The organism is Mesorhizobium silamurunense (assembly GCF_014843905.1).
In the GTDB taxonomy this organism is placed as follows: Bacteria; Pseudomonadota; Alphaproteobacteria; order Rhizobiales; family Rhizobiaceae; genus Mesorhizobium; species Mesorhizobium silamurunense.
The window spans coordinates 1-54,113 of record NZ_LPVS01000018.1 but is presented as its reverse complement, the minus strand read 5'-3'; the positions used below and the strand labels follow the sequence as shown (position 1 = coordinate 54,113).

The following is a 54,113-nucleotide window of genomic DNA, read 5'->3' as shown; positions in this document are numbered from 1 at the left end:
GTCGGGATCGTAGTCGGATTGGCCGCGGCCGCGATAATCGAAGGCGACGACTTTGCGCGGTGTCCTCGCGTTGCTCGAAAGGTGGAGCGCGAGCGCATGGAAGTCGCGGGCATTGCGCGTGAGGCCGGGCAGGCAGACGACCGGCCAGCCATCGCTGTTCGCCTCGCCGTAGATCCGGGCATGGAGCTTGAGACCGTCAGGCGCGGCATAGAAGAAGTCGGAAAAACCGTCACTTGCCATCGGGGCGCTGTTCCTCTCTGGGTCGGCAGAGAGCTACAGGCGGGGGCAGAAATGGTCAAATCACTGAGGCGCCTCCTTCTCCCCTTGTGGGAGAAGGTGTCGCCGAAGGCGACGGATGAGGGGTACTCCAGCTTGGCAAGGACGGCGATCCGTCCAACACCCCTCATCCGTCTCGGCGCTACGCGCCGATCCACCTTCTCCCGCAAGGGGAGAGGGGGGCCTTCAACTCCGCCCGTTCACCAGATCGCCCACGATGTCGTATTTGCCTGAAATACGCATCTTGTAGACCTCGTAATTCTCCATCACGCGCTGCACGTAGCTTCTTGTTTCCGTGTAGGGAATCCGCTCGATCCAGTCGACCACGGCATCCACGTCCTTGCCGCGCGGGTCGCCGTATTTCGCCACCCATTGGGCGGCGCGGTTGGGGCCGGCATTGTAGCCGGCGAAGGTCAGCACATAGGAGCCGTTGAAGCGGTCGAGCTGCTCGCCGAGGAAGGCTGAACCAAGCGTCGCGTTGTAGCCGGCATCGGTCGTCAGCCGCGCCTGCGAGAAGGTCATGCCGGCCTTCTTCGCCAGTTGCTTGGCGGTGCCCGGCATCAATTGCAAAAGGCCGCGCGCCCCGGCGCTGGAAATCGCCCCGATGTTGAACTCGCTCTCCTGGCGGGCGATGGCATAGGCGAGCGCCTTGCCGGAGCCGGAGATATTGGCCGAATCGGGGATGACGCCGAGAGGATGCGACAGGGCGCCGACATCGATGCCGCGCGCCGCGGCGATCTTGCCGATCTTGAGCGCCATGAAATGGTTGCCCTGCTTTTCGGCGAGCACCGCCAGCAGCGCCAGTTCACCCGGACTGGTCAGTTGTCCTGCAAGGTCGCGGTAGAGCGTTTCGGCATAGCGGTCGTAGCCCGCCTCCTGCAGTCGCTTGATCGCGCTCACGGCCTCGCGGCCCTCGAAGCTTTGGCGGTCGGCCGCGCTCGGTTTCGGATAGACGATGTTGAGGGCCCTGAGGCCCACGCGCTCGCCTGCGAGCTGGCCGTAGAAGGTCGTGCCGTAAGCGGCCGCGCGGGTGAAGTAATCTTTAGCGTTGCCCGGACTGCCGACTTCCGCGGCGCGGCCAAGCCAGTAATAGGCGCGCGACAGCGATACCGGTCCCTGCGCCGTGTCGGCGATGCGCGAAAAATGCGCGGCCGCGGTCGACGGATCGTTCAGGCCGCGCAGCGCGTACCAGCCGGCATGGAACTCGGCTTCGGCGGCGCTGGCCGGGCTCTCGGCCGCATGCACGGAGACAATTCTGTAGGCAGTCTTCATGTCGCCCTGGTCGACCAGCCCGCGCGAAAGAACACGGCGCTCCACCCACCATGCGTCGGGATCGACAAGCGAATCGCGGTCGGTCGGCGCTTTCATCACGATGGCAGCGGCGTCCGCAAACTTCTGCTGCTTGCGCAGATATTCGGCCTCGGCGAAGAAATAGCCGGCAGAACGTTGCGCCGCAGGTACCGCCTTCAACAATTTGGCCGTGTTCTTGTCGCCCCTGTCGGCGGCTGCCCAGGCGTCTGCCAGTTGTTGCGCTCCGGCTAGGCCGGCGACGCGTAGCGCCGAGTCCGGCTTGTCGGCATAGAACATGCGCTCCATGCGGTAGCGGTGGTCGGTGGCCGGGATCAGCGCGCCGAATTCCTTGATGAAGGCGCTCTCGTCCTTGGCTTCCAGCTTCTCGCTGCGCCAGAAAGGCACCAGCGTGGCGCGCGCCGCCGCGGCATTGCCCAGCGCCACCTGCGAGCGCGCGAGGATCATCACTCCCTCCGGCGTCAGCGGCTGGCTGCGGCCGAAGGCGTTCACCACCACTTGCGGCGGCGGGTTCTCGCGGTAGAGCGCGCGCTCGCTGTTCTTGCGCAGCACTATCGTGCCCGGCCATCCCGGCAGCATCTTGGCGGCATCGGCAATCTCGCCGCTCGGCACCTTGTCGCCGCCATAAAGCGCGATCGCCCAGGCCAGGATGTGCCGGTCGAGCGACGTTGCCGGCAATGAGTCGCGGGCATTGCGCGCGCCGGCAATGTCGTTGGCGCCGAGCGCGTCGAGGCCGCCCTTCAATTGAGCAATGCTGGCCGGAGGCGGGGAAGGCTGCGTCTGGCCTGGCGCCTGAGGTGCTGCAGGCGCCGGGATCGCCACAGCCATGCGCACATCCCCGCTGCCGCCGATCGCCATCCCCGGCATCAGCGCGACGATCACGCTGAAAAGCGCTAAGAGGTGAGGCCCCCTCGTCGGCATTATTCCATCCTAGCACACCACCAGCAGGCTGGGACACTCGAAGCCCCGCGGGGAGCCTAAACTTAGGTCGTGAAAGGCTCGTAAACAAAAGGTTATCGAGGCCGTTCGAAATGCGCTTGCTGGTACTATGGCGATGCTTGCCGCTGAACCGTGTCGAGACTATGGTGCGCGGCTTCGCTTTCGGTTAGAAGGCGCGCAAACAAACCGATCGACGAAACCCGATAGGTTCCCCCGATTAAGTTCCAAAGGAGTTTGGACAATATGCTGAGAGGCTCGCTGACCGCGCTCGTCACACCGTTCGAAAAGAGCGGGCGTTTCGACGAGAAAGCCTTTCGGGCGTTTGTCGAATGGCAGATCGCCGAGGGCACCAAGGGCCTCGTCCCGGTCGGCACCACCGGCGAGTCGCCGACGCTGTCGCATGACGAGCACCGCCATGTCGTCAAGCTCTGCATCGAGGTCGCCAAGGGCAGGGTTCCGGTGGTGGCCGGCGCCGGCTCCAACAACACCGAGGAAGCCGTCGGGCTGGTGCAATATGCCGAAAAGGCAGGCGCCGATGCAGCACTCGTCGTCACGCCTTATTACAACAAGCCGACCCAGCGCGGCCTCTACGAACATTTCGCCGCTGTCGCCAAGGCGACTAGGCTGCCGATCATCATCTACAACATCCCGCCGCGCTCGGTGATCGACATGACGCCGGAGACGATGGGCCGGCTGCGCCATGACTTCAAGAACATCGCCGGCGTCAAGGATGCGACCGGCAAGGTCGAGCGAGTCTCGGAACAGCGCATGACCTGCGGCAAGGATTTCATCCAGCTTTCCGGCGAGGATGCCTCCGCGCTTGGCTTCAACGCGCACGGCGGCGTCGGCTGCATCTCGGTGACCTCGAACGTCGCGCCGCGCCTTTGCGCCGAGTTCCAGGAAGCCACGCTCTCCGGCGACAGCGCCAAGGCGCTCGAGCTGCAGGATCGTCTGTTGCCGCTGCACAAGGCGATCTTTATGGAGCCCGGCGTGTCCGGCGCCAAATACGCGCTGTCGAAGCTGGGCAAGGTCGAGAACGTGGTCCGCTCGCCGCTGGTGACGGTCGAAGCTTCGACCGCCGAGAAGCTCGACGCCGCACTGAAGCATGCCGGCTTGATAAACTAGGGATGAGGCGCCACCTCTCCGCATTATGAATCAAGTCAAGAAAGCCGACCCCAACAACAGGACGGTCGCCGAAAACCGCAAGGCGCGCTTTTCCTACGAGGTGCTCGACACGATCGAGACCGGCCTGGTGCTGACCGGCACCGAGGTCAAGTCGCTGCGTCAGGGCCAGGCCAACATCCAGGAAAGCTACGCCTCGGCCGAAGGCGGCGAGATCTGGCTGATCAATTCCTATTTGCCGGAATATCTCCAGGCCAACCGCTTCAACCATGAGCCGCGCCGGCGTCGCAAGCTGCTCGTCAGCAAGCGCGAGATGGCCAAGCTGTCGCAGAGCGTCGAGCGCGAAGGCATGACGCTGGTGCCGCTGAAAATCTATTTCAACGATCGCGGCCGCGCCAAGCTGCTGCTGGCGATCGCCCGCGGCAAGAAGCTGCACGACAAGCGCGAGGCGGAAAAGCAGCGCGACTGGTCCCGCGAGAAGGGGCGGCTCCTCAAGGAGCGCGGGTAAGACAGCCAGCGATGCCGGGCAGGGAGCTGAGGCTTGAGGAACAGCTTGATTGTCCTGGTCCTGGCTTTCGTCTTTCTGGCGCTTGCCATCTGGGCAGAAGGCTTTTTCCGGCCTCGCGCTTTTCCGCCGGATCGCGGCGAATTTCCCATCAGGGGCATCGACGTCTCGCATCACCAGGGCAGGATCGACTGGCCGCGCGTCGCGGCCGACGATGTCGCCTTCGCCATCATCAAGGCGACGGAGGGTGGCGACCATGTCGATGATGCCTTTGCCGAGAATTTGCGCCAGGCCCGCGCGGCGGGCCTCGCCGTCGGCGCCTATCATTTCTTCACCTTCTGTCGCCCGGGCGCCGATCAGGCCAAGAACTTCATCTCGGTCGTGCCGCGCGGCGAGCAGCTTCTGCCGCCGGTCGTCGACATCGAATTCCACGGCAATTGTCCGCGACGCCCGTCGCCTGCCGAGCTCAACGCGGAACTCCTTGCATTTCTGGGACCGGTCGAGGCGATCTACGGCAAGCCGGCCATCATCTATATCACCGACGAGATGGCGCCGACCTATTCTGCTCATATCGCGGTTCGCCAGCGCTGGCTGCGCTCTCTGCGCGGGCCGCTGAACGACGACGGCTGGGTCTATTGGCAATATCTCGACACGGGCCGTGTCGACGGCATCGATGGCGATGTCGACTTGAATGTGCTGAAGGGCGGACCGGCGAGGCTTACCGAACTGTTTGCCCCGGCGCCTGAATCTAGCTCTTCAGGAACGCCGTGATCGCCTGCACGGGTTTGTTCCAACCGCTAGCCGCTCGCAGCGCCTCACGGCAGGGCGGCCTTGGCCCTGGGTTTGGCGAAAGCTGATAATGCCATGCCGGCTGCCATGATTGCGATGGCAGCAAGCTGGACGCTTGTCGGCGTTTCACCGAGCACCGCTATGCCGACGATGACAGTCACGATCGGCACGCAGGGCATGAACAGCGATGCTGTCTGCGATCCCAACTGCCGGACGATAAAGGTGTAGAGAAACATGGCGGCCGCACCTGCCAGAAATCCTTGGATGACGATCTGGCTGGCGATTTCGGCGGCCGGGGCTGCATGAAGGCCGGTCGGCGCAAATAGGTAGACAAGCGGCAGCGGCAGGCATGACAGAAGCACGACGCTGGCTGTCGCCATCACCGGATCGACGCGCCATCGCCGCACGAGCACGGCGTAGCTGGCAAACATCGCACCCGATCCGATGAACAGGAGATCGCCGAAGAATACGTTCCTCACGCCGATGCCTGCCTGTTCTGGCGAAATGAACAGCATCAGGCCGGCAATGATCACGACGACGCCGACGGTTCGTTGACGTGAGGCTTTGTCGGTGGTCGCGATTTTTGACTGCAAGAACGAGAAGGAGACAATCGACGCTGGACAGAGCGCCGCGCCATGCGCGGCAGGCGCATAGGTCAGGCCCCAATTGATGATGATCGGATATGGCAATCCGGCCAGTGTCGCAAGCGCCAGGGCGCGCTTCCAACCCAACACCTGCATCGCTGCCGTGCCGCTTCGACAGGCGATCGGCAGCAAGACCATGCCGGCGCCGACGAAACGCAGGGCTGCCAGATCGGTTGACGTCAGATGTTCCCTGAGACTGAAGCGGGCGGCAACAAATTGCACGGCGTAGATGCCGATCATGGCCAAGCCCGCGATAATCGCCAGCCTCGTATTGTGGTCCCGTGCCATCTTCGTACCTGCCCGTCGGTCTTGGTGAAGCACAGGCTATTGCTGAAAAATCCGCGATAAAATACGCTACTTTCGTAAGATTTACGTGAGATTCACCAATGAAAGGCATTTCCGGCGTGAATCCTGAAGAAGGCGATCTCGACAATATCGACCGCAGCCTCCTTCGGCTGCTGCAGGAGGACGGGCGGCGCACGACTCTCGATCTCGCTGCCCGAGTCGGCCTCTCGCCAACCGGCGCCAGTCAGCGAGTGAAGCGTCTGTTTCGTGAGGGCTTCATCACCGCGGTCAGGGCCGTGCTCGATCCGCGAAAGATCGGCCGCGGCACTCTTGTGTTCATCGAGGTGCGGCTCGATCACACGGCACCTCATATTTTCGATCGCTTCGCCGAGGCCGTGAGCAGGGCGCCCGAGGTTCTGGAATGCCATATGGTCGTCGGCGGCTTCGACTATCTGGTGAAGGCTCGTATTTCGGAAATGGGCGCCTATCAGGATTTTCTGAAGCGGGTCATCCTGCCGCTGCCGGGCGTAAAGGAGACGCACACCTATGCCTCAATCGGCGATGTGAAACCCGACGCGCTGTTGCCGGTATGAAACCCGGCCGGCTGTCTCGTCAGCCTTGCAGGAACGCCGCGATCTCCTTGAAGACGTTGACGAACATGTCTTCCGTCAGCACCCCGGTGTTGGTGTTGTAGCGCGAGCAGTGATAGCTGGAAAACAGCGTGATGCCGCCGGCCTCCTGGCGTCCGCCGTGGCGGAACGGAAGAGCGGCGACGCTTCCCCCCAGCGCCCGCACCGTCGACTGATGCGCGATCGAGCCCAGCGTCAGGATGGCGCGCAAATTGGGGAAGCGCGCGATCGTCGGCTTGAGGAAGGTGCGGCAGGTGGCGATCTCGGCGCCTATCGGCTTGTTCTCCGGCGGCACGCAGCGCACGGCATTGGTGATCGCGGTGCCGATGAGTTCCAGCCCGTCATCCGGGCTCGCCTTGAATTCGCCGCGCGCCAGGCCTTGCGCGATCAGCGTGCCATAGAGCAGGTCGCCGGCATAGTCGCCGGTGAAGGGACGCCCGGTGCGATTGGCGCCGCGCAGCCCAGGCGCCAGCCCGACAATGAGCAGCTTGACCGAAGCCTCGCCCTCCGGCGGCAGGAAGGTCGGCACCGGCGCGTTGAACCAGTCTGGCTCGCGCTGGCGCCAGCCGGCGATGAAGTCATGCAGCCGCGGGCAGAGCGGACAGTCACGGCTGGGTTCAGGGGAGGGCGCGGCGCTCAAGGCCGCCGCTCTCAATAATCGTCCTCGTCGGCTTCAGCCGGCTCGGGCCGGCGGACCGGCCGCTCCGATGGATCGCGGCCGACCTCGTTCTTCAGCGTCATCAGGTCGATGAAATGGTCGGCCTGGCGGCGCAGGTCGTCGGAGATCATCGGTGGCTGCGAGGCCATGGTCGAGATGATCGAGACCTTGCGGCCGCGGCGCTGCAGCGCCTCGACCAGCGTGCGGAAATCGCCGTCGCCGGAGAAGATGACATAGTGGTCGACGACATCGGCAAGCTCCAGCGCATCGACGGTCAGCTCGATGTCCATGTTGCCCTTGATCTTGCGGCGGCCGGTCGAGTCGGTGAATTCCTTGGCGGGCTTGGTCACCACCTTGAAGCCGTTATAGTCCAGCCAGTCGATCAGCGGCCGGATCGAGGAGTATTCCTGATCCTCGACCAACGCCGTGTAGTAGTAGGCCCTGAGCAGGTAGCCGCGCTTCTGGAAGCTCGACAGAAGCTTGCGGTAGTCGATGTCGAAGCCCAGCGCCCGCGATGTGGCGTAGAGATTGGCGCCGTCGATGAAAAGAGCGATCTTTTCACGGGGATCGAACATTGAAAAACATCCCTTTCGAAAATTTCTGGCGGTCTAAATGCACATGACGGTCAGGCCCGATAATGATCCCTCTTTGCCGTCCCATTCGAGATAACGCCAGATTTATGGATATCCAAGGGCGCGGACGCGGATTGCAAGCAATTGTGATCGGCACTATGTCGAACGGCAGGGCAGTTGTTGAGCCGGGCAAGCGATCGTGCTTTGGTCGCTGCCGCCATAAAGCTTGTGTTTCGGCGGCGTCCGGGTTATGGAGCCCGCCAGTTTTCCATCAAATCCACGCATGAAAGGGGCAGTCCATGGCCCGCGTAACCGTTGAAGATTGTATCGACAAGGTCGATAACCGTTTCGAGCTCGTGCTGCTCGCCGGCCACCGTGCCCGCCAGATCAGCCAGGGCGCGCAGATCACTGTTCCTCGCGACAATGACAAGAATCCCGTCATTGCGCTGCGCGAGATCGCCGAGGAGACGCTGTCGCCCGACGACCTCAAGGAGGACCTGATCCACTCGCTGCAGAAGCATGTCGAGGTCGACGAGCCGGAAGCCGATGGCGAGGCGATCGCCGATCAGACCGGCGCCGCCACCGCCGCCGCCGACACCGACGATGCCGAAGAGAACATCGCCTTCGACCGCATGAGCGAGGAAGACCTGCTCGCCGGCATCGAGGGTCTGGTACCCCCGGAAAAGAGCGACGACTACTAAGGCAACCGGAACCGGCCTGGATCAAGCATCCGGCACTTCCGTATCGTCGGTTTCGTGGCTATCTATGGGATGCGTCGCACCTCGGTGCGGCGCATCAATCATTTCCGCACCGCGAGATTCCGCCCATGATGCGTCAGTATGAGCTTGTCGAGCGCGTGCAGCGCTACAAGCCTGACGTCAACGAGGCGCTGCTCAACAAGGCCTATGTCTACGCCATGCAGAAGCATGGCCACCAGAAGCGCGCCTCGGGCGATCCCTATTTCTCGCACCCGCTGGAAGTCGCCGCCATCCTCACCGAGATGCATATGGACGAGGCGACCATCGCGGTTGCCCTTTTGCACGACACGATCGAGGACACGACCGCGACCCGGGCCGAGATCGATGAATTGTTCGGCCCCGAAATGGGCAAGCTGGTCGAGGGCCTGACCAAGCTGAAGAAGCTCGACCTCGTCTCCAAGAAGGCCGAGCAGGCGGAGAACCTGCGCAAGCTGCTGCTGGCGATCTCCGAGGATATCCGCGTTCTCCTGGTCAAGCTCGCTGACCGCCTGCACAATATGCGCACGCTCGACCATATGCCCGAGTCCAAGCGCCTGCGCATTGCCGAGGAGACGATGGACATCTATGCGCCGCTCGCAGGGCGCATGGGCATGCAAGGCATGCGCGAAGAGCTGGAAGAGATCGCCTTCCACTACATCAATCCGGAGGCCTATCGCGCCGTCACCGCGCGGCTGGCTGAAATCTTCGAGCGCAACAAAGGCGTGCTGGACGAGATCGAGAAGGCGCTGTCGGGCCTGTTCGAAAAGCATGCGATCAAAGCCAGCGTCAAAAGCCGGCAGAAGAAGCCGTGGTCGGTATTCCGCAAGATGGAGGCCAAGGCGCTTTCCTTCGAGCAACTGTCCGACATCTTCGGCTTCCGTGTCGTGGTAGACACGGTCGAGGACTGCTACCGCGCGCTCGGCGCCATCCACACCACCTGGTCGATGGTGCCCGGCCGCTTCAAGGACTACATCTCGACGCCAAAGCAGAACGACTACCGTTCCATCCACACCACCATCGTCGGTCCGTCGCGCCAGCGCGTCGAATTGCAGATACGCACCCGCGAGATGAACAAGATCGCCGAATACGGCGTCGCCGCGCACTCGATCTACAAGGATACCGGCGGAAAGACGAATGGAGCCGCGCACGCGATCTCCAAGGAGACCAACGCCTATGCCTGGCTGCGCCGCACCATCGAGCAATTGGCCGAAGGCGACAACCCCGAGGATTTCCTGGAAAACACCAAGCTGGAGCTGTTCCAGGACCAGGTGTTCTGCTTCACGCCCAAGGGCATGCTGATCGCGCTGCCGCGCGGCGCCACCCCAATCGACTTTGCGTACGCCGTACACACCGATGTCGGCGACACCTGCGTAGGCGCCAAGGTCAACGGCCGCATCATGCCGCTGATGACGGAATTGAAGAACGGCGACGAGGTCGAGATCATCCGCTCCAAGGCGCAGGTGCCGCCGGCCGCCTGGGAATCGGTCGTCGTCACCGGTAAGGCGCGCGCCGCCATCCGCCGCGCCACCAAGAACGCCATCCGCAAGCAATATTCCGGGCTCGGCGCCCGCATCCTCGAACGCGCCTTCGAGCGCGCCGGCAAGAACTTCACCAAGGAAAGCCTGAAGCCGGTGCTGCACCGGCTGGCGCGCAAGGACATCGAGGACGTGCTGGCCTCCGTCGGGCGTGGCGAGCTTGCATCGACCGACGTCATGAAGGCGGTTTTCCCCGACTACAAGGACGAGCGCGTCACGGTCGCGGCGCCCAAGCAGCGCGAGGAGGGCTGGTCGAAGATCCGCAACGCCGCCGGCATGCTCTTCCAGATGCCGGGCCGCGCCGCGCGCAAGGGCAAGGACCAGCAGCGCGACGGCGCGGTGCCCATCCGCGGCGTGCGCGGCGACCTGCCGGTGCGCTTCGCGCCGGAAGGGGCGGTGCCCGGCGACCGCATCGTCGGTATCATCCAGCCGGGAACCGGCATCACCATCTATCCGATCCAGTCGCCGGCCCTGCAGGCCTTCGACGACCAGCCCGAGCGCTGGATCGACGTGCGCTGGGACATCGACGAGCGCACCAAGGAGCGCTTTCCGGCCCGTATCTCGGTCACCGCCATCAATGCGCCGGGATCGCTCGCCGACATAGCGCAGGTCGTCGCGTCCAACGATGCCAACATCCACACGCTGTCGATGGTGCGCACCGCGCCCGATTTCACCGAGATGCTGATCGACCTCGAGGTCTGGGACCTGAAGCACCTCAACCGGCTGCTGTCGCAGCTCAAGGACAATTCGAGCGTCAGCGATGCGCGTCGCGTGAACGGCTAGTTTACGATCTGTCACTGGGGAACGAGATGAATACCGACGAAGTGTTGGGCATTTTCCGCGAGGCCGGCGCGGTTCTCGAAGGCCATTTCATCCTGACGTCTGGACTGCGCAGTCCAATCTTCCTGCAGAAGGCGCGCGTCTTCATGCATGCCGACAAGACCGAGCGCTTGTGCAAGGCGCTGGCAGAGAAGATCCGCAAAGCGGTGCCGGGCAGGATCGACTATATCGTCGGTCCGGCGATCGGCGGCCTGATCCCGGCTTACGAGACCTCGCGCCATCTCGGTGCGCCGGCGATCTGGGTCGAGCGGGAAGGGGGCGAGTTCAAGCTGCGCCGCTTCGAGATCGACAAGGGATCGCGGGTTGTCATCGTCGAGGACATCGTCACCACAGGTCTTTCCATCCGCGAGACCATCGACTGCTTGCGCGAGCTGGGCGCCGAGGTGGTGGCCGCCGCCTGCATCATCGACCGCTCGGCCGGCAAGACCGATGTCGGCGTGCCGCTGATCGCACTTGCCGAATATGAAGTGCCGGCCTATCCGCCGGACCGCCTGCCGCCGGAGCTTGCCGCCATCCCAGCCGTCAAACCCGGCAGCCGGAACATTTGAGGTCCAAGATGATCGCCGGCATCGATCATTTCGTGCTGACGGTCCGCTCGGTCGAAGCGGCCTGCGATTTCTACCAGCGCGTGCTCGGCATGCGGCGGCTGGATGAACCGAACCGGCCGACCGCGCTTCTCTTCGGATCGCAGAAGATCAACCTTCACGAGGTCGGCCGCACCTTCGAGCCGAAGGCGAAGGCGCCGACGCCGGGCTCCGGCGATTTCTGCCTCGTCGCGGCGGTGTCTCTTTCCGATATCCGCGCCGGCCTCGAGGCCAACAGCGTGGCGATCGAAGTCGGTCCGGTCGAGCGCATCGGCGCCTGCGGCAGGATGATGTCGGTCTATTTCCGCGATCCCGACGACAATCTGGTCGAGGTCAGCGAGTATCTGGCATAGCCTTCTTTTCGGTCAATTCAGACCAAGCTGCATAGCGCAAAGCCTATCGAATGGAGATTGTGTATGCACTCGTGCCGTTCTCAGATGAAGGCACTCAGAGTCAATTACAGCAAATCTGTGCCATGGGTCAAAGGAGCAGTAACTACTGCTAGGCATCATTTGCCGTCCAGCCGACGGGATAGCCGGACGCCAGGTCCACCTCCATTTTCTGGGATAAATTCGATTCCAGCTGCCTCAAACGTGGCCCGAATCGTCGCAACGGTTGACGTTTTAAGTTCTTCGCCTCGCTCAAAACGGGCAATGGTATCAGGTGAGACGCCTGCGTTACGAGCCAAGTCTCTGGTTCCCCAGCCGAGCGCCACACGCGCCATTTTACATTGAACGACATTCATTTCGTAACATTGATACGATTTTTGTTGATCCGGGCTTTCGGTCGAATTATCGTATCCCTGATACGATTATAGGCTGGCTTAAAAGCGGCTGCTGATGGTGTTACGACCACCCAGCAGCCTGATCACAACCCTAGCTATTGGGAGCTCGGATCATGGGTGATTCCGACAATACCACGACTTTGCCTCTCGTCACCCGCAGGAGGGTACTTACGGGAACGGCAATTGCAATGGCGGCATGGCAGCCAACAGCGGCTGCCCGCAACGATTTAGAGAAGGACGAACCCACCGATCCCGCGGTGGCAGTGTGGCGCAAATGGCAGGCGGCCCATCAGCAGGCTGAGCGGCTTTGCCGTCAGCAGCAACGCCTGGAGCGGAAACTGGCCGAATCCGTTGGCTTTCCTTGTGCGACCATCCGGCTGCGCGACGGTGAAAGCGTGACGCTGCATTCACGCGGGGCGCTTCAGGAAGTGCTCGATCTTTGCCCGGAAGATGAGGCAACGCGCGCGAAGGCCGAAGCCGATTTTGCGGCTCATCAGGCGCGCTGGGATGCCGCCGACAGGGAAATCGGCTATTCCGCCGCGCTGCACGCCGAGCGGGAGTCAGCCGACCGGGCCGAAGACATGCTTGAAATGTTGTCCGAGACCCCCGCTGCTTCCCTTGCCGGTGTGGCAGCCAAGCTTGATGCCGTGCTGAGGGAAGGAGAAGTTTCCGAAGACAGCATTGAGTTTCCCTGGCCGCAGATCCGCTCGACACTCGATGATGTCATTCGCATCGGCCAGAGGCTCGTTCCTGAACAGATGCTTGCAAGCGAGATGCTCCAATCGAAACCGGCTCGAAAACGGGAAGGTAGAAGGTTGCGCGTCTGGGCCGAGGCGGATGGAGGCACAGCATGAAAAAGCCAGCCGGTGGATCGCCTATTATAATCGACGATTCTCGTTGTCACCGGGAGACTGCCGATAGTGCCGCGTTGCTTGGCGAGTGGTCCGTTATCGAAGTCGCCGACGCGGCAAGAGCGTTGTGGGCGATTTGGCAGTAACGGCGATCGCCTGGGGCGCCCTGGCGGCGAATTGCAAGGGCGATATGCCGGAATATCGCTTCTGGTTTCAAGTATTTGATTGTCTTCAGGCGGGCTCTTCGGAAGCCGAGCCTGAACTGATAGTGCTAAAGGCTCGCTTGCGTCCTTTTCATTGATTGCCGCCATGCAGAGTTGGGCCCTGTTCCGTTTCGCCGCCTCGGGCGTCCCTGACAAGCCACCGCGGGCTCGGCGCAGTTTTGGGAAATAGACCAGCTGCCGAAATGAGCAGGACCGCTCCGTCCCTAAAGTCATCTTACTCCGGAAGTTCATCACCCTTGACCGGCGCTTTGCCTTTGCCGGCTCGCTTCAGGATTGTGTGCGCCTTGGGGATGTCCGCACGGGAAGCCCGTTCCCCAAAAGTAGCTTTCCGTCCGCAGCGCCGAGAGCTTTTCGGCAACAGCCACGTTGATGAGCTGGTTGAGCGGCACGCCTTCGCTTTCCGCCACCTTCCGGGCCTCGTCCAAAAGCGAGGGCTGCAGCCGCAGCGCATTGCTCAAGTATTTGCACGCTACACTACGACCGCGCGGCAGCTGGACTTGACTTGCTGATCATCCCTTCGCTCAATGCTCCTGATCTTCATGGAAGAACAGGTGCGCCATGGTGGACGACGCCAAGCCTGCGAACGGCAATACAGGCGTTAGTGACAGCGCCGACATGTCGGAACGGGACATGGCTGAACGAGCTGTCCTGTCCATTGCCCGCCTGCTCGGCCGGCAGGTTGCGCGATAGCATTTCGAAGAATCGCGCGCGGCTAACGACAACAAAGGTCATCCTCCTCAGAAGGCCACATTGGAAGCGGAGGGTGAGAGCGGTGGGGGATTTGGACCTGTTCGCCCTGCTTGACCATAAGTTCGCGACGCTGAGCCTCAAGGAGAAGACCAAGAGCGACTATCCACGAGACCTCGACAAATTCGGCTCAGGACCAGCTTGAATGGATCGACTCACATGGTGGCGGGGCCGCTCAAGTCGGCGCGCCGCCCGCCGGGCCCGTGTGTCTCTATCCCCAATTTCAGACATGAATGCCCTGAGCGTCGCGACGTTTGGTAGAGATTCCGGTCGGGAAGCCAGTTTGATAGGAGGAAAAGATGTCTCGAAAAATAAGGTTGAGTTCTGCGGCGGAGAAGATTTTGCGGAAACGGCGAAAAGCGTTCATAAAGAAGTTTGGCCGAGAACAAAGTCGAGATTACCAAGTCTTCTTTGTTGACAATTCTGATGTTCCCATCCAACTGAGCGAGGAAGAAATAAAGTCGACAATTAAGAAGGCTATGCTGGTCGCCGGTACTCCTAAACATTTTGTATATGCGTATGAAAAGACTGGCTTTATGGTAAACGAAGACGGATACAGGAATATGAACCGAGAAGATCGCGCGGAGTATGACCGTGCAATTGAAGAGTATTTCGAGATGGAGAAGAAACAGAAGTTAACACAATAGATAGATATCTGTGAACTCTGCAGTCGGACAACTCAGCCGTAAAAATTGCGGAATCGCCACGGAGACTACGGGCCGAAATGGGGGTTCCCTGTTCACAATCTGAACATGTGCGTTCCACCGGCGATTGGTTGACGTCTGGCCTTGGGCGATAGTGATCGTCATGCAAAGACGGAGACGGGTATTGCCTCAGTTTGGATTCTGTCGCCAGCGGAGTTGGTCGTAATCAACGACCAGCAGATGCCTGAACAGCACATCGATCAAAAACGGCAGCCCGAGCACGCTTGGCTCAAACCACAGGGCAGTGTGGGGAAGCTCCCGCCAGCCCGGTAGAACCTGTCCATTGTCCACCAGGAACGCCGTCAGCATCAGGATATAGGAAGCACCCAGCCGGATAGGTGAAGGCGTGGCCATTGCCGCCAGCGGCGCTGCGCGGCGGTTGCGGGTCGGGGGCATTCGGTAACGGGCGCACAGTTCCTCATAGCGATGCGTGAGATCGGCCTTGGCATCGGCAACGAGGTTGCGGAAGGCGGCCGATAGGCTGTCGCTGCGATGATAGAGCGGCGCGCCGCCGACCGACCCCAGCGCGTTCTGCAGACCTTCCGCCAGAGCGACGAAGCTCTCGCCGCCAAGGATGACATGGGCGTGCTCGAAGCCCGACCAGACGAGCCGGAAGTGATAGAGCAGATGATCGAGCGGCTCACCGGCGATCGTCACGCCGAGGTTGCTCATGTCGGTAAAATCCGAAAGCCCCCGCCGGCCGGGTTCATGGGTCTGGCGGAAGATCCCTCCTGTTCCTGACCGTGAACGGCTCGCCATGACCGGATGCGCTGCTCAAGCGTGCGGTGAATGCCTACGGACAACTCCGGATGCCGCCGCAGCATCTCGTCACAAACCGCGACCGCCCGGATCCCAGGAGCGGCCTCGAGAAGCGGAGCGACTTCGGCGTCAAAGATATGCTCGAGCGGATCGAGGCGACGGCACCCGCGGGGGCTGCTTCTTCTGCCAGGGAAGTCGGGGATCGTGCTCGATGCGGTAGGCTGTCGCTCGGCTGATCGACGCCTTCGCGGCGGCGACTTCGACAGAGTGATTTTGTCGGTACTTCATAAAAGCCTCGTCTGATGATCGGTTACCTGGCGACCCGGCACAAAGGTGATTCTCCATCCAGAAAAATCACTAACTGCCGGGCTGACCGCGATCACAGACGCCGAAAATTTGCTCTGCGGCGGGGGGTGCAACTCCGGTCGGACTGCGCCCTCCCTACGTCACACCCCCGCCGCAGAGTCTCATCCTGATTGACGCTGGGTCTCACCTTTGTTTGTCGCCGCGCAGCCAACCCTCACGCCGCCGCAAGACCCAGTTGCTGGCCCGTTTCGACCGCATCTTCAAACGCCGCGCCGGCTTTGCCATGCTTGATCTTCTGCTAACCAGGCTGCATGCTAACAAGGCCGAGTTGTTGACCGTTCTCGATCGGCCTGAGATCCCGCTTCACACCAACGGCTCGGAAAATGACATCCGCTGCCAGGTGATCAGGCGCAAGATCTCCGGCGGTACCCGCTCAGAGGCTGGGCGCTCCTGTCGCGATGCCTTCCTCTGCCTTAGCAAAACCTGCCAAAAGCTCCGCATCTCCTTTTGGGACTATCTCGGTGCCCGCCTCGCAATCGACGATGCTCCACAAATCCAATGCCTGCCAAACATCGTCAGCTGCACCTGGCCGCCACCACTTTTGCCCTGTTATCGTATTGAGCGCGTTTATCATCGCCGGCGGACCCCCAAATAGGTATCCGGCTCCACGACAGGCCAAAAAATCGTTACACTTCAATGTATTGAAGCGTGATCGAGCGTACTCGAAAAGTGGTAAGTGGGATGATCATCGGCCCTGCCTCCCGGTTCACTCCTCAGTTTTGCCAGAATGGCGCTCTTTTTACGGCCTGCGGCAGACCATCTTACGGCCTGCGGCAGACCATCGCGGCGGCGTTTCGTTGTTCCGTGGCTTGGCGATCGCTATATCAAAGTTTTGTTGCCTTCCTGCGCTCTCGAAGCGCAAGATAAGTCGGCGCGACCCCGATGGCAGGGGAGCGTATGTTGGACCAGGAACTGAAACAGAGTGCTTTTTCGACGCCGAGAGCCTGATGGCCTCCTGGAGCGGGTGCGTACTTACCTGTGGCCGCGCCGCTCCTTTTCGCGCTCCGTTCAGTATTTCTCCAAGCGCATCCTGCGGCTGAAGGCGACGCCCCATTCCGTCGCGGCCGGCGTCGCGGCGGGCGTTTTCGCCTCCTTCTTCCCGCTTGGCTTCCACTTCGTCATCGCCGCCGTGCTCTGCTGGGTGATCGCCGGCAATCTGGTGGCTGCGGCGCTCGGCGCGGTTTTCTTCGGCAATCCGCTGACCTTCCCGCTGCTCTGGGGCGCGTCCTGGGAAACCGGCAAGCTCATCCTGCATGAGCGCCTGCCCAAGCACGGGCCGCCCGAGCATCTCGGCGAAATGATGCACACGCTTTCCTTCGCCAAGCTGTGGCACCCCATCCTGGAGCCGATGTTGATCGGCGCGGTGCCGCTCGGACTGCTCTTCGGCCTTGTGTTCTACGGCATCACCCGCTGGGGTATGACCGTGTTCCGTGAGCAACGGAAGAAACGCATGGCCGAACGTGCCGACAAGGCCAAGCGCGGCGGACGGGAAGTTCCCGCGGAATGATCATCGGCATCGGCAGCGACCTGATCGACATCAGACGCATCGAGAAGTCGCTGGAACGGCACGGCCAGCGCTTTATCCAGCGTATCTACACCGAGGTCGAGCAGGCGAAGTCCGAGAAGCGCGCGGCCCGTGCCGCTTCCTACGCCAAGCGCTTCGCCGCCAAGGAGGCCTGCGCCAAGGCGCTGGGCACCGGCATGGCCGAGGGCGTGTTCTGGCGCGACATGGGCGTGGTCAATCTGCCCAGCGGCGCGCCGACCATGGCGCTCACCGGCGGCGCTGCCGCCAGGCTGGAGAAAATCCTGCCCAAGGGCCATCGCGCGTTGATTCACCTCACCATCACCGACGATTTTCCGCTTGCTCAAGCCTTTGTGATCATCGAGGCAGTACCCGCCGAACAAGCGCCACATTGATTCCATCTGACCACGGGCGGCATGACGTTGCCCAGCGCGCGCCGAGACTCTATACCAACCAACGCACAATCGAGGACGACATGAGCGTGGCTGAAAAATCGCAGAAGAAATCCGGCGGGCTTGGGGAAACCTTCTCCGTCATCATCCAGGCTCTGCTGCTCGCGCTCGTGATCCGCACGCTGCTGTTCCAGCCCTTCTCCATCCCGTCCGGCTCGATGCGGCCGACGCTGCTCGAAGGCGACTATCTGTTCGTCACCAAATGGGCCTATGGCTATTCGCGCTACTCGCTGCCCTTCGGACCCAACATTTTCTCAGGCCGCATCTGGGGCTCGGAGCCCAAGCGCGGTGACGTGGTGGTGTTCAAGTTCCCGCCGGATCCGTCCGTCGATTACATCAAGCGCGTCGTCGGCCTGCCCGGCGACAAGATCCAGGTCAAGGACGGCCAGCTCTTCATCAACGGCACCGCCGTGCCGCGCGAAAAGGTCGGCCAGATCGACAATCCCGATATCACCGAGGTCGACCGTCCCGTCGACGTCTATCGCGAGACGCTGCCCAACGGCGTCACCTATGACACGCTCGACCTGACGCCCACTTCGATCGGCGACAACACGCGCGAGTTCGACGTGCCGCCCGGCCACTATTTCATGATGGGCGACAACCGCGACAACTCCTCCGACAGCCGCTTCACCGTCGGTTTCGTGCCAGCCGAGAACCTCGTCGGCCGTGCCAACGTCATCTTCTTCTCGATTGCCGATGGCGCAAGCCCCTTGGAAATCTGGAAGTGGCCATCGCTGATGCGCGCCGGGCGCCTGTTCCATCTCGTCCACTAAGGTCATGGCGGCCACCAAGCGTTTGACCGCCGTTGCCCTCGCCGAAGCGCTTGTCGAGCGCACCGGCCACGTCTTCGCCGACCGCCAGCGTCTGCAGCGCGCGCTGACCCATGCCAGCGCGCGTTCGACCCATGCCGGCGTCGACTACGAACGCTTCGAATTCCTGGGCGACCGCGTTCTCGGCCTCGTCGTGGCCGACATGTTGCTCGCGGCCTTTCCAGAGGCCGCCGAGGGCGAACTCTCGTTGCGCCTCAACGCGCTGGTCAATGCCGAAGCGCTCTCCGAGATCGCCGAGGAGATCGGCTTGCCGGAACTGGTCCGCGCCGGCTCCGACGTGCGCAACCTTGAAGGCCGCAAGCGAACCAACCTGCGCGCCGATGCGCTGGAGTCGCTGATTGCCGTGCTCTATCTCGACGGCGGCCTGGAGGCGGCGCGCGCTTTCATCCATCGCTACTGGCAGCCGCGCTCGCAGGCGATCGGTGCCGCCCGCCGCGACGCCAAGACCGAATTGCAGGAATGGGCGCATCAGGCCGCATCGGGCGCCGTCCCGGCCTACCGCATCGACGCTCGCGAAGGCCCTGACCACGATCCGCTGTTCACCGTCAGCGTCAAGGTCGGCTCCTTCGCGCCGGCGATCGGCAGCGGCCGTTCCAAGCGCGAGGCGGAGCAGGCAGCAGCGGCGGCGCTGCTGCTGCGCGAAGGCGTATGGAGCGCTGCATGACCGGAACCGAAACTTCCGAAACGCCAGCCACGCGCTCCGGCTTCGTCGCGCTGATCGGCGCGCCCAATGCCGGGAAGTCGACGCTGGTCAATCAACTGGTCGGCGCCAAGGTCTCCATCGTCACCCACAAGGTGCAGACGACGCGCGCGATCGTGCGCGGCATCGCCACGCATGACAATGCGCAGATCGTCTTCGTCGACACGCCCGGTATCTTCAAGCCGAAGCGGCGTCTCGACACGGCGATGGTCACCACCGCCTGGGGCGGCGCCAAGGATGCCGATGTCGTGGTGCTGTTGATCGATGCCGAGCGCGGCATCAGAGGCGACGCGGACGCCATACTCGACCGGCTGAAGGACGTTAAGCAGCCGATGCTGCTCGTCCTCAACAAGGTCGACCGCGTCAAGCCGGAGACGCTTCTGACCCTGGCGGCGGCAGCGAACGAACGCGTGCCGTTCAAGCGCACCTTCATGGTTTCGGCGCTCACCGGCTCCGGCTGCAAGGATTTGCTCGACTATCTCGCCGAGACGCTTCCCGCCGGTCCCTGGTACTATCCGGAGGACCAGATCTCGGACCTGCCGATGCGCCAGCTCGCGGCCGAGATCACACGCGAGAAACTGTATCTCAGGCTGCATCAGGAGCTTCCCTATTCCTCCCATATCGAGACCGAGAAGTGGGAAGAGAAGAAGGACGGCTCGGTGCGCATCGAGCAGGTCATCTATGTCGAGCGCGACAGCCAGAAGAAGATCGTGCTCGGCCACAAGGGCGAGACGATCCGCGCCATCGGCCAGGCCGCGCGCACCGAGATCGCTGAAATCCTCGAGCAGAAGGTGCACCTCTTCCTGTTCGTCAAGGTACGCGAGAACTGGGGCGACGACCCCGAGCGCTACCGCGAAATGGGACTGGAGTTTCCCCACTGATGCATGTCCTCTAGGAATGCCGCCCGTCGATCTGGGACAACGGCATGCACAATCCTAAGGTAGATATCGACACCGATCTCGTGCGCCGGCTGATCGAGTCGCAGTTCCCTGAATGGCGGCATCTGCCGATCAGACCGGTTGCTTCCGGCGGCTGGGACAACCGCACCTTCCATCTCGGCGACGAAATGACGGTCAGGCTGCCAAGCGCGGTTCCCTATTCGCTGCAGGTCGAGAAGGAGCATCGCTGGCTGCCCAAGCTCGCGCCGCTTTTGCCGCTGCCGATCCCGGTGCCGCTGGCCATGGGCGAGCCGGCAACGGGCTATCCCTGGCATTGGTCCGTATACCGCTGGATCGAAGGCGAGACGGCAAAGACCGCGCGCATCGCCGACCTTCGCGCGTTCGCGCTCTCGCTCGCCGATTTCCTGGTCGCCCTGAAGCGGATCGATCCAACCGGCGGGCCGGCGCCGGGCCAGCACAATTTTTATCGCGGCGGACCGCCGACCGTCTATGACGGCGAGGCGAGGCAGGCCATCGCCGCGCTCGAAGGCGAGATCGATACGCAGGCGGCCACCACAGTTTGGGAAGCGGCCCTTGCCGCAACCTGGCACGGGTCGCCCGTCTGGTTCCATGGCGATGTCGCCTCGGGCAATATCTTGGTCGAAGACGGCCGCTTGAGCGCCGTCATCGACTTCGGTACGTCGGGCGTCGGCGACCCGTCTTGCGATCTCGCGATCGCCTGGACGTTCTTCGAAGGCGAAAGCCGCGAGGCGTTTCGCGATCGCATCGCCGTCGATCAGGCGACCTGGGCGCGCGGCCGCGGCTGGACGTTGTGGAAGGCGTTGATCACCGCTGCCGGTCACGACGCCAACCAGGCCGAGGCCCAGAGGTCCAGACGGGTGATCGATGAGGTGCTCGCCGATCACGAACACTGGACGTGATGAGCGGTCACGCTGACGAATGTCAGCACAGACCGCCGACGGTGCCCCAAAATCTTGATTTCGCCGCGCAACAGGTGAAAAGCTCGGTCCCATGGAATGGCGCGACGAGGGAATCATTCTCGGCACCCGAAAGCATGGCGAAACCAGCGCCATCCTCGAGGTGATGACGCGCGCGCATGGCCGCCATCTCGGTCTCGTGCGCGGCGGCCGCTCGCGCAAGCAGCAGCCGGTGCTGCAGCCCGGCAACCGCGTCGAACTTCTGTGGCGGGCGCGGCTCGACGAGCATCTCGGCGTCTTCCAGGCCGAGGCGATCGAGATGAACGCCGCGCGGCTGATGGACAGCGCGATTGCGGTTTACGGCCTGCAGACCATGGCCGCGCATCTCAGGCTTCTGCCCGAGCGCGACGCCCATGGCGGCCTCTACGAGGCTCTTGCCGTGATGATCTCTCATCTCGACGACGCCGATGCCGCAGGCGAGTTGGTGGCGCGCTTCGAACTGCTTATTCTGGATGAACTCGGCTTCGGCCTCGATCTCAGCCAATGCGCGGCGACCGGCACGCGGCAGGATCTCGCGTATGTTTCGCCGAAATCCGGACGCGCGGTCTCGCGCGCCGCCGGCGAGCCCTGGCGCGACAAGATGCTGGCGCTGCCTGCCTTCCTGCAGCGCGGCTCCGGCCTGCGCGCCGATGCTGCGGCGCTGGAAGACGCCTTCCGGCTGACTGGCTTCTTCCTCACCCGCCATGTCTATGAGCCGCGCGGCATCGAGCCACCCGACGCGCGCGCCGGCTTCCTGGCTGCGCTGCGCCGGCATCAGGCGGCGGTGAAGGCGATCGCCGACGAATAGGGCGAGCGTCTAGAGCAATTCCAGGAAAAGTGCGCAGCGGTTTTCCGTCCGGAATTGCGTAAGAACAAAGAGATAGAGCGTTTCGCCGTTTCCATGAAACGGTGAAACGCTCTAATCGGCGCCCCGCCGCTCCAGAAAATCGTCGAGGATGGCGCGCTGGCCCTTCAGGATCTTGAGGCCGGCTTCAGGAAGTGAAAACCAGCAGGCCCTGTCCACCTCTGGGAATTCCTTCGTGGTGCCTGACTTCGGCGGCCACTCCAAGGTGAACATGTTGCTCTTGATCGCATCAGCGTCGACGTTCGCTTCCACGCTCCAGGCGATGACGATCTTGCCACCCGGCTGCTTGTAGCTGCCGACAGGTTGGAAATCGCCGTCGATGGCGAGGCCGAGTTCTTCCTCGGCCTCGCGGCGGGCGGCCTGAAGCTCATCTTCCTTGTCGCCGATCAGCCCCTTCGGGATCGACCAGGCGCCTTCATCCTTCCTTGCCCAGAACGGTCCGCCGGGATGGACCAGCAGGAATTCGAACACACCGGCGGTTCGCCTGTAGATCAGCAGGCCAGCGCTTCGTTGCGGCATCGATTATCCTCACGGCAATTTCAGCGGGCGTTCGAGAATAGCACGAGTATTTCGCGGCCAGCGGCAGGTAATTTGCCGCCCGAGTCCCGGCCGTGTCGACGTGTTGCCATTGGATAAAGCTTGCGGTTGCTGGCAATCGGCGCCGAAACATGCTCGATCTTGCAGGCCGGCAAAGCGCTGATTTCAATAGCCGTCTCATTGCCGCATTTGTCGGCCACGATTGGTACGGTTTTGAGGGGAACCGCCATGTTTTTCGGCCTGATTGCCATTGCTGCGGTCATCGCTTTATTCGTCATCATTTCGCGCCAGCAGACCCGCATTGGGTTGATCGAGCGCGAGCTTGGCGCGTTGCGCAGCCTGGTGCTCTCGGGTGTCCCCCAGCGAGCGCCCAAGGCGGACGCGGTGACGGAAGGCGCGCCGGACGAAGCGCTCGCCGCAGCGGCCGTGGTTGCGGCGCCGCCGGCAACTGAAGCCGCCCCGGGAGCCGCTGCCGCGACACCCGACGCACCCAAAGCCGAAGCGCCGGCCCAAGCGGGCGAGGGGAGTCCGTCCGAACCGGCCGGATCGGCGCAACCTGACACGCCGGCCGAAGCGGCTGCGCCTGCAATGGCCGCGCGCGATGTCGAGACGGCGCTCGGCACGCGCTGGGCGGTCTGGGTCGGCGGCATCGCGCTGACGCTGGGCGGCCTGTTCCTGATCCGCTACACGATCGAGGCCGGTATTTTCGGGCCCGGCGTGCGCCTCGCCATGGCCGGCATTCTTGGCCTGGTGCTGATCGCCGGCGCCGAGTTCATCCGCCGCACCGGCTTCAGGGTGCCGGTACAAGGTGCTGCCGGCGCCTATATCCCGTCGATCCTGACGGCGGCCGGCGCCTTCATCCTGTTCGGTACCGTCTACGCCGCGCACGGCATCTATGGCTTCATCGGTCCGGCGCTCGCCTTCGCGCTGCTCGGCGCCATCGGCGTCGCGGCCATCGCCGCCTCGCTGGTCCACGGCCTGGCGCTGGCCGGCATCGGCCTTGTCGGCGCCATGGTCACGCCGGCGCTCGTCGCCTCGCAAGCGCCCAACCCCTGGGCGCTGTTCGTCTATCTGGCGATCGTGCTTGCCGCCACTGCCGCGATCGCCCGCATCCGTGACTGGAAGGCGCTGGTCGCCGCTGCCTTCGCCGGCTGCGGCATCTGGACCATCCTCTACATGACCGATGCTCCGGAGGTGAACCTGGCCGCCGTCCTGTTCATCAGCCTGGCGACGCTCGCCGTGCTCGCCTTCGTCTGGCTCGGCCGACGCGACGAGGCGGAGCGAGGCTTCGACTGGCCGTCGATCGCGCCCGGCTTCTTCGTTGCGCTGACCGCGCTCGGACTGTCGGTCGATCCGGTCTTTGCCAAGGCCGGTTATGCTTTGCATGGCGCGGTGCTGCTCGCGGCGCTTGTGGCGGTAGCGCTCTACCGGCCGCGCGCTCTGCCGCTGGTCTTCGCCGCCGGTCTGGCGACGGTGCTGATCCATCTCGGCATCATCCCGCCTGCCACCATCGGCGCCGATGCGCTGGATGTCGGCCTGGGCGCCGAGCCGCTGGCGATAGCCGACACGCTGACCTTCCGCATCGGCATCGCGCTTGCCCTCGTCTTCATCGGAACTGGCTTCTGGGCTGCGCGCCGTTCTGCGGCAACCGCGCCTGTCCGCGCCGCGTCCTGGGCGGCATGGGGCGTCATTACGCCGCTGGTTGTGCTCGCGGCACTCTGGCTCACCTTTGGCGATATCGACCGCGACCTCGGCTACGCGCTGCCGGCGCTGCTTCTGGTGCTGGTCTTTGCCGCCGGCGGCGAGTGGATCGCGCGCGCCGAAGAGCCGCCGCTCGGCGGCGGCCCGGCGGTCTCCTTCGCGCTCGCCGGCGCCGGCGTTGCCGGCCTCTTGATGCTGCACATGGCCTTCGGCTCCGGCTGGACGACCGTGCTGCTCGGCGCCGCCGCCGTCGTTCCGGCGCTGGCGACGCGCTGGCGCTCCTATCCGGTGCTGGGCTGGATCGCAGTGGGCGCCGCGGTCGCCGTGCTCGGCCGCGTCGCCTTCGATCCGACCATCGTCGGCGCGGCGGCATTGTCGAGGACGCCGGTCTTCAACTGGCTGCTGCCGGGTTATGGCGTGCCAGCGCTCGCCTTTGGTTTTTCTGCCTGGCAACTGGCGCGCACCACCAACGGACGGCCGCGCCTCGCGATGGAGGCGACCTCGGCGCTGTTTGGCCTGCTCGCCGTTGCGATGCTGGTGCGTCACGCCATGCATGGCGGCGTCATCGACACCGGCACTGTCACGCTCGGCGAGCAGGCGATCTACACGCTGATCGCGCTCGGCGCTGGCGCGATCCTCGTCGCCATCGACATGCGCTCGCCGAGCTCGGTGCTGCGCTATGGCTCGATGGCGGCCGGCGTGGTCTCTGCCGGCCTGATCGTCATCCAGCATTTCGTGGTGCTGAACCCGCTCGTGACGGACGAATCCACCGGCACCATTCCGTTCTTCAATCTGTTGTTCTTCGCCTATCTGCTGCCGGCCGTCGCGGCCGGCGCGCTGGCGCTTTATGTCCGCGACAAGCGCCCGAGATGGTATGCGGCGATGCTGGCGCTGGTCGCTTCGCTGCTTGCCTTCGCCTATGCGACGCTCTCTGTCCGGCGCCTGTTCAAGGGCGAGTTCATCGGCCTGTGGAGCGGGCTAGGCCAGCTCGAGACCTACACCTATTCGGCGCTTTGGCTGGTCATCGGCGTGGCGCTGCTCACCACCGGCGTCTGGCTGAGGTCGCAGGTGCTGCGCATCGCCTCGGCCGTGCTGATCGCAGTCGCGGTGCTGAAAGTCTTCCTCTTCGACATGTCGGAGCTGGAAGGCGTGCTGCGCGCGCTCTCCTTCATCGGCCTCGGCGCGGTGCTGATCGGCATCGGGTTGTTTTATCAGCGGCTTCTGACAAGAGCGGCCAGGCAAAGGTGAGGTGCCTGAATATTCAAAACGGAATATATGAATATTCGGCAGGAGAAATTCATATGCCGCTCTACATTCGTGACGATGAGGTCGACGCGCTGGCGACAAAATTGCAGCGCGAGACCAAGGCTTCCAGCAAAACAGAAGCCGTACGGACCGCGCTTTTGCATGAACTGGAGCGCAATCGCGCTCGAAAGCCGTTGCGTGAAAGGATTGCAGTTCTTCAGGCGCAAGCTGCTGCATTGGGGCCGTTCGATCCCAACTTCGACATGAAAGCGTTCATGGACGAGATGTGGGAGGAGTGATGTTCGTCGATGCGTCGGTGATCGTCGCGATCCTTGCCAAGGAGCCAGGCTGGGAGGAATTGCTAAAACGGATTCTCGACACCGCAGGTCCGCTTCACGTATCGGCGCTGGTCAGGGTCGAGGCGACATTTGCACTTGGACGACTGAGCGGCGGTGCCAAAAAGGCCAAGTCCCCGAATGCTGTCGGCGGCGCGCGATCTGATGGACACCTTCATCGAAGAAATTGATGCTCGCAACGTGTCTGTCGATGAAGAGATCGGCACGCGCGCTCTCGACGCCAGCATCCGCTACCGCAAGGCGGTCGGCCATCCGGCCGATCTCAATCTAGGAGACTGCTTCGCCTATGCCTGCGCCAAGGCGCTCGACGTTCCGCTGCTCTACAAAGGCGGTGATTTCCTGGAGACGGATCTGGCATAAATCATAGCTTCGACGATCGGATAGCCGGGAATAAACACGCATCCGCCAGCGTTGTTAAGGTGCTTGGGTACCGGAGCGGTTGGTCCGCTTCGCGCTGGCTGCTTGCGCCGCGCTGCGAAGGCGCGTTCAATCGGATGGAAGACGACCTCGAAAAAAGCGGTTATGGACGACAAGAGGGCAGCGATCCTGAGCGAGATACCGCGTTTGCGCCGCTACGCGCGCTCGCTGCTGCGCGACCGCGATTCCGCCGACGATCTCGTCCAGGATTGTCTCGAGCGGGCGCTTGTCCGGCTCGACAACTGGCAGACAGGAGAAAGCCCCAGGAGGTGGCTGTTTACGATCATGCATCATCTGTTCATCGACCAGATGCGCAAGGTTAACCGACGTGGCGAGGCGGCGATGCTGCCCCTGGAAGCCGGCGAAGCCCAGTCTGCGCCCGCCGATCAGGTCGAAACCATTGCATCCCGCGAGATCATGGATGCCTTGCAGGCGATCGGCCCCGATCGCCGCGCGGCGTTGGTCATGGTCGCCATCGAAGGCTTTTCCTACGCTGAGGCCGCCAACATCCTCGGCGTGCCGGCCGGCACGCTGATGTCGCGCATCGCGCGTGGCCGCGAGGAACTGCGCGGTCTGCTGGACGACTCCTCGCGCCGCCGCTCGATAAGGATTGTCGAGCGATGACCCGGCGCGATTTCTCCGAACGCGACATCCACATGGCCCTCGATGGCGAGCTGCCGGCAGAGGAGCGCTTGGCCTATGACGCCTGGCTCGAAGCCAATCCCGAGATGCGGGCAAAGAGCGCCCGCTACATCGCCGACCGCGCGGCGCTCCGCGCTGCCTTGGCCGGCGTGATGGACGAGCCGGTGCCGGCAAGGCTCAAGGCAACGGTGCTCGGCGAAGCACCGGCGAGGACGCCCGCCTGGCGTTCGCGCTGGTGGCTTTCGGCCGCGGCCGCCGCCGTGCTGATGGTCGGCGGGTTCGGCGGCTATGTCGCCGGCATCGGCGGCATCGGCGGCATCGGCCGAAGCGGCGAGAGCGACGACCAACTCGCGGAGCAAGCGATCGCCGCCCATGTCATCTATGCCGCTGAGAAGCGTCATGCCGTCGAGGTGCCGGCAAGCGACAAGGACCATCTGCAGACCTGGCTGTCCAACCGGGTAGGGCTGAAGGTGGTCGCGCCCGATCTGGCGGCCGAAGGCTTCGAGCTCATCGGCGGCCGGCTGCTGCCTTCGGGCGAGCACGGCAAGGCCGCGATGCTGCTTTACGAGGACGCCAAGGGCGAGCGCATCTCGCTCTTCGTCACCGCCGAATCGTCCGAAACCGCCAAGGGCACCTATTCGGCAGAAGCGGACGGACCCGAGGCGGTCTACTGGCTCGACAAAGGCTATGGCTGCGCCGTCGTCGGCTCGCTGCCGCGCGAGCGGCTGTCGGACGTCGCCAAGAGCGCCTATGGCCAGCTTCTCGCCGGCATTTCGAGCTGATGCCGGCTGCGTTTTCCGCAACCGGCAGCCCATCCAAAACAGCGGTCTTGTTCAAACAGTTCGCGCTTCCTTGGCGCCGCTGAAAGTGTCACAATTCGGCCCTAATCAAGGAGCGATAGCGCTTGATGAATGCCGGCGCTTCGGCCGGGGTGTTGCTTTTTGACCGGGGCCGTTTCCTTAAATCCAATCGAGGTTCTCCCAAAGCCCGCATGCCTGCCGAAATCCGCAAGGCCCGCGCGTCAGACGTCGATGACCTCGCCGCCATCGAGAAGGCTGTCTTCTCAAGCGATCGCTTGTCGCGTCGCTCCTTTCGCCAGTTGATCGAGCGCGAGACCGCCGAGATGCTGGTGGCCGAGAATGACGGCCATGTCGCCGGCTACGCGGTGGTGCTGTTTCGCAAGGGCAGCGGCGTGGCCCGGCTCTATTCCATCGCAGTCGGTCCGTTCTTCGGCAGCCTCGGCATCGGCCGGCAACTGCTGGCCGCGGCCGAGGAGGCGGCGTATGAGCACGACCGCATGATGTTGCGGCTCGAAGTGCGCGAGGACAATCCGCGCGCCATCAACATTTACGAGCAGGCAGGCTACCGCAAGATCGGCCGCGAGCCGGACTATTACGAGGACGGCGCCACGGCGCTGCGCTACGAGAAGACGCTGCGCGGCGATGTCCCGACCAACACCAAGGTGCCGTTCTACCAGCAGACCTGCGAGTTCACGTGCGGCCCCTGCTGCCTGATGATGGCGATGGCCAATTTCGACCGCGGCTTCGTGCCCGACCCGGTCATGGAGATTCGCCTGTGGCGCGAGGCGACCACGGTGTTCATGATGTCCGGGCCGGGCGGCTGCGAGCCTTTCGGCCTGGCGGTTGCCGGCTATGAAAGCGGGCTTGCCGCCGAGATCTTCGTGTCCTTCCACGGCGCGCTCTTCCTGCAGTCGGTGCGCAGCGAGGACAAGCGCCGGGTGATGGAGCTCGCCCAGGTCGACTTCCGTCGCCGCGCGGAACTTTACGGCATCCCGGTCAATTACCGTCCGTTCGGCATTGACGACATCCGCTCGGCCCTTGCCGGCGGCAAGCTGGTGCTGGTGCTGATCAGCGGCTTCCTGATGTTCGGCAAGAAGGTGCCGCATTGGGTGCTCGCCATCGGCGACGACGGCGACCATATCCTCATCCACGATCCCTGGGTCGAGGACGAAAGGCAGGAAACGATCCTCGACGCCGCCAACATCCCGGTGCCCTATGGCATCTTCATGAACATGGCTCAGTTCGGCCGCGATGGGTTGCGCGCCGCCATCACTCTGGGAAAACGCTGAAACAATGACCTGGGTCATCCTTACAGGCAGGCAGAACGACCTCGACCAGGTGGCGACGCCGCACAAGATCATCACCAACCGCGACTATCTCGCGCATCCGGCGCTGTTTCGCGGCCAGCGGCCGAAGGTGATCAACCTGTCGAACAATTACGGCTACCAGAGCCGCGGTTACTATGCCTCGCTGCTCGCCGGCTCGCGCGGCCACAAGGTGATCCCGACGGTCGAGACGATGATCGATCTTTCGGAGCGCAAGCTCTACGAGCACGCGCTGCCCGAACTCGAGCTTGCGCTCAACAAATGCCGCAAGGATCTCGGCGGCACCTTCCCATCCAAGGTCGCCGTCTTCTTCGGTATCGGCCCGTCGAAAGTGTGGGATCGCTTCACCAAGCTCCTGTTCGACTGGTTCCGCGCGCCGGCGCTGGAGGTCCACATCAAGGACAGCGCCGAATGGGCCTCGATCCGCAAGATCGGCTTCCTGCCGCTCGCCCGCATGACCGACGAGGAGGAAGCCTCCTTCCTGCAGTGCCTGGAGACCTACACCAACCGCGAGTGGCGTGACACCAAGGGCCGGACGCCGTCGCGCTATACTTTCGCGACGCTGGTCGATCCGCATGAGGAGCTGCCGCCGTCGGAGATTTCCTCGCTGCGCTACTGGGCGCGGATCGCCGAGAAGATGGGCGTCGAGATCGAGCCGATCACCAGGAAGGACCTCGCCAAGCTCGCCAACTACGACGCGCTGTTCATCCGCGAGACGACGTCCATCTCCAACCACACCTACCGCTTCGCGCGCCGCGCCCAGCAGGAAGGCATGCCGGTGATCGACGACCCGCTGTCGATGATCCGCTGCACCAACAAGGTCTATCTCAACGAACTGATGACCTACAACAAGGTGCCGGTGCCGCCGACCGTGATGATTGCCGGCACCTCCGATCTGGAACTCGCGGCCCAGACCTTGGGCTTCCCGCTGGTGCTGAAGATCCCGGACTCATCCTTCTCGCGCGGCGTCAAGAAATGCGAGAACCTTGCCGAGCTGACCAAGCTAGCGACCGAATGGCTGGAGGATTCCGATCTCCTCATCGCGCAGAAATTCATCCCGACCGAATATGACTGGCGCGTCGGCGTGCTCGGCGGGCAGCCGCTGTTTGCCGTGCATTATCTGATGGCGAAGAAGCACTGGCAGATCGTCAACCACAAGGCCAACGGCAAGCCGGACCAGGGCGGCATCAAGACCTTCACGCTCAAGCAGACGCCGCCGCATGTCGTCGAGACGGCGGTGAAGGCGGCGCGCTGCATCGGCGACGGGCTCTACGGCGTCGATCTCAAGGAGACCAGGGACGGCGTCTTCGTCATCGAGGTCAACGACAACCCCAATCTCGACCATGGCTGGGAGGATTCCGGCGAGAAGGACGAGCTGTGGGTGAGGCTGACGCAGTGGTTCCTGGAACGCCTGGAGCGGCCGGGCAGATAATCACCGATGGGGGCAAGATGCTGTTTTTCGTGATCGAGGATTTTAGCGGCTGCGACCGCAAGGAGATCTACCGCCGCTTCCGCGACCGTGGCCGGCTGAAGCCCGACGAGCTTGTCGTGCATCACAGCTGGATCGCAGGCGACATGAGCCGCTGCTTCCTGCTGGTCGAGGCCGATGACGTCACGCTGCTGCAGCGCTGGGTCATCGAATGGGCGGACCTGGTGGAGTTCGAGATCGTTCCCGTTGCCACCAGCAAGGACATGGTGGCGGCATTGGCCGGACACCTTTGAGCAAGCACTTACACGCGGTCGTCAGATGGATGCGGCGATTAGCGCCGGAGATCTGACCGCACGGACGCATTCCTCGATCAGCCATCGGCGGAATGCCGCTACGACATCGCGCCTCGCGCTGCGCTCGGGGATCGTCAGGCAATAGGGCTGGCGCAGTTCCAGCCGGTCAGTTGCAGGCCGCACCAGCTTGCCGTCTTCCAGCGCCCCAGCACAGTAAATCCCTTGCGCCAGCGCCACGCCCAGCCCCGAAATGGCGAGGTCGAGTGCTGCCCGCGACGAGTTGGCGGAAAGGCCGCGCTGCGCCGCCCGCCCTGGCTCGATGCCCACCGCTTCGAACCAGTTGCGCCAGGACGGAAAGGAGGCGCCGGACGGTCCCCAGTCGGTGTGGATCAGTGGCAGGCCGGCGAGGTTTTCGGACCTGATTGCGCCGGCAAGGCCCGGCGCGCAGACGGGATAGACGGCATCGCGGACGATCTCCTCGGTCGGGTGCTCGCGATAGTGCGGGCCATAGGAAAGCCGGATGTCGATTAGCTCATGGTCAAGCGGCACCGGGTCGTCCTCGCCTCTGAGCGAGATGTCCGCGGCGCCGTGGCTGGCGACAAAGCCGGCAAGGCGCTCGGAGAGCCAGCCCATCGCCATCGAAGGCGGCACCGAGATGACGAGCCTTGGCCGGAACGCATCGCCGCCGACATCGCGCGCGACGCTGCCGATCTCCCGGAAGGCCATGGTGAGCCTGGGCAGCATCTCGACGCCGGCCTCGGTCAGCACGACGCGGCGGTTGACGCGGTGGAACAGCTTGCGGCCCATCTGCTCCTCGACGGTACGGATGAGCTGGCTGACGGCGGCCGCCGAGACCGACAGCTCTTCCGCCGCCGCGGCGAAGCTGCCCGTGCGCGCTGCGGCTTCGAAGGCTTGAAGTCCGCGCAGGGAGGGAAGTGCGACCATTGTGATCCGAAAGATAAGCTGGGCTTATCTATTTTGCAGAATTCCTCGTTTTTCTAAAGGTTTCTTTCTGCAGTATGGTGGCGTTAATGAGCGCCATCGACCACACCATCGACCATCGCGATGTCATCGCCTCGCTGAGCAATGAGGAGCGCGGCCGGCTGACCGGCAAGTCGGATGTGCCAGGCCTCGTCCAGTTCGCCGTCCATATCGGCGCCATCGTCGCCCTCGGCACGCTGATCGCGGCCAAGGTGCCGTTCTGGCCGCTCCTGATGCTGCTCCAGGGCATCGTGATCGTGTTCCTGTTCACGCTGCTGCACGAGACCGTGCACAGGACGGCGTTTGAGACGCAGTGGCTGAATGACGCCGTCGCGCGGCTCTGCAGCCTGGCGATCGCGCTGCCCGCCGATTGGTTCCGCTATTTTCATTTCGCGCATCACCGCTTCACCCAGGATCCGGAGAACGATCCGGAATTGGCCTTCCCGAAGCCCGAGACCTTGCGGCAATACATTGTCCACGTCTCGGGCCTGCCGATGTGGTGGGGCCATTTCAAGACGCTCTACATCAATGCGACTGGCGACTGCCGGGACAGCTATGTGCCGGCGAAGGGCCTGCCGAAAGTGCAGGCCGAGGCGCGGGCCATGATCGCTTTCTACGTCGTCGTGCTGGCGCTTGCCGTCTGGTTCAAGGCAAGCGTGCTGCTTTATGTCTGGATCGTGCCGGCGCTGCTCGGACAGCCCTTCCTCAGGCTTTATCTGCTGGCCGAGCATGGCCGCTGCCCCCTCGTCGCCAACATGCTGGAAAACACCAGGACGACGCTCACCAACTGGGTCGTGCGCAAGCTCGCTTGGAACATGCCCTATCATGCCGAGCACCACGCCTATCCCGGCGTGCCGTTCCACCAGCTGCCGGCGTTCCATCGGCTGATCGCGCGGCATCTGAAAGCGGTCGAGCCCGGCTATGTAAGCTTCCACGAGAAATACATCGAGACGCTGCGCTGAGGGGCCGAAACGTCTGGCGTCAGCCGGATCGGCGCATCGACGCTTGCGAGCGCAGCAGCCGGCTCATTTCGGTTGCCTTGGCCGGCACGCCGATCAGAAAACCTTGCGCCTCGCCGCAGCCGGCCTTGCGCAGCATGTCGAGCTGCGCTTCGGTCTCGACGCCTTCGGCGGTGACGGTGACGCCAAGCTCGGCGCCGAGCCCGATCACGGTGCGCACGATCGCCGCCGTATCGCGCTTGTCGAGGTCGCGGATAAACGAGCGGTCGATCTTGATCTTGTCGACGGGGAAGCGCCGCAGGTAACCGAGCGAGGAATAGCCGGTGCCGAAATCGTCGAGCGCGATGCGAACGCCGAGCCCGCGCAACTGGCCGAGCGTCCTCAGCACTGTTTCGCTCTCGTCCATCATCACCGTCTCGGTGATTTCGAGTTCCAACCGGCTGGCCGGCAGACCGGAAAAGGCGAGCGCCGAGATCACGCCGCGGGCGAAGCTGCCGCTCTTGATCTGGGCCGCCGAGACGTTGACCGCCATGCGCATGTCCCGCGGCCAGCCCGCTGCCACGCCGCAGGCCTTGCGCAGCGCCCAGTCGCCGAGCTGCACGATCAGCCCGGTCTCCTCTGCCGCCGCGATAAAGTCGTCCGGCGGCACCAGCCCGCGCGACGGCGAGCGCCAGCGCATCAGCGCCTCGGCGCCGACGATGTCGCCGGACGTGATGTCGAGGATCGGCTGGTAGTCCAGCTCGAATTCGCGCCTCGGGAGTGCGGCTTCGAGATCGGATTCGAGCGCCCGGCGCTCCCGCACCATGGCGTCCATGCCCGGCTCGAAGAAGCGGTAGATGTTGCGGCCCTCGCTCTTGCCCCGGTAGAGCGCCATGTCGGCATTGGTGAGCAGCGTGTCGGCATCCTGCCCGTCGGCGGGATAGAGTGCGATGCCGAGGCTGACGCCGACATGCATCTCGCGGCCCTTGTCGCGATAAGGCTTGCCGATCACCTCGATAATGCGCTTGGCAAGCTTTTCGGCATCGGCCGCGCCCTTGATATTGGACTGGATGATGGCGAATTCGTCGCCGCCGAAACGGGCCACCACGTCCTTCTCGCTGCGCAGGCGGCGCTGCAGGCGCTCGGCCACGCATTTCAGCAGCCAGTCGCCGGCCGGGTGCCCGAAGGTATCGTTGACCGCCTTGAAGCGGTCGAGGTCGAGCGAGAAGATCGCCAGCGGCGCGGCCTTGGCCTCGCTCAGCGCCTGGTCCAGCCGCTCGCGGAACATCGAACGGTTGGGCAGGTTGGTCAGCGTGTCGTGATGCGCAAGATGCGTCATGCGTTCTTCGGTGCGGCGTCGTTCGGTGACATCGTCGAAAGTCACCACCCAGCCACCGCCGCCCATCGGCTGACGCACGACGAGAAACGTCCTGCCGTCGGCAAGATAGCGGTAAGTCGACTGCATCTTGCCCGCCCGAAGGGCGGCTTCGGTCTTGGCGACTTCGCTGTCGACGTCGATCTTGGTGTAGATGCCGAGTTCCAGCAGCCGTTCGAGCGCGTCGCGATGCGTCGTTCCAAACGGGAAATCGGCCTCGGCGACCTTGTAGAGCTCCAGAAAACGTTGATTGCGCACGATCATCTTGCCGTCGGCGTCGTACATCAGCAGGCCTTGCGACATGTTGGCTAAAGCGGCGTTGAAGCGGCGGTGCTGCTCCTTCAGCTCCTCCTCGGCGCGCCGCTGCACGGTCACGTCCTCGTAGATCGACACCCAGCCGCCGGAGGCGAGCGGCCGGTGCGAGATGACGATGATGCGCCCGTCCGCCAGCGTCTCCTCATAGATCGAGGGCTTCGCGCCGTCGATATAGGGCTTTCGGACGGCATAGAGCTGCTCGGCGCTTTGCGAGGCGATGCCGATATCGACGCTGTGCTGCAGGATGTCGAAGAAGCGGATGCCGGGCTTCATGACCTTGGCGTCGAGGCGGAAGAGGTCGACGTAGTTGCGGTTGCAGATGATCATGCGCTCGTCGGCATCGAACATGCACAGGCCATGCGACATGTTTTCGACGGCAGCCGAAAAGCGCTCGTTTTGCGCGCGCAGTTCCTCGGCTATTCGCCGCGCCGGGCCAATACCGGTTGCTTTCCGCTTGCCCGCGGCCGAACCAGCCTTGACATGAGCGACGGGCATGAGCGCGCCTGCTGACCGTGACTGAACATGGTACTGTCGCGGTTGCCGGTTAATTTAGCGTTCTTTTACACTGTTGAATTGGCGGCAAGAAAAGCTTGCCGCTTGGCCTCAAGCATTGTGAAACGCTTCAGAAATGCCGCTTGCGCCCACGTCACCGAGCGCGGCGTGAAGTCGAAGCGGTCGGCGGAAAAGCCGCGCGGCCGGCCGAAATATTCGGTCGCCTCCGCCGTCGAGAAGCCGGCGAGCAGCGTCGCCTCGTAATAGGCGGCGATCTGGTCGGCGCGCTTGATGTCCTTGCGCAAGGCGGCGCCGAGCTCGGCCGGCAGCGAGAAGCGCAGATGGATGGCGCGCTGCAGCCTGAGCTCGCAGTCCTTGTAGGAGCCGCCCATCACCGACTTGAAGGGCGAGATCATGTCGCCAATGACATATTCGGGCGCGTCATGCAGCAGCGCGGCAAGCCGCGCCTCGGCCGAAGCGGCCGGCACCAGCTCGCCATACAGCGCCTCGACCAGCAGCGAATGCTGCGCCACCGAAAAGGCGTGCTCGCCGCTGGTCTGGCCGTTCCAGCGCGCGACGCGGGCGAGACCATGCGCGATGTCGGCAATCTCGATGTCGAGAGGCGAGGGGTCGAGAAGGTCGAGCCGCCGGCCGGACAGCATGCGTTGCCAGGCGCGCGGCGGCGCTCCCGCCCTGTCGGCCGCCATCAGGCCTCCTCCGCGCCGACGGCATCCTGCGGGAAGGTAAATTTTGCCCAAGCCGGGATGGCGAGGATGATTGGCGTCTCACCGGCCATGATCGCATCGCAGGCATCAAGCGCTGCCTTGACGCGGTCGATGCGGGCGATGGCGAGGCCGCGTCCGCCGCTTACCGAACCCAGAGTGCCGACGGGCCGGCCATTGACAGTCACCTCCGTGCCGCTCGGGGGCAGCGAGCCAGCGGCAGCGGCAATCAGCACACGGCGTCGCGCGGTGCCGCGATGCTGCATGCGCGAGACCACTTCCTGGCCGACATAACAGCCTTTCTTGAAGCCGACGCCGCCGGTCTCGTCGAGCAGGACGTCATGCGGAAAGGCGTCGCCGAGCTGGTAGTCGGAGCCGCTTTCCGCGATGCCATTGGCGATGCGCAGGGCCTGCCAGGCGCCGGCGTCGCCATCACCCGCTGCGTCGCCATAGACCCGCCTGACCGCTACGTCGCGGAAGCGGGCGTCGGTAAGCGCCGTTGATTGAGCCCCGATTGAATCAAAATGTGAGGCGGTTGAATCATTACCCCACGAGACCGTGACAAATACCTGATCCTGCTTGGCAATCTCGGCCTTTGCCCTTAGCCGGTAAAGCATCAGCCGGCGCACGAAATCGTCGGCGATGTCGGCCCGGCATTCCAGGCGCAAGCCGTTGTCTCCGGCCCTTGAGATCAGGAAGTCGAACAGGATTTTGCCCTGCGGCGCAAGCAGCGCGCCAGGCTTTGCTTCGCCCGGGCCGAGCGCATCCAGATCGGTGGTGAGGATGTTCTGCAAGAAATGCTCGGCATCCGGGCCTGACACGGAAATGAGCGCGCGGTCTTTCAGCAGGGCAAAGGGCATGAGCGGCCTGATCTTGCAAAAATGATGGTCATTACGTAAGCCGGCCTCACTCCCCCCGCAAGAGATTGGACCTGTCCATGGCAACCACTTTCGACCTCATCCTGACAGGCGGCACTGTGGTCAACCATGACGGCGAAGGCCGGCGCGACGTCGGCGTGAAGGCCGGGCGCGTTGCCGCAATCGGCGATCTCGGCCAGGCATCGGCCGGCGAGACGATCGACTGCAATGGCCTGCACGTCCTGCCCGGCGTCGTCGATAGCCAGGTGCATTTCCGCGAGCCGGGCCTGGAGCACAAGGAAGATCTGGAGACAGGCTCTCGCGCCGCTGTGCTGGGCGGCGTTACCGCCGTCTTCGAGATGCCCAACACCAATCCGCTGACCACCAGCGAGGCCGCCCTTGCCGACAAGGTGCGGCGCGCCACGAACCGCATGCATTGCGACTTCGCCTTTTGGGTCGGCGGCACGCGCGACAATGCCGGCTATGTCGGCGAGTTGGAGCGGCTGCCGGGCGCGGCCGGCATCAAAGTGTTCATGGGCTCGTCCACCGGCGACCTGCTGGTCGAGGACGACGAAGGGGTGGCTTCCATCCTGAAGAACACGCGCCGCCGCGCCGCCTTTCACTCGGAGGACGAGTTCCGCCTGCGCGAGCGGCTTGGGTTTCGCGTCGAGGGCGATCCCTCGTCTCATCCGGTCTGGCGCGACGAGATAGCGGCGCAGCGCTGCACCGAGCGCCTGGTGCGCATCGCGAGACAGACACGCGCGCGCATCCACGTGCTCCACATCTCGACGGCCGAGGAGATACCCTTCCTCGAACAGCATAAGGATGTCGCCACCTGCGAGGCGACGCCGCATCACCTGACGCTGACGGCGGACGACTATGCGCGGCTCGGCACGCTGATCCAGATGAACCCGCCGGTGCGGGCGGCGCGCCATCGCGACGGCGTCTGGCGCGGCATTCATGAAGGCATCGTCGATGTGCTGGGCTCCGACCATGCGCCGCACACGCTCTCCGAGAAGGCAAAGCCTTATCCGGCCTCGCCCTCCGGCATGACCGGCGTCCAGACGCTGGTGCCGATCATGCTCGACCATGTGAACGCCGGCCGGCTCACCCTGCAGCGTTTCGTCGACCTCTCCAGCCACGGCCCGCAGCGCATCTTCGGCATGGCGAGAAAGGGCCGCATCGCCGCCGGCTACGACGCCGACTTCACCGTCGTGGACCTCAAGCGTCGCGAGACCATCACCAACGCGCAGGCCGGCTCCAGGGCCGGCTGGACGCCCTATGACGGCAGGCAAGTCACCGGCTGGCCGGTCGGCACGATCGTGCGCGGCAACCGGGTGATGTGGGAGGGCGAGCTCGTTACGCCCGGCCAAGGCATGGCGGTGGAGTTTTCCGAGGCGCTGCCGGCCTAGGCTTCGTCGGCGTGGATTTCTTAAGCGCTCTGCACTATTTTTAGGGGCGCCATGACCGCAAACATCGCGCCCATTGTTCCCGCAAGGTTTCCGCAACTCCAGGCGCTCGCCTGGAATCGCGATACGGCGCGCCCGATCCCTGCGGAAGAGGCATTTGCGCTATACGAGCGCAACTGGCGGTTCGTTGATCAAGAGCGTCTTACGGTGCGTGAAAAGCTGCTTATAAGGAAGTTGGCTGACAAGTTCGGTCATGGCATCCTTTTGACCACCTCGTAAGGTTTCGCTTTCCTCTCTTCTTGAACGTCTTCTCGCAGCAATCAATCAAAGCAGGAAACACCGCGAGCTGAGGTCATGAAGGAGTTCAGAAAGCCCGAACACAGGATCATGGCCGAAGCCCTCGGACTGATGGACCGCGACTTCCTGACTGCCATTGTTATGAAACTCGGCGAATATCGGCGGTCGCTGGATCTGGATTTCCTCTGCGCCGACGCCGACGGCTATCGCGAACTGCGGACGCGAGCGTCAGAGCTTGGTGTCGGAGGCTTTTTCCCTGAACCCGTCGAAGGGGCAGTCGATCAGATTCGAAGTCGTTCGTGAGGGCCGCATCCAGTTGCAAGGTCAGTTCGACGACGATTTGGACATCCCAGCCCTCATTCCCGCGGACATGTTCGCCGAGAAGCTTTTGGCGAATGCCGATCGGTGCCAGGATCGCGCAACCGCATATCGTGATGCCTTCGATCTCGGAATGTTGGTCAAGGCTTATGGGAAAATCCCAGCCGACGCCCTCGGCAAGGCCCAGGCCGCGTATGGGGCTGATATCCAGCGCAAGGTCGCATGGGTAGTGAACCGGCTTCAAGATAAGGGCGAGTTGCGCGATGCGGCCCAGGCTTTGCAGATGGATGCCGAGTTCTGCGGCGGGAAGTTGCCCGGATATGGCCGGAGGCCCAGATCGAAAAAGGATGAGGCGTCGTTGGCGAAAACTCAATCCCCGGCGACGAAGAACAGCCACTGGCCGGTGGGCGTGATGCCGACGCGGTAGAAGATATAGGCGCCGAACTGCTTCATGTCGTCATAGTCGCTCGCGGTGACGAGCTTGAACAGCTCGACGCGTTGCCTGGGGTCGAGCTTGTCGAGCGGCAGCGCGAAGAAATACGGCCAGACATAGAGTTCCTGCGGAGTGCCGGTGTCGACATGGACATAGCCGGCGCTGAGCACCTCTTCCAGAATGGCGAGAATCTCCTGGCCGTCGCCGTCGCCGGAGAGCCCCTTGAGGAAGGTGACCGGGTCGCCGTCGATGTCGCCGAGCGACAGCTGCGTCATGGATTCGCCCGAGCCGATCAGCGGCCGAAGTTTCTCGATGTCGCCGCTCTTGCAGGCCTCGATGATCAGGCCGTGCATGCGTTTGACCGGTTCGGGAAGCTTGTCGAGGTCGTAGACGACCGGTGGCGGCGGCGCATCCGGATCGGAGCGCGGGCTGGTGATGCCGCCGCTGCCGGTTGGCGCCTCGGGCTCGCTCTTGTCCGTGTCGTCGGCCGGCTGGCCGTCGTCGGAGGGTTTGGTGCCGGGCGGCGCCGGTATCGGCACGGTGGTTCCCGGAGCGGCCGTGTCGTTACCGGCAGGCGGCGTGACCGGCGAGGGCAGGTCCTCGCGCTGTATCTCGCTCAGCGCGTAGGATGGCGTGCTGGCGAGGCAGATCGCCAGCGGAACGGCGCAGCAGGAAGCGGCAATCCATATGCTAAGGATCAGCCCGCGTGGGCGGCCTGACATTGAAAATCTCACCCCTTGGCTCTCCATGATTCCCGGGCTCGCTAGAGCAATTCTAGGAAAAGTGTGTAACGGTTTTCCGCCCGGAATTGTGAAAAAACAAATGGCTAGGCGCGTAAGCATGATGCCCGCAGGTCGCCGTCAAAAGTCGCTATTGGAAAGCGAGCGGGCTAGTGCTTGAACCGTTCCGGCTCGAACGCGCCGGAGATGACCTTCTCGCGCATGCGGTCGAGCAGGGCCAGTGCGGAGGTTTCACCATTAGTGCGTAACATCTCGCCGAAGGCGGTCTCAAGCGCCGCCTCGGCAATGATTTCGGGCTCGATGCCGGCCGACAAGCCTTCAGCCCAGGCTTCGCTGTGGCTCTCCACGGCGGTCAGGCGCTTTTCTTCCCTGACCAACGCGTCGATGTCGCTGACACCATGTTCCATTGCGTGTCCACCTTTTCAAGCATCGATCCGGCAAGGGATCGACGATTGACTTGCCAGTTCATACGCAGCCTAGGATAAGTAATTGTAAATACGACATTTTTGCGGTCGCAATCTACATTTCGAGCTAGGCTGTGCTCGATCCGGGCCGAGCTTAGCCGATTAGGCCGGCTTTCGGCATTAAAACCTTCAGTTTGAGTTAATTCCGCATTTGCGCACTAACGTTTCATTAACACAGTTGCACAAGCGCAACACAATGATTGCACCAAGGCGCAGCCCGACACAATAAGGCGCGTCACATTGGAGCCAATTCCTGGTGGATTATGCTCAATTTCCGTAGCGGGAAGCGATATCGCGTGACAGCGTCTCGCCTTCCTTCATGTAACGGGCGATGGCCTCGGTGGCCGAAGGTGTGCATTGCGTGTAGGTGCCGCTAAAGGAGCGGTAGCCGCGGTTGAAGGAGGCGATGAAGCGGGCGCGCCGCTCGGGGTCCGGGTTTTCCGATTCGAGCAGCTTTTCCATCTCGACCCGCCACCGGTCGCCCTTCTCGCCGCATAGATTGCGCAGGAAATGCAGCGAGCCCAGCACCTCGGCGAGCCGCATCAGCCCGGGCTCGAACGGCGCCTCTGCCGCGAGTGTCGGCCGCGCCGCGACGGCCATGCTGATGGCAAGGCATGCGGCGAGGAGGGGAGAGGCGCGGGTCATCAAAGCCTTGCGATGGAAGGGTAAGGCTTTGTGGCTAAACATTTTGTCGCCTGCAAGGCGATTCTTCGAGGGTTATAGCCCAGCCTCTTGCGAAGGCCTCAGCAACTCCGCGGCTACCTCCAGCACCGCATCGGCGAGCGGCATCTCCGCCATTTCCGCCAACGTGTAGAAGGCCGCCGTCTCGGCATCGTCGCTTGCCACCGGCTCGCCGCCGGCATGGATCGCACCGAACACCGTCAGCAGATAATCGACGGCGTGATTCTCACTGATGCCGTCGATATGGATGTCGCGCAGCACGCGGTAATCCTTAGCCTCGAGCCCGGTCTCCTCCGCAAGCTCACGCGCCGCGGCTTCTTCCAGCGTTTCGCCCGGCTCGACCTTGCCGCCGGGATAGGCATAGAACCCTTGCGAGGGCGGCCGCGCGCGCTTGACCAGCAGCACCGTCTTGCCGCGCACGACGGCTACGGAGACAGCGGGGACTATCTTGCGTGGTTCCATGACGAAAGCAGCCTGTTGTGGACCGACTGGCCGGGCTCAGCATTAGCGGTTGCGGCGCCGCGGTTCCATCGCCACTTTTGTGGCGCCTCAATTCGAAGAGCCTCGATCCATGTGCGGACGCTTTGCCCTGACCGCCACGCCGGGCCAGACCGCCGCCTTTCTCGGCCTGGCGGAGCTGGAGGAGTTTCCGGCTCGCTACAACATCGCCCCGACGCAGCCGGTGCTGATGGCGCTCGCAGGTCCGCCGCGTGCGCCGGGCTCCAACCTGCCGGATCGCCAGGCGATGCTGGTGCGTTGGGGCCTGATCCCGGCCTGGGTCAAGGACACCAGGGAATTTCCGCTGCTCTTCAACGCCCGCTCGGAAGGCGTGTTGGAAAAGGCCTCGTTCAAAACCGCCATGCGCCATCGCCGCGCTCTTGTGCCGGCCTCAGGTTTCTATGAATGGCAGCAGTCGGGCAGCACTAAGGGCCAGCCCTACTGGATCCGGCCGAGGCGCGGTGGGACGATCGCTTTCGCCGGCCTGGTCGAGACCTATGCCGAGCCCGGCGGCTCCGAAATGGATACCGGCGCTATCCTGACGACCTGTGCCAATGCCGGCATCGCCCATATTCACGACCGCATGCCGGTGGTGATCGACGAGCGCGACTTCGCCCGCTGGCTGGATTGCCGCACGCAGGAGCCGCGCGACGTGCTCGACCTCTTGAAGCCTGCCGAACCCGATTTCTTCGAGGCTGTCCCGGTTTCCGACCTTGTCAACAAGGTCGCCAACACCGGGCCGGAGATTCAGGAGCGGGGTGTCGTCGGGCCTCAGCCCGAGAGGATCAGGCGCCAGAAGCCCGGCGCGGACGAAAACCAGATGACTCTGTTTTAGCGAAGGCTGTTAACGGAGGCCTTCATTCCCAGGGCGCGCATCGGCGTCGCCCTCATCGTCGGCGCCTCACTACAGGAGGTCGCGCCGGTCGTGCCTTTTCAGGCGGCGCGCGGCGAAACGATCTTCTGCGCCGGCTTCTTCTTCTTCGCGGTATGCAGAAGGGCTGCGACGATTGCCGCCGGGCCGATCGCGCGATAGTGCTTGGTGAGCGGCTGTTGCGGCGGTCGGCTCTGTTCCTGCTTGCTTCGTGGCATTGTTCTCTTCCCTGGTAACGTTTTCGTGTCCCGCGTTTGCCGGCCGATTCGGACCAAATCGTGACACCCGGCGGGTCTAGCCGGCGAATGTTTCATCACTGTGCCGACATGTTTAATAAAACGTTTCGGCCCGTCTTTACCTGTGATCCGACGACATCTTTCCCGTTTTGAGCGACTTGACGGCAACACCGCCGGGCGCGATAAGGCCGCCCATGAAAACGTCTTTCGCCATTTGTGGCATTTGCATTATTGGCTAGCCTCGCGCTGGTCCGGACGTTTTCGCCTTATCTTCCCCCAGATTGGACAAACGCCCCGGCCAGCAGGCTGGAGTCCGCTTTGCGCTTCGGCGCAAGGTGGGTTTGCGAGTAACCAACCGGGAAGGCACGCATGTCTGACGCATCGAAGGGCCTCAGCCTCTACAACACGCTAACGCGGGCGAAGGAGCGTTTCGTTCCGATCGATCCGAAAAACGTGCGCATGTATGTCTGCGGCCCGACCGTCTACGACTTTGCCCATATCGGCAATGCGCGGCCGGCGATCGTCTTCGACGTGCTGTTCCGTTTGCTGCGCCAACTCTACGGCGAAAGCCACGTCACGTATGTGCGCAACATCACGGACGTCGACGACAAGATCAACGCCAGGGCGCTTCGCGATTTCGGCGCGGAGATCGAAGCCGGCAAGCTCTCGCTCAACGATGCCATCCGCAAGGTCACCGAAAAGACCGCCGACCAGTATCACAAGGATGTCGCCGCGCTCGGCTGCCTGGAGCCGACTTTCGAGCCGCGCGCCACGGAGTTCGTCGCGCCCCGCGCGGACGGCAAGGCCGACATGCTGTCGTTGATCAGGCAGTTGATCGAGCGCGGCCACGCCTATGTCGCCGGCGGCGAGGTGCTGTTCGACACCGCCTCGATGCCGGACTATGGCGAGCTTTCGAAGCGCAATCTCGACGAGCAGCAGGCAGGCGCCCGCATTGCCGTCGATGAGCACAAGAAGAACCCCGGCGATTTCGTGCTGTGGAAGCTCTCGAGCCCCGAAGAGCCGGGCTGGGAAAGCCCGTGGGGCAGGGGCCGGCCCGGCTGGCACATCGAATGCTCGGCCATGTCGGCCGCCTATCTCGGCGAGGTCTTCGACATCCATGGCGGCGGCCTCGACCTGATCTTCCCGCACCACGAGAACGAGATCGCGCAGTCGCGCTGCGCCCACGGCACCAAGGTCATGGCCAATGTGTGGATGCACAACGGCTTCCTGCAGGTCGAGGGCCAGAAGATGTCGAAGAGCCTCGGCAATTTCTACTCGATTCATGAGTTGTTGGAGACCGAGACCTTCGGCGGCCGCAAATGGCCGGGCGAGGTGCTGAGGCTGGCGATGCTGATGACGCACTACCGCGAGCCGATCGACTTTTCCGTGCGCAAGCTGGAAGAGGCGGAAAACACGCTGCGCAAATGGAAGCGCGCGGCGGACTTGGCGCCCGCGGCGGCGAAGAACCTGCCGGCCGATGTGCTGGAAGCGCTGTCCGACGACCTCGCCACCTACGCCGCTTTCCAGCGGCTGACGCAGCTTGCCGGCGAGGCGATCGAGTTCAGCGGCGACGGCGAGAATGCCGCCGCCGCTTCGCTGAAGGCTGCACTTGCCTTCCTCGGCTTCGACGTCGGCGCCGCCAAGGTGGACGAGACGGCGGTTGCCAAGGCGATCGCGGATCGTCTGGAGTTCATCGCCGCCAGGAACTGGGCCGAGGCCGACAGGATCCGCGAGGAGCTCTTGGGGGAGGGCGTGCAGCTCAAGGACGGCAAGGACCCCGCCACGGGCCAGCGCGTGACGACGTGGGAGGTAAAGCGGTGAGGGTGCCTGCTCATATGGCGGGAACGGAGAGGTTGGCGCCAAGCACCCCCTCTGTCCTGCCGGACATCTCCCCCTCAAGGGGGGGAGATTGGACGTCGCCTTGGCTTTCGCCAATCGCAGAAGTCGATGATTGGGCGTCGTCGGCGAAGCTGCTGATCTCCCCCCTTGAGGGGGAGATGTCCGGCAGGACAGAGGGGGGCGCCTCGCGATGACCCATTATCCTGTATCTCCCGTCAATCGCGGCAATGCGCGCAAGATGCGCAAGCAAATGACAGATGCCGAATTGAAGCTTTGGAATGAGATACGCGCTCATCGGCTCATGGGACTGGCATTCCGACGTCAAATGCCGATAGCTGGCTACATTGTCGATTTTGCCTGCCCCTACAAGAAGCTGATCGTCGAGCTGGATGGCTCCCAGCACGCATCGCCTGAAGTTTCGGCGTCTGATACCGCGCGAACCGTGAGGCTTGAAGCGCTAGGCTGGACCATCCTGCGCTTCTGGAACGACGACGTGATCCGCGATATCGACAATGTCTGCCAGCACATCGTCATCGCGGCCGGCCTGGCCGGTGCCGAAGTGCCGGAACCAGCAAGGGAGGCAGTTCCATGATCGACCATCTCGGCATTAGCGTTTCCGATTTCGAAAAGTCCAAGGCCTTCTACGACAAGGCGATGGCGCCGCTGGGTGCCTCGCTGCTTTACATGGTGCCGGAGGAATATACCGGCGGCGCCAAGGTCGGCGGCTATGGCCGCGACCGGCCGGTGTTCTGGGTGAGTGCGGGCAAGGAGAAGCCGAAGGACCGCCAGCATGTCGCCTTCACCGCGCGCAGCCGCGCCGAGGTCGACGCTTTCCATGCCGCGGCGCTTGCGGCCGGCGGCAGGGACAATGGCGGGCCGGGCCTGCGCCCGCATTATCACCCCAACTATTACTGGGCCTTCGTCTTCGATCCCGACGGCAACAATGTCGAGGCGGTCTGCCATGATCCGGAGTGAGCCCGTGAATCGGCCCATGAATCGGAGCGAGCCATGAGCCTCGACAACCGACCGGTCTATACGGGCGGCTGCCAGTGCGGCGCGGTGCGCTTCCGCGTCGAGGGCACGCTGGGTGATGCCTCGATCTGCCATTGCCGCATGTGCCAGAAGGCGAGCGGCAATTTCTATCTGCCGCTGGTCTCGGTGCGTGGCGCCAGGCTCGACTGGACGCGCGGCGAGCCGAAGCGCTTCCGCTCGTCCAGCGCGGCATGGCGCGGCTTCTGCGCCGAATGCGGCACGCCGCTGACCTTCGAGGCGCCGGACGGCGTGGCGCTGGCGATCGCCGCCTTCGACGATCCGGCCGGCATCGCGCCGACGATCCAATGGGGCGTCGAGGCGAAGCTGCCCTATGTCGACGGTATTCCGAAACTGCCGTCCGAGGCCACGATGGCCGACATTTCGTCCGCGCCTTATCTTGCCGAGCTCGTCTCCTATCAACATCCCGATCACGACACCGACCGATGGCCGCCGGAGGAAAGACCATGACCGACCAAGTTCGAACAGGCGGCTGCCAATGCGGCGCCGTGCGCTTCCGCATCAAGGGCAAGCTTGGCCGCCCGTCCATCTGCCACTGCCGCATGTGCCAAAAGCAATTCGGCAATTTCTTCGGCGCGCTGGTGACGGTGCCGAAGGACGGCGTCGAATGGACCCATGAGGAGCCGAGCTATTTCCAGTCCTCGGTCAATATCGATCGCGGTTTCTGCCGCCGCTGCGGCACGCCGCTGACCTACCGCCAGCCCGGCGCGCTGGAGATCGCCATCGGCGCCTTCGACGACCGCTCGGATCTGGCGCCGCAGATCCAGGTCAACTACGCGGTGCGGCTGCCCTGGGTGGAGAAGATCTTCGAGGCGCCGATCCATGACGACCCCGATTACTATCGACGGCAGGAGCAGATCATCTCCTTCCAGCATCCCGACCGCGAGACGGCCAACTGGCCGCAGCAGGGCCTAAAACTATGACGATCCACGCCAGTTCCTTGCGCACGCTTTATCCAGAGATCGAGCCGTTTGAGACCGGCATGCTCGATGTCGGCGACGGCCACACCATCTACTGGGAGCGTTCCGGCACCAAGGGCGCCAAGCCGGCCGTGTTCCTGCATGGCGGCCCGGGCGGCACGATTTCGCCAAAACACCGGCGGCTGTTCGACCCGAAACTCTACGACGTCATCCTGTTCGACCAGCGCGGCTGCGGGAAATCGACGCCCAACGCCTCGCTGGAAGCCAACACCACCTGGCATCTCATCGCCGACATCGAGCGGCTGCGCGAGATGGCGGGCTTCGACAAATGGCTGGTCTTCGGCGGCTCCTGGGGCTCGACGCTGGCACTCGCCTATTCCGAGACGCATCCGGAGCGCGTCAGCGAGCTCGTCGTGCGCGGCATCTACACGCTCACCCGCGCCGAGCTCGAATGGTACTATCAGTTCGGCGTCTCGGAGATGTTCCCCGACAAGTGGGAGCGTTTTCTCGCGCCGATCCCCGAGGCAGAGCGCGGCGACATGATGGCCGCCTACCGCAAGCGGCTGGTGGGCACGGACCGTAAGGCACAGGTCGAGGCAGCCCTTGCCTGGAGCCTCTGGGAAGGCGAGACGATCACGCTCCTGCCGGAGCCTGAAACTAGCACGCCCTTCGGCCAGGACGATTATGCGGTGGCGTTTGCCCGCATCGAGAACCACTATTTCGTCCACGCCGGCTGGCTGGAGGAAGGTCAGCTGCTGCGCGACGCGTGGAAGCTCAAGGACATTCCCGGCACCATCGTCCACGGCCGCTACGACATGCCGTGCCCGGCACGCTATGCCTGGGCGCTGCACAAGGCCTGGCCGAAGGCCGATTTCCACCTCATCGAAGGCGCCGGCCATGCCTATTCGGAGCCGGGGATTTTGGATCGGCTGATCCGGGCGACGGATCGGTTTGCGGGGAAATGACGATGCCTGCTTGCGCTCTACGGTGAAGGATCGCAGCTTTTCGAGCTACAGCCATGACAAAACACCGCCTCTATCTCTTCGACACCACCCTCCGCGACGGCCAGCAGACGCCGGGCATCGACTTTTCCGTCGAGGACAAGATCGCGATTGCGAAGCTCCTCGACGAGTTCGGCATCGACTATGTCGAGGGCGGTTATCCCGGCGCCAACCCTACCGACACCGCCTTCTTCCAGAAGAAGCGCACGGCGAATGCCAGTTTCGTCGCCTTCGGCATGACCAAGCGGGCAGGGGTCTCCGCGTCCAACGATCCGGGGCTGGCGGCGATCGTGCAGTCGAAATCCGATGCCATCTGCTTCGTCGCCAAGAGCTGGGACTACCATGTGCGCGTCGCGCTCGGCTGCACCAACGAGGAGAATTTGGAGTCCATAAAAGTCTCGGTCGAGACAGCCGTCGCAGCGGGCAAGGAAGCGATGGTCGACTGCGAGCATTTCTTCGACGGCTTCAAGGCCAATCCTGGCTATGCGCTGGCCTGCGCCAAGACCGCCTACGACGCCGGCGCGCGCTGGGTGGTGCTGTGCGACACCAATGGCGGCACGCAGCCCTCGGAGGTGCGCGCCATCGTCGAGACGGTTATCGCCGGTGGCATCCCGGGCGACCATCTCGGTATCCACGCGCATGACGACACCGGCCAGGCGGTGGCCAATTCGCTCGCCGCCGTCGAGGCCGGCGTGCGCCAGATCCAGGGCACGCTGAACGGCATCGGCGAGCGCTGCGGCAACGCCAATCTGATCTCCATCATCCCGACGCTTTCGCTGAAGCCTGCCTTCGCCGATCGCTTCGAAACAGGCATTTCGGCCGAGGCGCTGACCGGCATCTCGCGGCTCTCCCGCGCCTTCGACGAATTGCTCAACCGCGCCCCGGAAGCGCAGGCGCCCTATGTCGGCTCGTCCGCCTTCGCCACCAAGGCCGGCATCCATGCCTCGGCGCTCGCCAAGGAGCCGGCGACCTACGAGCATGTGCCGCCGGAAGCGGTCGGCAACCGCCGCCGCGTCATGGTCTCCGACCAGGGCGGCAAGGCCAATTTCCTAGCCGAGCTGAAGCGGCGCGGTATTGAGATGCCGAAGGACGATTACCGGCTCGACGCGCTGATCGCCGTCGTCAAGGAGCGCGAGGCCGAAGGCTATGCCTATGAGGGCGCCGACGCCTCGTTCGAGCTGCTGGCCCGCAAGATGCTGCACGGCCTGCCGGAGTTCTTCAACGTCACCTCGTTCCGCTGCATGGTCGAGCGCCGCTTCGATGCCAACGGCAATCTGAAGACCGTGTCCGAGGCCATCGTAAAAGTGCTGGTCGACGGTGAGGAGAAGATGTCGGTGGCCGAAGGTCATGGCCCCGTCAATGCGCTCGACATCGCGCTGCGCAAGGATCTCGGCAAATACCAGAGCGAGATCGTCGACCTCGAGCTTGCCGACTTCAAGGTGCGTATCCTCAACGGCGGCACCGAGGCCATCACCCGCGTTCTCGTCGAATCGCACGATTCCACCGGCGCCCGCTGGTGGACGGTCGGCGTGTCGGAAAACATTATCGACGCCTCCTTCCAGGCGCTGATGGATTCGATCGTCTACAAGCTGATGAAGAACCGCGAGATGGCCGGGCTGGTGGCGGCGGAGTAGGGCTGCCGTTTTTTCCTCGCCCCCGCAAAGCGGGGGAGAGGTGGTCCGGCGAAGCCGGGACGGAGCGGGGGGCGACCTTCGTGAAGCCAGAGTCCGAGAAGAATAGGACTCGATTGCCTCATGCCGCCCGTCTGGGCTCCAAATCACCGTTTCCGCGCTCTACGAAGACGCCGCCCTTGAACCATCAGCGGAAGTCCGTTGATCCATCATAATTTTGCGATGGTCTTGAATGTCCGGCTGGGCCATAGCGTTGGGCCATGGTCACCGAAACAGCTCTCCTCGACGCAGACACCAAGGCCCGCCGTGGCTTCCTGCTGGCGCTCGGCGCCTATTTCCTGTGGGGGCTGCTACCCTTCTACATGAAGGCGGTGGCGCATCTGCCGCTCGCCGAGGTGATCGCCAACCGCGTCGTCTGGTCGGTGCCGATCGCCGCTGCCGTGTTGATCTGGGCAGGTCGAACGGCCGATTTCAAGGTCGCGATCCGCACGCCGAAGAGCATCAGTATGGCGGCGCTGACGGCGGTACTGATTTCGATCAACTGGGGCATCTATGTCTGGGCAATCGCCGTCGACCGCACCGTCGAGACCGCGCTCGGCTATTACATCAATCCGCTGGTCAGCGTCGTCGTAGGCGCGCTGCTGCTCGGTGAGCGGCTGGACCGGCTGCAGATCGCGGCGGTGGCGCTGGCAGCGATCGCGGTGGCGGTACTCACCGTCGAGGCCGGCAAATTGCCCTGGGTATCGCTGGCGCTGGCCTTTTCCTTTGCCGCCTACGGCTTCTTCCGCAAGACGCTGCCGATCGGCCCGAGCCAGGGCTTCCTGCTCGAAGTGCTGCTGCTCTCGGTGCCGGCGCTCTGCTACATCGCCTACCTGATCGCCACCGGCCAGGACCATTTCATCTCCAGCAACGCCACGGACACCGCGCTGCTGATCGGCTGCGGACCGGTGACCGCGGTGCCGCTGCTGCTCTTTGCCTTCGGCGCCAGGCTGCTTCGCCTCTCCACCATCGGCATCATGCAGTACATCGCGCCGACCATGGTCTTCCTGATCGCCGTGCTGATCTTCGACGAGCCCTTCGGCACCACGCAGGCCATCGCCTTCGCGCTGATCTGGACGGCGCTTGCGATTTACAGTTGGTCGATGTTCAGGGGCCGGGAGGTCCGCCAGCCGGCGCCGGCGACGAGATAAAGCAATTCGAGGAAAAGCGTGAAGCGCTTTTCCGTCCGGAATTGCGTCAAAACAAGGAGGGGGCGCCTAATGTACGTTCTGCACATTGGCAACAAGAACTATTCGTCCTGGTCGCTGCGGCCGTGGGTGCTGATGCGTACCCTCGAAATTCCCTTTGAGGAGCGGCTGACGCCGTTCCCGACCGGATCGAGTTTCAGCCTCTTCCGGTCGTTCTCGCCGAATGGCCGCGTGCCGTGCCTGGTCGATGACGGCTGGGCGGTCTGGGATTCGCTCGCCATCGCGGAATATCTAGCCGAGCGCCATCAGGGCGTCTGGCCGGCGGACGCCAGGGCGCGCGCCTGGGCACGCTCGGCCGCCGCCGAAATGCATTCGAGCTTCACCGCACTCCGCAACCTGTGCCCGATGAGCTGCGGCGTGCGCGTCGAGCCGTTCCCGATGTCCGGCGCGCTGAAGCACGATCTCTTCCGCCTCGGCGACCTCTGGAACGACGGCCTCGTCCGTTTCGGCGGACCGTTCCTGGCCGGCGACCGCTTCAGCGCCGTCGATGCCTTCTTTGCCCCGGTGGCCTTCCGGGCGCAGTCCTACGGCTTGGCGTTCGAGGGCGCTGCCGCCGCCTATCCGAAGCGGTTGCTCGACATCCCTGCAATGCGCGAATGGTACGAGGCCGGCCTCGCCGAGACATGGCGCGAGCCTGACCATGAGGCGGAAGTCCACGCCGCCGGCACCCTCGTCGAGGATCTGCGCGCAAGCGCGTAAGGCGCTAACCGCGCCCGAATCGCCGAACGATCATGTAGACGATACCGGCGATCGCGATCGATATCGCCGTCACCAGCCAGAAACCCAGCGGCGTATCGACCAGCGGCAGCCCGCCGACATTCATGCCGAACAGGCCCGAGATGATGGTCATCGGCAACAGCACCGCCGTCATGACGGAGAGTATGTAGAGCAGCTGGTTCGACTGTTCGGTCAGTTTCGCCATCAGCTCGTCCTGCAGAAGCCGGGTTCGCGCCTGCAACTGCTCGCCGTCGTGATGCAGCGTGTGCGCGCGGTGCGAGAGGCGTGTGGCCATGTCGTTGATCGGATCCGGCAGGTCGTCGCGATGCGAATGATCGAGATGGCGGAAGAGGTTGGTGAGCGTGGCCATCTGGCGGTGGATGATCACCAGATGCCGCCGCGCATCGACCAGCGCCTGCCGCTCGCTATGCCATGCGTCGCAGACGATGCGGTCTTCGATGCCGTCGAGCGTGTCGCCCATCTTGTCGAGCTCGCCCGCCATGCCGTCGAGCGACTGGCCCATCACCGCCTCGATCAGCTCGGACGGTGAGCGGAATTTGCGCGTGCCGCTCTCGACCAGCTTGCGTATCTTGTCGACCGACTCCAGCGGCTGCTTGCGCGCGCCGATCAGCATCTTCTCGTTGAAGGCGAAGCGGAAATGCGTGAGCCCGCGCGCCTCGGCGAAGTCGTGCCGGAGATCCGGCAGATCGCCGTAGAGGAAGTCGTCCTCGAAGTCGATATGGCAGCCGTGGCTGGGCGAAAGGAAGGCCTCGCGCACCGGCGTCGGCAGAGCCTGCTCGGCGCCGATCTCCTTGCGGGCGCGCATGTCCGATATCTGATAGCTGCGCCACGTCCAGTGCGCCTCGGCGGGGTCCTTGGTGCGCACACCTTCCGCGGTGAAATGATAGATGAAGAACAGGCCGTGCTCGTCTGGCAAATAGGGCGACAGGTCGGTGCCTTCGTTGGGGACAGCGATATTCATGGCGGCTTCGCCGGCTGTTGATGCGGTCGGGTCGCGGGGGGCGGCCAGGCGGCGTTCTAACACGCACAACCCCGATTGCGTGTGACAGTCCGATGACGATCGGCGCCCCGCTGGCCTTCGCGCCATTGCGATAGCAATTCCGTGCTTCCCGAAAAATTCTTCCGCTTCCCGGGAATAAAGCCCGGACGTTCCGGGTCTTGCTGTGTAGCGAGGCCATCCTCCCAAGGCACGCATCAACAAATTCGAGAAGGAATAGCCATGAACAGAACCGTCCTTACCCTTGCCGCCATCCTCGTTGCCACCGGCGGCGCCTTTGCCGGCAGCGATCATTTTTCCTCGACCAATGCCGGTCAGCCGGCCGCTGCCGTCGACACCACCTACACCGCTTCGATCGCGAAGCCGGACATGGCCCGCCACGACATGAAGCCGGCGGCCAAGATCGCTGCGGAAGAGCCCGGCCAGGGCATTTGGGGTCGCTGAGCTAGGGCCTGGACCGAAGGTCCGGGCCGGTGAGGAAGGCACGCCTCGCCGGGTCCGAAACCAGAAGTCCCGGCCTCCCGGCATCGCAGGTCCCAGTCAGACCTGTCGGTTCCGGTTTCGCAGTCGGCGGAGGGCAGCACCGGCGCCCTCCGCCATTCTCCGCATGTTCGACCAAGTGCCGCCATCACCGCCAACCGCAGCCACTAGAGGAGACTTCTGATGTTCAACATGACACGCCGAATGGTGCTTGGATCTGCCGCGGCCGCAGCCGCCTTCGGCATTGCCGGCAAGCTGGAATTCGCCCCCGCGGCTCACGCCGAAACCCCGGTCGAGCCGCTGGTCGGCTTCTACAAATACAAGGTGGGCTCGCTCAAGGTCACCGCCGTCTATGACGGCATTTGGCGCAAGCCCCACGACCCGGCCTTCATCAAGGACGTCTCGGTCGACGACACCAAGGCGGCGCTCGCCAAGGCGGGGCTGACCACTGATTTCATGCCGATCCCGCTGACCGTCGTGGTGCTGCAGATGAACGGCCGCACCATCATGATGGATGCCGGTTCCGGCGTCGGCCAGTGGCAGGCCAACGCCACGCATCTGCCGGCCAACATGAAGGCCGCCGGCATCGACTACAAGGCGATCGACACCGTCATGATCTCGCATTTCCACCCGGACCATGTCTGGGGCTTGATGGAGAAGGGCACCAACGCGCCGGTCTTCCCGAATGCGGAGCTGATCGTCAACGCCACCGAATACAATTGGTGGACCGACCCCAGCCGGCTCGCCAAGCTGCCCGAAGGCCGCAAGCCGGCGGGCAAGCGCATCGCCGAAAACTTCCCGAAGTGGAAGAACTGGAAGCTGGTCGACGACGGCACGGAAGTGGTGCCCGGCATCCGCATCATGGCGGCGCCCGGCCACACGCCCGGCCACTCCGTCTACCATGTCGATGCCGGCTCCGAGCAGTTCCTCGTCTCGGCCGACACCATGTACGTGCCGGCGCTGCTTGCCCCGCATCCCGAATGGCAGGGCGCCTACGACCAGGACGGGCCGATGGCGATCACCACAAGGCACAAGCTCATCGACCAGGTGATCGCCGACAACGTCCGCATCTGCGGCTCGCACTTCCCGTTCCCTGGCACCGGCAGCTTCGTCAAGGACGGCAACGCCTATGCCTTCACCCCGACCCAGATCTGAATCGAATTCCGAAGACAAAGAGACAACTCCAATGAAACATGCACTTTTCGCGGTGCTCGGCGCCATTGCGGTGCTGACCGCAGCCCCGATCGCCATCGCCGTGCCGGCCTATGCCGTGGACGACATCGAAGGCGCCGACGCGCCGGACCTGACGGCCGTGAAGGCCAAGATCGACGCCAAAGACTATCACGGCGCGCTGGCCGACCTGCGCGACCTTGCACAGGACACCCAACAGGCCGACGTCTATAATCTGCTCGGGTTCACGCTGCGCAAGACCGGCGACTACCAAACCTCGCTCACCTACTACAGCAAGGCGCTGGAGCTTAAGCCCGACCACAAGGCCGCCCATGAATATCTTGGCGAGCTCTATGTCGAGACCGGCGACATGGCCAAGGCCAAGGAGCAGCTCGCCTCGCTGCAAAAGCTCTGCCCGGCGGGCTGCGTGGAGCTTTCGGACCTTAAGCAGGCCATCGACACCAAGGTGACGAAGTAACGCGACCTGTTTCCTCGCCCCCACAAAGTGGGGGAGAGGTGGCCGCGAATCGGCCGGAGAGATCCCATGAGGCGACGGGCGGCGGAACTCAGGTAAGGTTTCGGGGTC

63 protein-coding genes and 2 pseudogenes (1 of these 65 running past the window's edge) are annotated in these 54,113 nt (G+C 63.6%); 45 read left to right on the top strand and 20 right to left on the bottom strand.

The window, feature by feature from the left end; translation table 11 throughout:
• Positions 1-240: the 5' end (the start) of an alpha/beta fold hydrolase gene (locus AU465_RS04820; RefSeq protein ID WP_192244523.1), read on the bottom strand. It extends 669 nt beyond the left edge of the window; only the first 240 of its 909 coding nucleotides appear in the window; its start codon is at positions 238-240; its stop codon lies beyond the left edge, outside the window.
• A gap of 222 nt (positions 241-462) precedes the next feature.
• The gene (locus AU465_RS04815; protein ID WP_192244521.1) at positions 463-2,505 is read right to left on the bottom strand and encodes a lytic transglycosylase domain-containing protein; all 2,043 of its coding nucleotides are present in this window, start codon (positions 2,503-2,505) and stop codon (positions 463-465) included.
• A 261-nt stretch (positions 2,506-2,766) separates the two neighbouring features.
• Here AU465_RS04815 and dapA point away from each other — a divergent pair, with 261 nt between their 5' ends.
• The 3 genes from dapA to AU465_RS04800 are packed head-to-tail and all read left to right on the top strand — an operon-like array spanning position 2,767 to position 4,921.
• Positions 2,767-3,648 (top strand): 4-hydroxy-tetrahydrodipicolinate synthase, encoded by an 882-nt coding sequence (dapA, locus tag AU465_RS04810; RefSeq protein WP_192244519.1) that lies wholly within the window; start codon positions 2,767-2,769, stop codon positions 3,646-3,648.
• Positions 3,649-3,673: 25 nt separating this feature from the next.
• Complete coding sequence (smpB, locus tag AU465_RS04805; RefSeq protein WP_192244517.1) at positions 3,674-4,153, top strand: SsrA-binding protein SmpB; 480 nt, start codon at positions 3,674-3,676, stop codon at positions 4,151-4,153.
• 33 nt (positions 4,154-4,186) lie between these two features.
• Positions 4,187-4,921 carry a glycoside hydrolase family 25 protein gene (locus AU465_RS04800; RefSeq protein ID WP_192244515.1) on the top strand — a complete coding sequence of 245 codons (735 nt, stop codon included), beginning with the start codon at positions 4,187-4,189 and terminating at the stop codon, positions 4,919-4,921.
• A 44-nt stretch (positions 4,922-4,965) separates the two neighbouring features.
• Here the strand turns inward: AU465_RS04800 and AU465_RS04795 are convergent, their stop codons facing one another.
• Positions 4,966-5,871 carry a DMT family transporter gene (locus AU465_RS04795; RefSeq protein ID WP_192244513.1) on the bottom strand — a complete coding sequence of 302 codons (906 nt, stop codon included), beginning with the start codon at positions 5,869-5,871 and terminating at the stop codon, positions 4,966-4,968.
• 98 nt (positions 5,872-5,969) lie between these two features.
• On the opposite strand from AU465_RS04795, the gene AU465_RS04790 reads away from it, so the two are divergent.
• Entirely contained in the window at positions 5,970-6,461 is a 492-nt protein-coding gene (locus AU465_RS04790) for an Lrp/AsnC family transcriptional regulator (RefSeq protein WP_192244511.1), read from the top strand.
• 19 nt (positions 6,462-6,480) lie between these two features.
• Here the strand turns inward: AU465_RS04790 and AU465_RS04785 are convergent, their stop codons facing one another.
• Positions 6,481-7,152 (bottom strand): uracil-DNA glycosylase, encoded by a 672-nt coding sequence (locus tag AU465_RS04785; protein ID WP_192244509.1) that lies wholly within the window; start codon positions 7,150-7,152, stop codon positions 6,481-6,483.
• The gene (locus AU465_RS04780) at positions 7,149-7,730 is read right to left on the bottom strand and encodes a LabA-like NYN domain-containing protein (protein ID WP_066997475.1); all 582 of its coding nucleotides are present in this window, start codon (positions 7,728-7,730) and stop codon (positions 7,149-7,151) included. The genes AU465_RS04785 and AU465_RS04780 overlap by 4 nt, the downstream gene beginning before the upstream one ends.
• A 296-nt stretch (positions 7,731-8,026) precedes the next feature.
• Here AU465_RS04780 and rpoZ point away from each other — a divergent pair, with 296 nt between their 5' ends.
• From rpoZ to AU465_RS04760, 4 genes are all read left to right on the top strand, one after another.
• Complete coding sequence (gene rpoZ / locus AU465_RS04775; protein ID WP_040972027.1) at positions 8,027-8,428, top strand: DNA-directed RNA polymerase subunit omega; 402 nt, start codon at positions 8,027-8,029, stop codon at positions 8,426-8,428.
• Between the two features lie 125 nt (positions 8,429-8,553).
• Positions 8,554-10,782 (top strand): RelA/SpoT family protein, encoded by a 2,229-nt coding sequence (locus AU465_RS04770; RefSeq protein ID WP_192244507.1) that lies wholly within the window; start codon positions 8,554-8,556, stop codon positions 10,780-10,782.
• Between the two features lie 26 nt (positions 10,783-10,808).
• A complete protein-coding gene (gene pyrE / locus AU465_RS04765; protein ID WP_192244505.1) occupies positions 10,809-11,387 on the top strand; it encodes an orotate phosphoribosyltransferase in 579 nt (192 codons plus the stop codon).
• Between the two features lie 8 nt (positions 11,388-11,395).
• Positions 11,396-11,776 (top strand): VOC family protein, encoded by a 381-nt coding sequence (locus AU465_RS04760; protein WP_192244503.1) that lies wholly within the window; start codon positions 11,396-11,398, stop codon positions 11,774-11,776.
• Between the two features lie 155 nt (positions 11,777-11,931).
• Here the strand turns inward: AU465_RS04760 and AU465_RS36220 are convergent, their stop codons facing one another.
• Complete coding sequence (locus AU465_RS36220; RefSeq protein ID WP_246505869.1) at positions 11,932-12,168, bottom strand: transcriptional regulator; 237 nt, start codon at positions 12,166-12,168, stop codon at positions 11,932-11,934.
• Positions 12,169-12,320: 152 nt separating this feature from the next.
• Between AU465_RS36220 and AU465_RS04755 the strand changes: the two genes are divergently transcribed.
• Complete coding sequence (locus tag AU465_RS04755; protein WP_192244501.1) at positions 12,321-13,061, top strand: hypothetical protein; 741 nt, start codon at positions 12,321-12,323, stop codon at positions 13,059-13,061.
• A gap of 85 nt (positions 13,062-13,146) precedes the next feature.
• A complete protein-coding gene (locus tag AU465_RS38120) occupies positions 13,147-13,359 on the top strand; it encodes a Y4oE-related protein (protein ID WP_512699435.1) in 213 nt (70 codons plus the stop codon).
• 153 nt (positions 13,360-13,512) lie between these two features.
• On the opposite strand, the gene AU465_RS04750 is transcribed toward AU465_RS38120, so the two are convergent.
• Positions 13,513-13,740, bottom strand: a complete 228-nt coding sequence (locus AU465_RS04750) for a hypothetical protein (RefSeq protein WP_210324993.1) — start codon at positions 13,738-13,740, stop codon at positions 13,513-13,515.
• A 588-nt stretch (positions 13,741-14,328) separates the two neighbouring features.
• On the opposite strand from AU465_RS04750, the gene AU465_RS04745 reads away from it, so the two are divergent.
• Complete coding sequence (locus tag AU465_RS04745) at positions 14,329-14,676, top strand: hypothetical protein (protein ID WP_192244499.1); 348 nt, start codon at positions 14,329-14,331, stop codon at positions 14,674-14,676.
• 429 nt (positions 14,677-15,105) lie between these two features.
• Here AU465_RS04745 and AU465_RS04740 read toward each other — a convergent pair.
• Positions 15,106-15,821: pseudogene (locus tag AU465_RS04740) on the bottom strand (IS21 family transposase); the annotation flags it as partial.
• Positions 15,822-15,991: 170 nt separating this feature from the next.
• Here AU465_RS04740 and AU465_RS04735 point away from each other — a divergent pair.
• From AU465_RS04735 to recO, 8 genes are all read left to right on the top strand, one after another.
• Positions 15,992-16,453, top strand: coding sequence for an IS66 family transposase (locus AU465_RS04735; protein WP_192244497.1), 462 nt, complete (start codon positions 15,992-15,994; stop codon positions 16,451-16,453).
• Positions 16,454-16,780: 327 nt separating this feature from the next.
• Positions 16,781-17,365: a DUF2062 domain-containing protein gene (locus AU465_RS04730; protein WP_192244494.1), complete on the top strand. Its 585-nt coding sequence runs from the start codon at positions 16,781-16,783 to the stop codon at positions 17,363-17,365.
• On the top strand, positions 17,362-17,775 hold the full coding sequence (gene acpS / locus AU465_RS04725; RefSeq protein WP_192244492.1) for a holo-ACP synthase: 414 nt from the start codon (positions 17,362-17,364) through the stop codon (positions 17,773-17,775). Before AU465_RS04730 ends, acpS begins: the two co-directional genes overlap by 4 nt.
• An 80-nt stretch (positions 17,776-17,855) precedes the next feature.
• Complete coding sequence (lepB, locus tag AU465_RS04720) at positions 17,856-18,605, top strand: signal peptidase I (RefSeq protein WP_192244489.1); 750 nt, start codon at positions 17,856-17,858, stop codon at positions 18,603-18,605.
• Between the two features lie 4 nt (positions 18,606-18,609).
• Positions 18,610-19,326, top strand: coding sequence for a ribonuclease III (rnc, locus tag AU465_RS04715; protein WP_192244487.1), 717 nt, complete (start codon positions 18,610-18,612; stop codon positions 19,324-19,326).
• Positions 19,311-20,243 carry a GTPase Era gene (gene era, locus AU465_RS04710; protein WP_192244485.1) on the top strand — a complete coding sequence of 311 codons (933 nt, stop codon included), beginning with the start codon at positions 19,311-19,313 and terminating at the stop codon, positions 20,241-20,243. Before rnc ends, era begins: the two co-directional genes overlap by 16 nt.
• Positions 20,244-20,287: 44 nt before the next feature.
• The gene (locus tag AU465_RS04705; RefSeq protein ID WP_192244483.1) at positions 20,288-21,181 is read left to right on the top strand and encodes an aminoglycoside phosphotransferase family protein; all 894 of its coding nucleotides are present in this window, start codon (positions 20,288-20,290) and stop codon (positions 21,179-21,181) included.
• Positions 21,182-21,272: 91 nt separating this feature from the next.
• Positions 21,273-22,025, top strand: coding sequence for a DNA repair protein RecO (gene recO / locus AU465_RS04700; protein WP_192244480.1), 753 nt, complete (start codon positions 21,273-21,275; stop codon positions 22,023-22,025).
• Between the two features lie 111 nt (positions 22,026-22,136).
• Here the strand turns inward: recO and AU465_RS04695 are convergent, their stop codons facing one another.
• Both AU465_RS04695 and AU465_RS04690 read right to left on the bottom strand, forming a co-directional pair.
• Positions 22,137-22,601 (bottom strand): NUDIX hydrolase, encoded by a 465-nt coding sequence (locus AU465_RS04695; RefSeq protein WP_192244478.1) that lies wholly within the window; start codon positions 22,599-22,601, stop codon positions 22,137-22,139.
• Between the two features lie 20 nt (positions 22,602-22,621).
• Positions 22,622-22,849 carry a hypothetical protein gene (locus AU465_RS04690; RefSeq protein ID WP_192244475.1) on the bottom strand — a complete coding sequence of 76 codons (228 nt, stop codon included), beginning with the start codon at positions 22,847-22,849 and terminating at the stop codon, positions 22,622-22,624.
• Here AU465_RS04690 and AU465_RS04685 point away from each other — a divergent pair.
• From AU465_RS04685 to AU465_RS04650, 9 genes are all read left to right on the top strand, one after another.
• Positions 22,848-25,568 carry a DUF2339 domain-containing protein gene (locus AU465_RS04685; protein ID WP_192244473.1) on the top strand — a complete coding sequence of 907 codons (2,721 nt, stop codon included), beginning with the start codon at positions 22,848-22,850 and terminating at the stop codon, positions 25,566-25,568. The two genes, AU465_RS04690 and AU465_RS04685, sit on opposite strands and share 2 nt — an antisense overlap.
• Before the next feature lie 53 nt (positions 25,569-25,621).
• Positions 25,622-25,864, top strand: a complete 243-nt coding sequence (locus AU465_RS04680) for a type II toxin-antitoxin system VapB family antitoxin (protein ID WP_192244471.1) — start codon at positions 25,622-25,624, stop codon at positions 25,862-25,864.
• Positions 25,864-26,091, top strand: a complete 228-nt coding sequence (locus AU465_RS37675; protein WP_343221677.1) for a PIN domain-containing protein — start codon at positions 25,864-25,866, stop codon at positions 26,089-26,091. The genes AU465_RS04680 and AU465_RS37675 overlap by 1 nt, the downstream gene beginning before the upstream one ends.
• Positions 26,066-26,281, top strand: a complete 216-nt coding sequence (locus AU465_RS37670; protein WP_376774816.1) for a PIN domain-containing protein — start codon at positions 26,066-26,068, stop codon at positions 26,279-26,281. The genes AU465_RS37675 and AU465_RS37670 overlap by 26 nt, the downstream gene beginning before the upstream one ends.
• Before the next feature lie 162 nt (positions 26,282-26,443).
• Positions 26,444-26,962, top strand: coding sequence for an RNA polymerase sigma factor (locus AU465_RS04670; protein WP_192244469.1), 519 nt, complete (start codon positions 26,444-26,446; stop codon positions 26,960-26,962).
• Positions 26,959-27,762, top strand: a complete 804-nt coding sequence (locus tag AU465_RS04665; RefSeq protein ID WP_192244467.1) for an anti-sigma factor family protein — start codon at positions 26,959-26,961, stop codon at positions 27,760-27,762. The genes AU465_RS04670 and AU465_RS04665 overlap by 4 nt, the downstream gene beginning before the upstream one ends.
• A gap of 209 nt (positions 27,763-27,971) precedes the next feature.
• The gene (locus AU465_RS04660; RefSeq protein ID WP_192244465.1) at positions 27,972-29,069 is read left to right on the top strand and encodes a GNAT family N-acetyltransferase/peptidase C39 family protein; all 1,098 of its coding nucleotides are present in this window, start codon (positions 27,972-27,974) and stop codon (positions 29,067-29,069) included.
• Positions 29,070-29,073: 4 nt separating this feature from the next.
• Complete coding sequence (locus tag AU465_RS04655) at positions 29,074-30,537, top strand: RimK family ATP-grasp domain-containing protein (RefSeq protein WP_192244463.1); 1,464 nt, start codon at positions 29,074-29,076, stop codon at positions 30,535-30,537.
• A 17-nt stretch (positions 30,538-30,554) separates the two neighbouring features.
• The gene (locus AU465_RS04650) at positions 30,555-30,827 is read left to right on the top strand and encodes a DUF3303 domain-containing protein (RefSeq protein ID WP_192244461.1); all 273 of its coding nucleotides are present in this window, start codon (positions 30,555-30,557) and stop codon (positions 30,825-30,827) included.
• A 21-nt stretch (positions 30,828-30,848) separates the two neighbouring features.
• Here the strand turns inward: AU465_RS04650 and AU465_RS04645 are convergent, their stop codons facing one another.
• On the bottom strand, positions 30,849-31,772 hold the full coding sequence (locus AU465_RS04645) for a LysR substrate-binding domain-containing protein (protein ID WP_192244459.1): 924 nt from the start codon (positions 31,770-31,772) through the stop codon (positions 30,849-30,851).
• Between the two features lie 107 nt (positions 31,773-31,879).
• On the opposite strand from AU465_RS04645, the gene AU465_RS04640 reads away from it, so the two are divergent.
• A complete protein-coding gene (locus AU465_RS04640) occupies positions 31,880-32,770 on the top strand; it encodes a fatty acid desaturase family protein (RefSeq protein ID WP_192244529.1) in 891 nt (296 codons plus the stop codon).
• A gap of 19 nt (positions 32,771-32,789) precedes the next feature.
• On the opposite strand, the gene AU465_RS04635 is transcribed toward AU465_RS04640, so the two are convergent.
• From AU465_RS04635 to ygfZ, 3 genes are all read right to left on the bottom strand, one after another.
• Positions 32,790-34,931, bottom strand: coding sequence for a putative bifunctional diguanylate cyclase/phosphodiesterase (locus tag AU465_RS04635; protein ID WP_192244457.1), 2,142 nt, complete (start codon positions 34,929-34,931; stop codon positions 32,790-32,792).
• Between the two features lie 65 nt (positions 34,932-34,996).
• The gene (locus AU465_RS04630; RefSeq protein ID WP_192244455.1) at positions 34,997-35,635 is read right to left on the bottom strand and encodes a YfbR-like 5'-deoxynucleotidase; all 639 of its coding nucleotides are present in this window, start codon (positions 35,633-35,635) and stop codon (positions 34,997-34,999) included.
• Positions 35,635-36,510, bottom strand: a complete 876-nt coding sequence (gene ygfZ / locus AU465_RS04625) for a CAF17-like 4Fe-4S cluster assembly/insertion protein YgfZ (RefSeq protein WP_192244453.1) — start codon at positions 36,508-36,510, stop codon at positions 35,635-35,637. The genes AU465_RS04630 and ygfZ overlap by 1 nt, the downstream gene beginning before the upstream one ends.
• A 77-nt stretch (positions 36,511-36,587) precedes the next feature.
• On the opposite strand from ygfZ, the gene AU465_RS04620 reads away from it, so the two are divergent.
• From AU465_RS04620 to AU465_RS36210, 3 genes and pseudogenes are all read left to right on the top strand, one after another.
• The gene (locus AU465_RS04620; protein ID WP_192244451.1) at positions 36,588-37,919 is read left to right on the top strand and encodes a dihydroorotase; all 1,332 of its coding nucleotides are present in this window, start codon (positions 36,588-36,590) and stop codon (positions 37,917-37,919) included.
• A 51-nt stretch (positions 37,920-37,970) separates the two neighbouring features.
• Entirely contained in the window at positions 37,971-38,195 is a 225-nt protein-coding gene (locus AU465_RS04615; protein ID WP_192244449.1) for a hypothetical protein, read from the top strand.
• A gap of 75 nt (positions 38,196-38,270) precedes the next feature.
• A pseudogene (locus AU465_RS36210) lies at positions 38,271-38,958 on the top strand (nucleotidyl transferase AbiEii/AbiGii toxin family protein).
• Here the strand turns inward: AU465_RS36210 and AU465_RS04605 are convergent.
• The 4 genes from AU465_RS04605 to AU465_RS04590 form a co-directional block, all read right to left on the bottom strand.
• A complete protein-coding gene (locus AU465_RS04605) occupies positions 38,901-39,698 on the bottom strand; it encodes a hypothetical protein (RefSeq protein ID WP_192244447.1) in 798 nt (265 codons plus the stop codon). The pseudogene AU465_RS36210 and the gene AU465_RS04605 sit on opposite strands and share 58 nt — an antisense overlap.
• A gap of 155 nt (positions 39,699-39,853) precedes the next feature.
• Positions 39,854-40,111 (bottom strand): hypothetical protein, encoded by a 258-nt coding sequence (locus AU465_RS04600; protein WP_192244445.1) that lies wholly within the window; start codon positions 40,109-40,111, stop codon positions 39,854-39,856.
• 324 nt (positions 40,112-40,435) lie between these two features.
• The gene (locus tag AU465_RS04595) at positions 40,436-40,813 is read right to left on the bottom strand and encodes a TIGR02301 family protein (RefSeq protein ID WP_192244527.1); all 378 of its coding nucleotides are present in this window, start codon (positions 40,811-40,813) and stop codon (positions 40,436-40,438) included.
• Between the two features lie 72 nt (positions 40,814-40,885).
• Positions 40,886-41,311 (bottom strand): NUDIX domain-containing protein, encoded by a 426-nt coding sequence (locus AU465_RS04590; protein ID WP_192244442.1) that lies wholly within the window; start codon positions 41,309-41,311, stop codon positions 40,886-40,888.
• Positions 41,312-41,420: 109 nt separating this feature from the next.
• Here AU465_RS04590 and AU465_RS04585 point away from each other — a divergent pair, with 109 nt between their 5' ends.
• Positions 41,421-42,182, top strand: coding sequence for an SOS response-associated peptidase (locus tag AU465_RS04585; RefSeq protein ID WP_192244440.1), 762 nt, complete (start codon positions 41,421-41,423; stop codon positions 42,180-42,182).
• 98 nt (positions 42,183-42,280) lie between these two features.
• Here the strand turns inward: AU465_RS04585 and AU465_RS04580 are convergent, their stop codons facing one another.
• Positions 42,281-42,436, bottom strand: coding sequence for a hypothetical protein (locus tag AU465_RS04580; protein ID WP_096874974.1), 156 nt, complete (start codon positions 42,434-42,436; stop codon positions 42,281-42,283).
• Between the two features lie 387 nt (positions 42,437-42,823).
• Here AU465_RS04580 and cysS point away from each other — a divergent pair, with 387 nt between their 5' ends.
• The 9 genes from cysS to AU465_RS04535 all read left to right on the top strand — a co-directional run bounded on the left by cysS (position 42,824) and on the right by AU465_RS04535 (position 50,841).
• Positions 42,824-44,275, top strand: coding sequence for a cysteine--tRNA ligase (gene cysS / locus AU465_RS04575; RefSeq protein ID WP_192244438.1), 1,452 nt, complete (start codon positions 42,824-42,826; stop codon positions 44,273-44,275).
• A 208-nt stretch (positions 44,276-44,483) separates the two neighbouring features.
• Positions 44,484-44,885, top strand: coding sequence for an endonuclease domain-containing protein (locus AU465_RS04570; RefSeq protein WP_192244436.1), 402 nt, complete (start codon positions 44,484-44,486; stop codon positions 44,883-44,885).
• Positions 44,882-45,268, top strand: a complete 387-nt coding sequence (locus AU465_RS04565) for a VOC family protein (RefSeq protein WP_192244434.1) — start codon at positions 44,882-44,884, stop codon at positions 45,266-45,268. Before AU465_RS04570 ends, AU465_RS04565 begins: the two co-directional genes overlap by 4 nt.
• A 33-nt stretch (positions 45,269-45,301) precedes the next feature.
• Positions 45,302-45,793 (top strand): GFA family protein, encoded by a 492-nt coding sequence (locus tag AU465_RS04560; protein WP_192244432.1) that lies wholly within the window; start codon positions 45,302-45,304, stop codon positions 45,791-45,793.
• Entirely contained in the window at positions 45,790-46,266 is a 477-nt protein-coding gene (locus AU465_RS04555) for a GFA family protein (protein WP_192244430.1), read from the top strand. Before AU465_RS04560 ends, AU465_RS04555 begins: the two co-directional genes overlap by 4 nt.
• Entirely contained in the window at positions 46,263-47,228 is a 966-nt protein-coding gene (pip, locus tag AU465_RS04550) for a prolyl aminopeptidase (protein WP_192244428.1), read from the top strand. The genes AU465_RS04555 and pip overlap by 4 nt, the downstream gene beginning before the upstream one ends.
• A gap of 53 nt (positions 47,229-47,281) precedes the next feature.
• Positions 47,282-48,898, top strand: a complete 1,617-nt coding sequence (gene cimA, locus AU465_RS04545; RefSeq protein WP_192244426.1) for a citramalate synthase — start codon at positions 47,282-47,284, stop codon at positions 48,896-48,898.
• Positions 48,899-49,155: 257 nt separating this feature from the next.
• Positions 49,156-50,085 carry an EamA family transporter RarD gene (gene rarD / locus AU465_RS04540; RefSeq protein WP_192244424.1) on the top strand — a complete coding sequence of 310 codons (930 nt, stop codon included), beginning with the start codon at positions 49,156-49,158 and terminating at the stop codon, positions 50,083-50,085.
• Between the two features lie 69 nt (positions 50,086-50,154).
• Positions 50,155-50,841: a glutathione S-transferase family protein gene (locus AU465_RS04535; protein ID WP_192244422.1), complete on the top strand. Its 687-nt coding sequence runs from the start codon at positions 50,155-50,157 to the stop codon at positions 50,839-50,841.
• Positions 50,842-50,845: 4 nt separating this feature from the next.
• Here the strand turns inward: AU465_RS04535 and AU465_RS04530 are convergent, their stop codons facing one another.
• The gene (locus tag AU465_RS04530; RefSeq protein ID WP_192244420.1) at positions 50,846-51,841 is read right to left on the bottom strand and encodes a transporter; all 996 of its coding nucleotides are present in this window, start codon (positions 51,839-51,841) and stop codon (positions 50,846-50,848) included.
• A 258-nt stretch (positions 51,842-52,099) separates the two neighbouring features.
• Between AU465_RS04530 and AU465_RS04525 the strand changes: the two genes are divergently transcribed.
• From AU465_RS04525 to AU465_RS04515, 3 genes are all read left to right on the top strand, one after another.
• Positions 52,100-52,321, top strand: a complete 222-nt coding sequence (locus AU465_RS04525; RefSeq protein WP_192244418.1) for a DUF680 domain-containing protein — start codon at positions 52,100-52,102, stop codon at positions 52,319-52,321.
• A gap of 219 nt (positions 52,322-52,540) precedes the next feature.
• On the top strand, positions 52,541-53,512 hold the full coding sequence (locus AU465_RS04520; RefSeq protein ID WP_192244416.1) for an MBL fold metallo-hydrolase: 972 nt from the start codon (positions 52,541-52,543) through the stop codon (positions 53,510-53,512).
• A 31-nt stretch (positions 53,513-53,543) separates the two neighbouring features.
• The gene (locus AU465_RS04515) at positions 53,544-54,005 is read left to right on the top strand and encodes a tetratricopeptide repeat protein (protein ID WP_192244414.1); all 462 of its coding nucleotides are present in this window, start codon (positions 53,544-53,546) and stop codon (positions 54,003-54,005) included.
• Positions 54,006-54,113 lie beyond the last annotated feature (108 nt).

Bases quoted from the DNA above. Each gene is read 5' to 3' on its own strand.
- AU465_RS04570 (WP_192244436.1), top strand. From the start codon at position 44,484: ATGACCCATTATCCTGTATCTCCCGTCAATCGCGGCAATGCGCGCAAG.
- AU465_RS04525 (WP_192244418.1), top strand. From the start codon at position 52,100: ATGAACAGAACCGTCCTTACCCTTGCCGCCATCCTCGTTGCCACCGGC.
- rnc (WP_192244487.1), top strand. From the start codon at position 18,610: ATGGCGGCCACCAAGCGTTTGACCGCCGTTGCCCTCGCCGAAGCGCTT.
- rarD (WP_192244424.1), top strand. From the start codon at position 49,156: ATGGTCACCGAAACAGCTCTCCTCGACGCAGACACCAAGGCCCGCCGT.
- AU465_RS04755 (WP_192244501.1), top strand. From the start codon at position 12,321: ATGGGTGATTCCGACAATACCACGACTTTGCCTCTCGTCACCCGCAGG.
- AU465_RS04600 (WP_192244445.1), bottom strand. From the start codon at position 40,111: ATGGAACATGGTGTCAGCGACATCGACGCGTTGGTCAGGGAAGAAAAG.
- cysS (WP_192244438.1), top strand. From the start codon at position 42,824: ATGTCTGACGCATCGAAGGGCCTCAGCCTCTACAACACGCTAACGCGG.
- AU465_RS04665 (WP_192244467.1), top strand. From the start codon at position 26,959: ATGACCCGGCGCGATTTCTCCGAACGCGACATCCACATGGCCCTCGAT.
- AU465_RS04615 (WP_192244449.1), top strand. From the start codon at position 37,971: ATGACCGCAAACATCGCGCCCATTGTTCCCGCAAGGTTTCCGCAACTC.
- AU465_RS04655 (WP_192244463.1), top strand. From the start codon at position 29,074: ATGACCTGGGTCATCCTTACAGGCAGGCAGAACGACCTCGACCAGGTG.
- AU465_RS04795 (WP_192244513.1), bottom strand. From the start codon at position 5,871: ATGGCACGGGACCACAATACGAGGCTGGCGATTATCGCGGGCTTGGCC.
- AU465_RS04690 (WP_192244475.1), bottom strand. From the start codon at position 22,849: ATGGCGGTTCCCCTCAAAACCGTACCAATCGTGGCCGACAAATGCGGC.
- ygfZ (WP_192244453.1), bottom strand. From the start codon at position 36,510: ATGCCCTTTGCCCTGCTGAAAGACCGCGCGCTCATTTCCGTGTCAGGC.
- AU465_RS04790 (WP_192244511.1), top strand. From the start codon at position 5,970: ATGAAAGGCATTTCCGGCGTGAATCCTGAAGAAGGCGATCTCGACAAT.
- AU465_RS04560 (WP_192244432.1), top strand. From the start codon at position 45,302: ATGAGCCTCGACAACCGACCGGTCTATACGGGCGGCTGCCAGTGCGGC.
- AU465_RS04530 (WP_192244420.1), bottom strand. From the start codon at position 51,841: ATGAATATCGCTGTCCCCAACGAAGGCACCGACCTGTCGCCCTATTTG.
- AU465_RS04580 (WP_096874974.1), bottom strand. From the start codon at position 42,436: ATGCCACGAAGCAAGCAGGAACAGAGCCGACCGCCGCAACAGCCGCTC.
- AU465_RS04635 (WP_192244457.1), bottom strand. From the start codon at position 34,931: ATGCCCGTCGCTCATGTCAAGGCTGGTTCGGCCGCGGGCAAGCGGAAA.
- dapA (WP_192244519.1), top strand. From the start codon at position 2,767: ATGCTGAGAGGCTCGCTGACCGCGCTCGTCACACCGTTCGAAAAGAGC.
- AU465_RS04620 (WP_192244451.1), top strand. From the start codon at position 36,588: ATGGCAACCACTTTCGACCTCATCCTGACAGGCGGCACTGTGGTCAAC.
- recO (WP_192244480.1), top strand. From the start codon at position 21,273: ATGGAATGGCGCGACGAGGGAATCATTCTCGGCACCCGAAAGCATGGC.
- pyrE (WP_192244505.1), top strand. From the start codon at position 10,809: ATGAATACCGACGAAGTGTTGGGCATTTTCCGCGAGGCCGGCGCGGTT.
- lepB (WP_192244489.1), top strand. From the start codon at position 17,856: ATGAGCGTGGCTGAAAAATCGCAGAAGAAATCCGGCGGGCTTGGGGAA.
- AU465_RS04650 (WP_192244461.1), top strand. From the start codon at position 30,555: ATGCTGTTTTTCGTGATCGAGGATTTTAGCGGCTGCGACCGCAAGGAG.
- AU465_RS04590 (WP_192244442.1), bottom strand. From the start codon at position 41,311: ATGGAACCACGCAAGATAGTCCCCGCTGTCTCCGTAGCCGTCGTGCGC.
- AU465_RS04780 (WP_066997475.1), bottom strand. From the start codon at position 7,730: ATGTTCGATCCCCGTGAAAAGATCGCTCTTTTCATCGACGGCGCCAAT.
- AU465_RS04555 (WP_192244430.1), top strand. From the start codon at position 45,790: ATGACCGACCAAGTTCGAACAGGCGGCTGCCAATGCGGCGCCGTGCGC.
- AU465_RS04770 (WP_192244507.1), top strand. From the start codon at position 8,554: ATGATGCGTCAGTATGAGCTTGTCGAGCGCGTGCAGCGCTACAAGCCT.
- AU465_RS37675 (WP_343221677.1), top strand. From the start codon at position 25,864: ATGTTCGTCGATGCGTCGGTGATCGTCGCGATCCTTGCCAAGGAGCCA.
- AU465_RS04680 (WP_192244471.1), top strand. From the start codon at position 25,622: ATGCCGCTCTACATTCGTGACGATGAGGTCGACGCGCTGGCGACAAAA.
- AU465_RS04815 (WP_192244521.1), bottom strand. From the start codon at position 2,505: ATGCCGACGAGGGGGCCTCACCTCTTAGCGCTTTTCAGCGTGATCGTC.
- AU465_RS04685 (WP_192244473.1), top strand. From the start codon at position 22,848: ATGTTTTTCGGCCTGATTGCCATTGCTGCGGTCATCGCTTTATTCGTC.
- AU465_RS04585 (WP_192244440.1), top strand. From the start codon at position 41,421: ATGTGCGGACGCTTTGCCCTGACCGCCACGCCGGGCCAGACCGCCGCC.
- AU465_RS04670 (WP_192244469.1), top strand. From the start codon at position 26,444: ATGGACGACAAGAGGGCAGCGATCCTGAGCGAGATACCGCGTTTGCGC.
- AU465_RS04520 (WP_192244416.1), top strand. From the start codon at position 52,541: ATGTTCAACATGACACGCCGAATGGTGCTTGGATCTGCCGCGGCCGCA.
- pip (WP_192244428.1), top strand. From the start codon at position 46,263: ATGACGATCCACGCCAGTTCCTTGCGCACGCTTTATCCAGAGATCGAG.
- cimA (WP_192244426.1), top strand. From the start codon at position 47,282: ATGACAAAACACCGCCTCTATCTCTTCGACACCACCCTCCGCGACGGC.
- rpoZ (WP_040972027.1), top strand. From the start codon at position 8,027: ATGGCCCGCGTAACCGTTGAAGATTGTATCGACAAGGTCGATAACCGT.
- AU465_RS04515 (WP_192244414.1), top strand. From the start codon at position 53,544: ATGAAACATGCACTTTTCGCGGTGCTCGGCGCCATTGCGGTGCTGACC.
- AU465_RS04660 (WP_192244465.1), top strand. From the start codon at position 27,972: ATGCCTGCCGAAATCCGCAAGGCCCGCGCGTCAGACGTCGATGACCTC.
- acpS (WP_192244492.1), top strand. From the start codon at position 17,362: ATGATCATCGGCATCGGCAGCGACCTGATCGACATCAGACGCATCGAG.
- AU465_RS04695 (WP_192244478.1), bottom strand. From the start codon at position 22,601: ATGCCGCAACGAAGCGCTGGCCTGCTGATCTACAGGCGAACCGCCGGT.
- AU465_RS04745 (WP_192244499.1), top strand. From the start codon at position 14,329: ATGTCTCGAAAAATAAGGTTGAGTTCTGCGGCGGAGAAGATTTTGCGG.
- smpB (WP_192244517.1), top strand. From the start codon at position 3,674: ATGAATCAAGTCAAGAAAGCCGACCCCAACAACAGGACGGTCGCCGAA.
- AU465_RS04645 (WP_192244459.1), bottom strand. From the start codon at position 31,772: ATGGTCGCACTTCCCTCCCTGCGCGGACTTCAAGCCTTCGAAGCCGCA.
- era (WP_192244485.1), top strand. From the start codon at position 19,311: ATGGAGCGCTGCATGACCGGAACCGAAACTTCCGAAACGCCAGCCACG.
- AU465_RS04760 (WP_192244503.1), top strand. From the start codon at position 11,396: ATGATCGCCGGCATCGATCATTTCGTGCTGACGGTCCGCTCGGTCGAA.
- AU465_RS04705 (WP_192244483.1), top strand. From the start codon at position 20,288: ATGCACAATCCTAAGGTAGATATCGACACCGATCTCGTGCGCCGGCTG.
- AU465_RS04595 (WP_192244527.1), bottom strand. From the start codon at position 40,813: ATGACCCGCGCCTCTCCCCTCCTCGCCGCATGCCTTGCCATCAGCATG.
- AU465_RS04630 (WP_192244455.1), bottom strand. From the start codon at position 35,635: ATGGCGGCCGACAGGGCGGGAGCGCCGCCGCGCGCCTGGCAACGCATG.
- AU465_RS04565 (WP_192244434.1), top strand. From the start codon at position 44,882: ATGATCGACCATCTCGGCATTAGCGTTTCCGATTTCGAAAAGTCCAAG.
- AU465_RS36220 (WP_246505869.1), bottom strand. From the start codon at position 12,168: ATGAATGTCGTTCAATGTAAAATGGCGCGTGTGGCGCTCGGCTGGGGA.
- AU465_RS37670 (WP_376774816.1), top strand. From the start codon at position 26,066: ATGGACACCTTCATCGAAGAAATTGATGCTCGCAACGTGTCTGTCGAT.
- AU465_RS04535 (WP_192244422.1), top strand. From the start codon at position 50,155: ATGTACGTTCTGCACATTGGCAACAAGAACTATTCGTCCTGGTCGCTG.